Source organism: Cupriavidus laharis (assembly GCF_914271435.1).
GTDB lineage: Bacteria > Pseudomonadota > Gammaproteobacteria > Burkholderiales > Burkholderiaceae > Cupriavidus > Cupriavidus laharis.
This window is the reverse complement of the sequence record NZ_CAJZAI010000023.1, coordinates 1-55,555: the sequence shown is the minus strand read 5'-3', so window position 1 is coordinate 55,555 and position 55,555 is coordinate 1. Positions and strand designations below refer to the sequence as shown.

At 66.6% G+C, this 55,555-nt stretch carries 56 protein-coding genes; 16 read left to right on the top strand and 40 right to left on the bottom strand.

Going from position 1 to position 55,555, the window contains the following annotated elements; genetic code table 11:
• The 20 genes from LDO29_RS26160 to LDO29_RS26065 form a co-directional block, all read right to left on the bottom strand.
• The coding region (locus tag LDO29_RS26160) for a biotin carboxylase N-terminal domain-containing protein (RefSeq protein WP_224082650.1) at positions 1–159 on the bottom strand (159 nt) is incomplete at its 3' end.
• Positions 160–232: 73 nt separating this feature from the next.
• Positions 233–1,258, bottom strand: coding sequence for a biotin synthase BioB (gene bioB, locus LDO29_RS26155; protein WP_224082644.1), 1,026 nt, complete (start codon positions 1,256–1,258; stop codon positions 233–235).
• Positions 1,259–1,272: 14 nt separating this feature from the next.
• Positions 1,273–2,010: a dethiobiotin synthase gene (gene bioD / locus LDO29_RS26150; protein WP_224082643.1), complete on the bottom strand. Its 738-nt coding sequence runs from the start codon at positions 2,008–2,010 to the stop codon at positions 1,273–1,275.
• Complete coding sequence (gene bioF / locus LDO29_RS26145) at positions 2,007–3,233, bottom strand: 8-amino-7-oxononanoate synthase (protein WP_224082642.1); 1,227 nt, start codon at positions 3,231–3,233, stop codon at positions 2,007–2,009. Before bioF ends, bioD begins: the two co-directional genes overlap by 4 nt.
• Positions 3,223–4,632 (bottom strand): adenosylmethionine--8-amino-7-oxononanoate transaminase, encoded by a 1,410-nt coding sequence (gene bioA, locus LDO29_RS26140; RefSeq protein ID WP_224082641.1) that lies wholly within the window; start codon positions 4,630–4,632, stop codon positions 3,223–3,225. Before bioA ends, bioF begins: the two co-directional genes overlap by 11 nt.
• A gap of 330 nt (positions 4,633–4,962) precedes the next feature.
• A complete protein-coding gene (locus LDO29_RS26135) occupies positions 4,963–5,751 on the bottom strand; it encodes an enoyl-CoA hydratase/isomerase family protein (protein WP_224082640.1) in 789 nt (262 codons plus the stop codon).
• Between the two features lie 57 nt (positions 5,752–5,808).
• A complete protein-coding gene (locus LDO29_RS26130; protein WP_224082639.1) occupies positions 5,809–6,720 on the bottom strand; it encodes a dienelactone hydrolase family protein in 912 nt (303 codons plus the stop codon).
• A gap of 33 nt (positions 6,721–6,753) precedes the next feature.
• Entirely contained in the window at positions 6,754–8,361 is a 1,608-nt protein-coding gene (locus LDO29_RS26125; RefSeq protein ID WP_224082638.1) for a carboxyl transferase domain-containing protein, read from the bottom strand.
• Positions 8,362–8,435: 74 nt separating this feature from the next.
• The gene (locus LDO29_RS26120; RefSeq protein ID WP_224082637.1) at positions 8,436–9,122 is read right to left on the bottom strand and encodes a glutathione S-transferase family protein; all 687 of its coding nucleotides are present in this window, start codon (positions 9,120–9,122) and stop codon (positions 8,436–8,438) included.
• Positions 9,119–9,550, bottom strand: coding sequence for a YchJ family protein (locus tag LDO29_RS26115; RefSeq protein ID WP_224082636.1), 432 nt, complete (start codon positions 9,548–9,550; stop codon positions 9,119–9,121). The genes LDO29_RS26120 and LDO29_RS26115 overlap by 4 nt, the downstream gene beginning before the upstream one ends.
• Positions 9,547–10,254, bottom strand: coding sequence for an HAD family hydrolase (locus tag LDO29_RS26110; protein ID WP_224082635.1), 708 nt, complete (start codon positions 10,252–10,254; stop codon positions 9,547–9,549). Before LDO29_RS26110 ends, LDO29_RS26115 begins: the two co-directional genes overlap by 4 nt.
• Positions 10,251–10,910: a 2-hydroxychromene-2-carboxylate isomerase gene (locus tag LDO29_RS26105; protein WP_224082634.1), complete on the bottom strand. Its 660-nt coding sequence runs from the start codon at positions 10,908–10,910 to the stop codon at positions 10,251–10,253. The genes LDO29_RS26110 and LDO29_RS26105 overlap by 4 nt, the downstream gene beginning before the upstream one ends.
• 107 nt (positions 10,911–11,017) lie before the next feature.
• Positions 11,018–12,148, bottom strand: coding sequence for an acyl-CoA dehydrogenase family protein (locus LDO29_RS26100; RefSeq protein WP_224082633.1), 1,131 nt, complete (start codon positions 12,146–12,148; stop codon positions 11,018–11,020).
• Positions 12,149–12,181: 33 nt separating this feature from the next.
• A complete protein-coding gene (locus LDO29_RS26095) occupies positions 12,182–12,862 on the bottom strand; it encodes an SDR family oxidoreductase (RefSeq protein ID WP_224082632.1) in 681 nt (226 codons plus the stop codon).
• Positions 12,863–12,951: 89 nt separating this feature from the next.
• Positions 12,952–14,133 (bottom strand): acetyl-CoA C-acetyltransferase, encoded by a 1,182-nt coding sequence (locus LDO29_RS26090; RefSeq protein WP_224082631.1) that lies wholly within the window; start codon positions 14,131–14,133, stop codon positions 12,952–12,954.
• A gap of 59 nt (positions 14,134–14,192) precedes the next feature.
• Positions 14,193–14,864: a carbonate dehydratase gene (gene can / locus LDO29_RS26085; RefSeq protein ID WP_224082630.1), complete on the bottom strand. Its 672-nt coding sequence runs from the start codon at positions 14,862–14,864 to the stop codon at positions 14,193–14,195.
• Positions 14,861–16,687 carry a bifunctional isocitrate dehydrogenase kinase/phosphatase gene (gene aceK, locus LDO29_RS26080; RefSeq protein WP_224082629.1) on the bottom strand — a complete coding sequence of 609 codons (1,827 nt, stop codon included), beginning with the start codon at positions 16,685–16,687 and terminating at the stop codon, positions 14,861–14,863. Before aceK ends, can begins: the two co-directional genes overlap by 4 nt.
• Before the next feature lie 90 nt (positions 16,688–16,777).
• On the bottom strand, positions 16,778–17,959 hold the full coding sequence (locus LDO29_RS26075) for an isovaleryl-CoA dehydrogenase (RefSeq protein WP_224082628.1): 1,182 nt from the start codon (positions 17,957–17,959) through the stop codon (positions 16,778–16,780).
• A 42-nt stretch (positions 17,960–18,001) separates the two neighbouring features.
• Positions 18,002–18,481 (bottom strand): PaaI family thioesterase, encoded by a 480-nt coding sequence (locus tag LDO29_RS26070; protein WP_224082627.1) that lies wholly within the window; start codon positions 18,479–18,481, stop codon positions 18,002–18,004.
• Between the two features lie 92 nt (positions 18,482–18,573).
• Positions 18,574–19,029, bottom strand: a complete 456-nt coding sequence (locus LDO29_RS26065; protein ID WP_224082626.1) for a MerR family transcriptional regulator — start codon at positions 19,027–19,029, stop codon at positions 18,574–18,576.
• A 220-nt stretch (positions 19,030–19,249) separates the two neighbouring features.
• Here LDO29_RS26065 and LDO29_RS26060 point away from each other — a divergent pair, with 220 nt between their 5' ends.
• Positions 19,250–20,326, top strand: a complete 1,077-nt coding sequence (locus LDO29_RS26060; RefSeq protein ID WP_224082625.1) for an MBL fold metallo-hydrolase — start codon at positions 19,250–19,252, stop codon at positions 20,324–20,326.
• A 15-nt stretch (positions 20,327–20,341) separates the two neighbouring features.
• Here LDO29_RS26060 and LDO29_RS26055 read toward each other — a convergent pair whose 3' ends face one another.
• From LDO29_RS26055 to argS, 5 genes are all read right to left on the bottom strand, one after another.
• Complete coding sequence (locus LDO29_RS26055) at positions 20,342–21,169, bottom strand: helical backbone metal receptor (protein WP_224082624.1); 828 nt, start codon at positions 21,167–21,169, stop codon at positions 20,342–20,344.
• A 2-nt stretch (positions 21,170–21,171) separates the two neighbouring features.
• Positions 21,172–21,969, bottom strand: coding sequence for an SDR family oxidoreductase (locus tag LDO29_RS26050; RefSeq protein WP_224082623.1), 798 nt, complete (start codon positions 21,967–21,969; stop codon positions 21,172–21,174).
• 66 nt (positions 21,970–22,035) lie between these two features.
• Entirely contained in the window at positions 22,036–22,671 is a 636-nt protein-coding gene (locus tag LDO29_RS26045) for a thiol:disulfide interchange protein DsbA/DsbL (protein WP_224082622.1), read from the bottom strand.
• Between the two features lie 91 nt (positions 22,672–22,762).
• Entirely contained in the window at positions 22,763–23,500 is a 738-nt protein-coding gene (locus tag LDO29_RS26040) for an SPOR domain-containing protein (RefSeq protein WP_224082621.1), read from the bottom strand.
• Between the two features lie 123 nt (positions 23,501–23,623).
• Positions 23,624–25,411 (bottom strand): arginine--tRNA ligase, encoded by a 1,788-nt coding sequence (gene argS, locus LDO29_RS26035; protein ID WP_224082620.1) that lies wholly within the window; start codon positions 25,409–25,411, stop codon positions 23,624–23,626.
• Positions 25,412–25,685: 274 nt separating this feature from the next.
• On the opposite strand from argS, the gene LDO29_RS26030 reads away from it, so the two are divergent.
• On the top strand, positions 25,686–26,006 hold the full coding sequence (locus LDO29_RS26030) for a DUF1840 domain-containing protein (protein ID WP_224082649.1): 321 nt from the start codon (positions 25,686–25,688) through the stop codon (positions 26,004–26,006).
• Positions 26,007–26,147: 141 nt separating this feature from the next.
• On the opposite strand, the gene LDO29_RS26025 is transcribed toward LDO29_RS26030, so the two are convergent.
• Positions 26,148–26,564 carry a DUF883 family protein gene (locus LDO29_RS26025; protein WP_224082619.1) on the bottom strand — a complete coding sequence of 139 codons (417 nt, stop codon included), beginning with the start codon at positions 26,562–26,564 and terminating at the stop codon, positions 26,148–26,150.
• A gap of 51 nt (positions 26,565–26,615) precedes the next feature.
• A complete protein-coding gene (locus LDO29_RS26020) occupies positions 26,616–26,780 on the bottom strand; it encodes a DUF1328 domain-containing protein (protein ID WP_224082618.1) in 165 nt (54 codons plus the stop codon).
• Between the two features lie 278 nt (positions 26,781–27,058).
• Between LDO29_RS26020 and LDO29_RS26015 the strand changes: the two genes are divergently transcribed.
• The gene (locus LDO29_RS26015; protein WP_224082617.1) at positions 27,059–28,468 is read left to right on the top strand and encodes a sensor histidine kinase; all 1,410 of its coding nucleotides are present in this window, start codon (positions 27,059–27,061) and stop codon (positions 28,466–28,468) included.
• A 16-nt stretch (positions 28,469–28,484) separates the two neighbouring features.
• Here LDO29_RS26015 and LDO29_RS26010 read toward each other — a convergent pair whose 3' ends face one another.
• The 5 genes from LDO29_RS26010 to LDO29_RS25990 form a co-directional block, all read right to left on the bottom strand.
• Positions 28,485–28,895: a response regulator gene (locus tag LDO29_RS26010; RefSeq protein WP_224082616.1), complete on the bottom strand. Its 411-nt coding sequence runs from the start codon at positions 28,893–28,895 to the stop codon at positions 28,485–28,487.
• Between the two features lie 71 nt (positions 28,896–28,966).
• The gene (locus LDO29_RS26005) at positions 28,967–29,599 is read right to left on the bottom strand and encodes a response regulator (protein WP_224082648.1); all 633 of its coding nucleotides are present in this window, start codon (positions 29,597–29,599) and stop codon (positions 28,967–28,969) included.
• A 278-nt stretch (positions 29,600–29,877) separates the two neighbouring features.
• On the bottom strand, positions 29,878–30,252 hold the full coding sequence (locus tag LDO29_RS26000) for a hypothetical protein (protein ID WP_224082615.1): 375 nt from the start codon (positions 30,250–30,252) through the stop codon (positions 29,878–29,880).
• Between the two features lie 262 nt (positions 30,253–30,514).
• Positions 30,515–33,262 carry a methionine synthase gene (metH, locus tag LDO29_RS25995; protein WP_224082614.1) on the bottom strand — a complete coding sequence of 916 codons (2,748 nt, stop codon included), beginning with the start codon at positions 33,260–33,262 and terminating at the stop codon, positions 30,515–30,517.
• A 19-nt stretch (positions 33,263–33,281) separates the two neighbouring features.
• Complete coding sequence (locus LDO29_RS25990) at positions 33,282–34,337, bottom strand: homocysteine S-methyltransferase family protein (protein ID WP_224082613.1); 1,056 nt, start codon at positions 34,335–34,337, stop codon at positions 33,282–33,284.
• 165 nt (positions 34,338–34,502) lie between these two features.
• Between LDO29_RS25990 and LDO29_RS25985 the strand changes: the two genes are divergently transcribed.
• Positions 34,503–34,895 carry a rhodanese-like domain-containing protein gene (locus LDO29_RS25985; RefSeq protein WP_224082612.1) on the top strand — a complete coding sequence of 131 codons (393 nt, stop codon included), beginning with the start codon at positions 34,503–34,505 and terminating at the stop codon, positions 34,893–34,895.
• Positions 34,896–35,081: 186 nt separating this feature from the next.
• On the opposite strand, the gene LDO29_RS25980 is transcribed toward LDO29_RS25985, so the two are convergent.
• The 4 genes from LDO29_RS25980 to LDO29_RS25965 form a co-directional block, all read right to left on the bottom strand.
• Positions 35,082–35,339 (bottom strand): BTH_I0359 family protein, encoded by a 258-nt coding sequence (locus LDO29_RS25980; protein ID WP_011296306.1) that lies wholly within the window; start codon positions 35,337–35,339, stop codon positions 35,082–35,084.
• Positions 35,340–35,553: 214 nt separating this feature from the next.
• Positions 35,554–36,402, bottom strand: coding sequence for an alpha/beta fold hydrolase (locus tag LDO29_RS25975; protein WP_224082611.1), 849 nt, complete (start codon positions 36,400–36,402; stop codon positions 35,554–35,556).
• Positions 36,403–36,454: 52 nt separating this feature from the next.
• The gene (locus tag LDO29_RS25970; protein ID WP_396022717.1) at positions 36,455–37,420 is read right to left on the bottom strand and encodes a DUF3108 domain-containing protein; all 966 of its coding nucleotides are present in this window, start codon (positions 37,418–37,420) and stop codon (positions 36,455–36,457) included.
• An 85-nt stretch (positions 37,421–37,505) separates the two neighbouring features.
• Positions 37,506–38,339 (bottom strand): IclR family transcriptional regulator, encoded by an 834-nt coding sequence (locus tag LDO29_RS25965; protein WP_224082610.1) that lies wholly within the window; start codon positions 38,337–38,339, stop codon positions 37,506–37,508.
• A gap of 255 nt (positions 38,340–38,594) precedes the next feature.
• Here LDO29_RS25965 and LDO29_RS25960 point away from each other — a divergent pair, with 255 nt between their 5' ends.
• The 7 genes from LDO29_RS25960 (at position 38,595) to rfaE2 (ending at position 45,460) form a co-directional block, all read left to right on the top strand.
• Positions 38,595–39,611, top strand: coding sequence for a Bug family tripartite tricarboxylate transporter substrate binding protein (locus tag LDO29_RS25960; protein ID WP_224082609.1), 1,017 nt, complete (start codon positions 38,595–38,597; stop codon positions 39,609–39,611).
• Positions 39,612–39,681: 70 nt separating this feature from the next.
• On the top strand, positions 39,682–40,662 hold the full coding sequence (locus LDO29_RS25955; protein WP_224082608.1) for a fumarylacetoacetate hydrolase family protein: 981 nt from the start codon (positions 39,682–39,684) through the stop codon (positions 40,660–40,662).
• A gap of 117 nt (positions 40,663–40,779) precedes the next feature.
• Entirely contained in the window at positions 40,780–41,613 is an 834-nt protein-coding gene (locus LDO29_RS25950) for an enoyl-CoA hydratase/isomerase family protein (RefSeq protein ID WP_224082607.1), read from the top strand.
• Positions 41,614–41,687: 74 nt separating this feature from the next.
• Positions 41,688–42,446: a PhaM family polyhydroxyalkanoate granule multifunctional regulatory protein gene (locus LDO29_RS25945; RefSeq protein WP_224082606.1), complete on the top strand. Its 759-nt coding sequence runs from the start codon at positions 41,688–41,690 to the stop codon at positions 42,444–42,446.
• Positions 42,447–42,471: 25 nt separating this feature from the next.
• Positions 42,472–43,767 carry a patatin-like phospholipase family protein gene (locus LDO29_RS25940; protein ID WP_396022716.1) on the top strand — a complete coding sequence of 432 codons (1,296 nt, stop codon included), beginning with the start codon at positions 42,472–42,474 and terminating at the stop codon, positions 43,765–43,767.
• A 193-nt stretch (positions 43,768–43,960) separates the two neighbouring features.
• The gene (locus LDO29_RS25935; RefSeq protein ID WP_224082605.1) at positions 43,961–44,818 is read left to right on the top strand and encodes a ferritin family protein; all 858 of its coding nucleotides are present in this window, start codon (positions 43,961–43,963) and stop codon (positions 44,816–44,818) included.
• 147 nt (positions 44,819–44,965) lie between these two features.
• Positions 44,966–45,460: a D-glycero-beta-D-manno-heptose 1-phosphate adenylyltransferase gene (rfaE2, locus tag LDO29_RS25930; RefSeq protein ID WP_224082604.1), complete on the top strand. Its 495-nt coding sequence runs from the start codon at positions 44,966–44,968 to the stop codon at positions 45,458–45,460.
• A gap of 54 nt (positions 45,461–45,514) precedes the next feature.
• On the opposite strand, the gene LDO29_RS25925 is transcribed toward rfaE2, so the two are convergent.
• The 3 genes from LDO29_RS25925 to LDO29_RS25915 all read right to left on the bottom strand — a co-directional run bounded on the left by LDO29_RS25925 (position 45,515) and on the right by LDO29_RS25915 (position 48,029).
• Positions 45,515–46,270: an SPOR domain-containing protein gene (locus LDO29_RS25925; protein ID WP_224082603.1), complete on the bottom strand. Its 756-nt coding sequence runs from the start codon at positions 46,268–46,270 to the stop codon at positions 45,515–45,517.
• Between the two features lie 74 nt (positions 46,271–46,344).
• Positions 46,345–47,172, bottom strand: coding sequence for a type III pantothenate kinase (locus LDO29_RS25920; protein ID WP_224082602.1), 828 nt, complete (start codon positions 47,170–47,172; stop codon positions 46,345–46,347).
• Entirely contained in the window at positions 47,169–48,029 is an 861-nt protein-coding gene (locus LDO29_RS25915; RefSeq protein WP_224082601.1) for a biotin--[acetyl-CoA-carboxylase] ligase, read from the bottom strand. The genes LDO29_RS25920 and LDO29_RS25915 overlap by 4 nt, the downstream gene beginning before the upstream one ends.
• A gap of 200 nt (positions 48,030–48,229) precedes the next feature.
• Between LDO29_RS25915 and LDO29_RS25910 the strand changes: the two genes are divergently transcribed.
• Genes LDO29_RS25910 through LDO29_RS25890 form a run of 5 tightly spaced genes read left to right on the top strand, consistent with a single transcriptional unit; the run spans position 48,230 to position 53,100 of the window.
• Positions 48,230–49,360, top strand: coding sequence for an MlaE family ABC transporter permease (locus tag LDO29_RS25910; RefSeq protein WP_224082600.1), 1,131 nt, complete (start codon positions 48,230–48,232; stop codon positions 49,358–49,360).
• An 11-nt stretch (positions 49,361–49,371) separates the two neighbouring features.
• A complete protein-coding gene (locus LDO29_RS25905; RefSeq protein WP_224082599.1) occupies positions 49,372–50,217 on the top strand; it encodes an ABC transporter ATP-binding protein in 846 nt (281 codons plus the stop codon).
• The gene (locus LDO29_RS25900; RefSeq protein ID WP_224082598.1) at positions 50,214–51,155 is read left to right on the top strand and encodes an MlaD family protein; all 942 of its coding nucleotides are present in this window, start codon (positions 50,214–50,216) and stop codon (positions 51,153–51,155) included. The genes LDO29_RS25905 and LDO29_RS25900 overlap by 4 nt, the downstream gene beginning before the upstream one ends.
• 34 nt (positions 51,156–51,189) lie before the next feature.
• Positions 51,190–51,816, top strand: a complete 627-nt coding sequence (locus LDO29_RS25895; protein ID WP_396022715.1) for an ABC-type transport auxiliary lipoprotein family protein — start codon at positions 51,190–51,192, stop codon at positions 51,814–51,816.
• 12 nt (positions 51,817–51,828) lie between these two features.
• The gene (locus LDO29_RS25890; RefSeq protein WP_224082597.1) at positions 51,829–53,100 is read left to right on the top strand and encodes a VanZ family protein; all 1,272 of its coding nucleotides are present in this window, start codon (positions 51,829–51,831) and stop codon (positions 53,098–53,100) included.
• 15 nt (positions 53,101–53,115) lie between these two features.
• Here LDO29_RS25890 and LDO29_RS25885 read toward each other — a convergent pair whose 3' ends face one another.
• Positions 53,116–54,663: a ShlB/FhaC/HecB family hemolysin secretion/activation protein gene (locus LDO29_RS25885; protein ID WP_224082596.1), complete on the bottom strand. Its 1,548-nt coding sequence runs from the start codon at positions 54,661–54,663 to the stop codon at positions 53,116–53,118.
• Between the last annotated feature and the right edge of the window lie 892 nt (positions 54,664–55,555).

Below are 55,555 nucleotides of genomic sequence, written 5' to 3'. Positions count from 1 at the left end.
GCCGCCGATATGCACGGCTTCGTCGCAGAAGGCGACGTGGCGGGCATCGGCGTCGGCGTCCGAGTACACCGCGACGGTGCGGATGCCCAGCCGGCGGCAGGTGGCGGCGACGCGGCAGGCGATCTCGCCGCGGTTGGCGATCAGGATCTTGCTGAACATGAGCTCCCTCCGTTTAACCCCGTTATCGGGATCTTACGGCGGCGAGCTCTCCGCGTGGTGATTTCTTAACTATTCAGCCTGCGTAGCCTTCCGCGCGGATGTCCAGGCGGGCCAGCAACGCGCGGTCGCGGTCGGCCTGCGGGTTGCCCGTGGTCAGCAGCTTTTCGCCGTAGAAGATGGAATTGGCGCCAGCCATGAAGCACAGGGCCTGCAGCGCTTCGTCCATCGCCTCGCGGCCAGCGGACAGGCGCACCATCGCGCCCGGCATGGTGATGCGGGCCACGGCAATGGTACGGACAAACTCGAACGGGTCCAGCGCCTCGGTGCCGGCCAGCGGCGTGCCTTCGACCTGCACGAGGTTGTTGATGGGCACCGATTCCGGATACGGGTCCATGTTGGCGAGCTGCGCGATCAGCCCGGCGCGCGCCTCGCGCGATTCGCCCATGCCGACGATGCCGCCGCAGCAGACGTTGATGCCGGCGTCACGCACATGGCCGATGGTATCGAGCCGGTCCTGGTAGGTGCGCGTGGTAATGATCTTGCCGTAGAACTCCGGCGAGGTGTCGAGGTTGTGGTTGTAGTAGTCCAGGCCGGCGTCCTTGAGCGCCTGCGCCTGCTCGGCCTTGAGCATGCCGAGCGTGACGCAGGTCTCCAGGCCCATCGCCTTGACCTCGCGCACCATGTCCATGACCGGCTCCAGGTGGCGGTCCTTGGGGCTGCGCCAGGCGGCACCCATGCAGAAGCGCGTGGCCCCGTTGGCCTTGGCGGCGCGGGCAGCTTCGAGCACCTCGTCGAGCGCCATCAGCTTCTCGGCCTTGACGCCGGCGTCGTGGTGCGCGCTCTGCGGGCAGTAGCCGCAATCTTCTTCACAGCCACCGGTCTTGATCGACAGCAGCGTGGACAGCTGCACGGTGTTGGCGTCGAAATTCTCGCGGTGCACCTGTTGCGCGCGGAACAGCAGGTCATTGAACGGCAGCGCGAACAACGCGGCGACGTCGTCGACGCGCCAGCGGGCGTCTTCGGGCAGCGCATGGCTGCGTGCGGTCTGGCGCAGCGATTCGGCGGAAATGGTGGCGACGGTTTGAGTGGCTTGGGTCATGATCGGCTTCTGTTTTATGCAGCGAGGCCTTGGGCCTCGGACTGGTATTGGGTAGGGCGGACAAGTAGCGGCGCAAGGTCGAGTCGCGCGGCGGCATCGGCCGGCGCCACTTGCCAGGGCAGCTCGCCCAGGCACGGCGTGTCGAGCGCTTCGTGCAGCGTGGCGATGTTTTCGTCGGCCAGCAGCATGTCCGGATCGACGCGGTTGGCGATCCAGCCGGCCAGCGTCAGCCCACGCGCGCGGATGGCCTCGGCGGTCAGCACGGCGTGGTTCAGGCAGCCAAGGCGGATGCCCACGACCATGACGACGGGCATCGCCAGCATCACGGCAAGGTCCGCCGTACTCCAGCGCACGGCGCCGGTATCGAGCGGCACATGGAAACCGCCCACACCTTCCACGACGACGGCATCGGCCTGCTCGCGCAGTGCGTCGAAGGCACGGCGGATGGGCGCGCGCGTGATGCGCACGCCTTCCCGTGCCGCAGCCAGGTGCGGCGAGCACGGCGTGCGCAGCAGGAACGGGCTGGTCTGGGCCAGCGGCACCGCGACGGAACTGGCCGCGCGCAACGCCGCCACGTCATCGTTGTGCCAATGGTCGCCCCGCCATTCGCTGCCGCTGGCCACCGGCTTCATGCCGACGGCGGCATAGCCCGCCGCGCGCAGCGCATGCAGCAGCGTGGCGCTGGCGTGGGTCTTGCCCACCCCGGTGTCGGTGCCGGTGACGAAGCACTGGAACTTCGCAGGCTGGCTCATGCTGCCTCCCGCTTCGCTTCGGGTGGCACGGCGCTGGCCAGCACGCCGACCAGCCGTTGCACATCCGCCGCTGTATGCGAGGCCGACAGCGTGATGCGCAGCCGCGCGGTGCCTTCCGGCACGGTCGGTGGCCGGATCGCGCCGACGCGGATGCCATCCGCCTCCAGCCGGGCCGCCAGCGCCAGCGAGGTGGCGTTGTCGCCGACGATCAGCGGCTGCACGGCGGTGGCGCTGTCGCCCAGCTGCCATCCGGCCGCCGCGGCCAACGGGGCCAGGCCCGCACGCAGGTCGGCGATCAACCGGTTCAGGTTGGCGCGGCGTTGCCGGCCCTCCTCGCCTTCGATGATCGCGAGGCTCGCCATCAGCGCATGTGCCACCGCAGGCGGCGCGGCCGTGGTGTAGATGTAGGGGCGCGCGGTGTTGACGAGGTGTTCGATGATGGTGTCGTGCGCGGCCACGAAGGCGCCCGCCACGCCGGCGGCCTTGCCCAGCGTGCCGATGTAGATGAGGCGCTCCGAGTTCAGCCCCAGCGCCTGCAGCACGCCGTGGCCATCGTCGCCCAGCACGCCGAAGCCGTGCGCGTCGTCGACAATGATCCACGCGTCATGCCGTTCGGCCAGCACGAGCAACTCGGCCAGCGGCGCCACGTCGCCATCCATGCTGAACACGCTGTCGGTCACGATCAGCTTGAGCGGACTGTTGCTGGCGCCAAGCAGCGCGTCCAGTGCAGCGGCGTCGCAGTGCGGGTAGCGCTGCACGTCCGCGCGCGCGAGCCGGGCGCCGTCGATCAGCGAGGCATGGTTGAGCGTTTCGCAGAACAGCGTTGCGCCCGCGGTGCCCAGGGCCGTCAGCACGGCCATATTGGCCATGTAGCCAGTGCAGAAGTACAGCGTGCGCGCTTGCGGGATGTACGGGGCGAACCAGCGCGCGAGTTCCTCTTCCAGCCGCGCGTGCGCAAGCGAATGGCCGCTGACCAGGTGCGAGGCGCCGCTGCCCGCGCCATACAGCCGCGCGCCTTCAGCCAGCGCGGCGACGACGTCAGGATGGCTCGCCAGCCCCATGTAGTCGTTGCTGCAGAACGTCAGCAAGGACTGCGGCGCGGGCGTTTCCACCGGCCCCACGGACTGGTGCGGGGCGCAGGCCGTATGCGCGATGCGGCGCCGTCGCGTGAGCGCACGGGCCTGGCGTTCGTCGGCGGCGCGGCGCAGTTGTTCAAGCAGCATGGCGGACCTCATCGTTGGCATTGGTGGTACCGAGCACATCGTCCAGCGCGGCGAGCAGTTGCCCGGCCAGCCAGCGCGCCTGCGCGGCATCGAAAACATAAGGCGGCATCACGTACAGCGTGTTGCCGATCGGCCGCACCAGCAGCTCGCGCGCGCGCGCGGCCTGGTGGAAGCGCCCGGCGAAGCCTTCGCCGGCCACCTCGTCGCGCACATCGACGGCCCAGATCAGCCCGCGCTGGCGCATGCGATGCAGCCGCGCATCGCTGGCGAACGGTGCCATCGCGTCAGCCAGCCATTGCGCGCGTGCGCGGTTCTGCGCGATCACGTCGTCCTGCGCGAACAGGTCCAGCGTGGCCAGTGCGGCGCGGCAGGCGAGCGGGTTGCCGGTGTAGGAATGCGAATGCAGGAAGCTGCGTGCGATTTCATCGGCGACGAAGGCGCGCTGGATCTCCTGGCGCGACAGCACCAGCGACAGCGGCAGGTAGCCGCCGCTGATGCCTTTGGACAGGCACAGGAAATCCGGCCAGACATGCGCGGGCAGCGGCTGGTCTGCGCCCCGGCATTGCTCCCACGCGAAGAAGGTGCCGGTGCGCCCGCAGCCGACCGCGATCTCGTCGGCGATCAGGTGCACACGGTAGCGGTCGCACAAGGCGCGCGCGCCTTCCAGGTAGGACGGGTCGTACATGGCGATGCCGGCCGCGCACTGCACCAGTGGCTCGACGATCAGCGCGGCGATCTGGCCCGCACGCTCGCGCAGCAGCGTCTCCAGTGCACCCAGCGCACGCGTGGCGACGTCCGCGGCGGTTTCGCCCGGCGCGGCCTGGCGTGCATCGGGCGACATCACCACATGCGCGCGGCGGATCAGCGGATCATAGGCATCGCGGAACACGTCCAGGTCGGTCACGCCCAGCGCGCCCACGGTCTCCCCGTGGTAGCCGTTGGCCAGGCAGACGAACTCGCGCTTCGCCGGCAGGCCGGTGTTGCGCCAGTAGTGGAAGCTCATCTTGAGCGCGATCTCTACCGCCGAGGCACCGTCCGAGGCGTAGAACGCGTGGCCCAGCGTGCCGCCGGTCAGCGCGGACAGGCGCTCGGCCAGCTCGACGGCCGGCGCATGTGTGCAGCCGGCCAGCATGACGTGCTCCAGCGTCTGGAGCTGGTCTGCGAGCGCGGCGTTGATCTTCGGGTTGGCGTGGCCGAACAGGTTGACCCACCACGAGCTGGTGGCGTCGAAATAGCGCCGGCCGTCCGCGTCATGAAGCCAGGGGCCTTCGCCGCGCACGATGGCCAGCGGCGTACCGGTATCGTCAGGGCGCAGCCGCGTGCAGGGGTGCCAGACTGCGCGCTTGCTGCGCTGGCCGAGCGAATCGCCGGCCGTGGCATGCAGGGACTGTTGTTCCAAGGGAGTCCTCCTTTGTTGACCATCCGTGCCGGGCGCCGTCGGCTGTGCCGGACAGTGCGATGGGGACGGAATGGTTGGGGAGGCTCATGTTAGGAATGTCCCACGGGGGTTGGCAACGCCTGGGATTTTTTCGAGTTAACGGAGAGTTAGCCAGATTTGAGCGACGTTCGATGGATGATGACTCACCCTTGTCGCTAGCGTGCTGCGATCTTCACGCAAGTATCTACAGACATTTTTCGCGGCGACACGATTCCGCATGCCGCGGTGTGACTCCCCTCTCCCGCCGGGCAGGAGAGGGGAGCAAACAAGGGGTTGGAGATACGCCCAGCCTCAAGCCGGCCGCCACGACGGCGAGCGCTTCTCCAGGAAAGACCGCACCCCTTCCCTCCCCTCCGCCGAAGCACGGATCCTTGCAATCCGGTCTGCGGTGTCGGCCAGCAAGTCATTGTCGATCACGCGGCCCGCCACCTCCTGCACCAGCCGCTTGCTTTCCCGCACGGCATTGGGACTGTTCGCCACCAGCGCCGCGGCAATCTCGGCCACCTTGGCATCCAATGCCTCCGCAGGCACCACCGCATGCACAAAGCCTAGCCGCAGCGCTTCGGCCGCATCAAAACGCTCCGCCGTGATGAAGTAGCGGCGCGACGCCTGCTCGCCCATGGCGCGAATCACATACGGGCTGATGGTCGCAGGCAGCAAGCCAAGCCGCGCCTCCGACAGGCAGAAGTGCGCATGCTCCGCCGCCACCGCGATGTCACAGGCGGCGACCAGCCCCACGCCGCCGGCATACGTGTCGCCCTGGATGCGCGCGATGACCGGGCGTGGGCAGGACCAGATGGTGTGCAGCATCTGCGCGAGCGTCAGCGCATCGGCCCGGTTCTCGTCGTCCGAGTAGCTGGCCATCTTCTTCATCCAGTTCAGGTCCGCGCCCGCGCAGAACGCCGGCCCGTTGCCGGCAAGCACGATGGCGCGCACCTCGTCCATGTCGCCGAGCGCGCGGAATGCGCCGGTCAGTTCGGCAATGACGGTTTCGTTGAAGGCGTTGCGCACATCGGGCCGGTTCAGCGTGACAGTGGCGATGTGGCTGGCAATGTTGACAGTAAGCGTGGTGAAGTCCATGTTGCGCTCCGGATGAAATGAGATATGCAGGCCTGCGCCGCGCGTGCGGACGGCAGGTCAGGAGCCGTTCTCGAACGGCAGGCCAAGCGATCGGAAAAAGGCGCCGACTTCCGGCAGCCAGACAGGAATGCCCTCGCGCGCGCTGAACAGGCGGTGAGAATCGCCAGCGAACTCGCCAACGTCGATCATGCGCGCGTTGGCGGCGGGCCCTTTCGCATTGGCCTTGTAGGCGTTGAACATGCGGGCGGGCAACGGCGCGGGCCAGTAGCTGTCATTGTCGCCGTAGATCCACAGCGAAGGATAGCGTGCGTCCTTGCCATAGTTGCCGAACGTCTCGATCAGGCGGTCTTCCCAGTCCGCACAGCTCAGGTTCCGCAGGCCACCGGCAAAGTTGACCACGCCGAGCACGCCGGGATAGGAGATCGTGCTGAACGCCATGGTCGTCAGGCCGCCGTGCGACTGGCCGATGACGACGATGCGGTCCTTGTCGACATAGGGCTGGCTGACCATGTAGTCCAGCGCCGCCACCACGTCCTCTGCCTGCTGCAGGCCGTTGATTTCGATATTGCAGCTGCCGCCGATGTACGGCCCGCCTGAGCGTGCAAAACCCTGGCGCATCGGCAGCACCACGACGTAGCCGCGGCGCAGGAACTCGACGCTCTGCGCCGGGAAGCGTGCGCGCCCCTGGAACGCCGGCTTGCCGGGGGCCTTGCCATGGTTGATCACCACCAGCGGGAACGGGCCGTCACCGGCGGGCTTGAACACCGTCGCTTCCAGCTCGATGCGGAATGGCGAGGCAGCCTTGGGCAGCAGCACCACCTGCTCGGAAAACTGCACACGCGTCACCGGGGCGGCCGGCGCTCCGCTCGTCTCGGGCGGCTGTGCCCGAGCCACGCCTTGCGCATACAGCAGCAGGCCAAGCACGGACAGCGCGGCAAGACGTCGAAGCAAAAAGGCAGGACAACCCATGACAGTCGCGAGAGGCGCGTGTTGCCGGCTCCCTTACATGCGGAACACACCGAACTTCATGTCGTCGATCGGCGCATTCAGGCTCGCCGACAGGCCCAGCCCCAGCACCGTGCGCGTCTGCGCCGGGTCGATCACGCCGTCGTCCCACAGCCGCGCGCTCGCGTAGTACGGGTGGCCCTGGTGCTCGTACTGGTCGCGGATCGGCTGCTTGAAGGCCTCTTCCTCTTCCGCGCTCCACTTGCCGCCTTTCGACTCGATGCCGTCGCGGCGCACCGTGGCCAGCACGCTCGCCGCCTGCTCGCCGCCCATTACCGAGATGCGCGCGTTCGGCCACATCCACAGGAAACGCGGCGAATACGCGCGCCCGCACATGCCGTAGTTGCCGGCGCCGAACGAGCCGCCGATGATCACCGTGAACTTCGGCACCTGCGCCGTGGCGACCGCCGTCACCATCTTGGCGCCGTTGCGTGCGATGCCTTCGTTCTCGTACTTGCGTCCCACCATGAAGCCGGTGATGTTCTGCAGGAACACCAGCGGGATCTTGCGCTGGCAGCACAGCTCGATGAAGTGCGCGCCCTTGAGCGCCGACTCCGAGAACAGGATGCCGTTGTTGGCGATGATGCCCACCGGGTAGCCCCAGATGCGCGCGAAGCCGCACACCAGCGTGGTGCCGTAGCGCGCCTTGAACTCGTCGAACTCGGAGCCGTCGACGATGCGCGAAATCACCTCGCGCACATCGAACGGTTTGCGCGTATCGGTCGGGATCACGCCGTACAGCTCTTCGACCGGGTACAGCGGCTCGGCCGGCTCGTGCAGGCGGATCTGGTCGGGCTTGCGCCGGTTCAGGTGCTGCACGATGTTCCGGGCCAGCGACAGCGCGTGATGATCGTTCTGCGCGAAGTAGTCGGCCACGCCAGACAGGCGCGTGTGCACGTCGGCGCCGCCGAGGTCCTCGGCAGTGACTTCTTCACCCGTGGCGGCCTTCACCAGCGGCGGGCCGCCCAGGAAGATGGTGCCCTGGTTCTTGACGATGATCGACTCGTCGCTCATCGCCGGCACGTAGGCGCCACCGGCCGTGCAAGAGCCCATCACCACCGCGATCTGCGGAATGCCCTGCTTGGACAGGTTGGCCTGGTTGTAGAAGATGCGGCCGAAGTGGTCGCGGTCGGGGAAGACGTCGTCCTGGTTCGGCAGGTTCGCACCGCCCGAATCGACCAGATAGATGCACGGCAGGTTGTTCTGCTCGGCGATTTCCTGCGCGCGCACGTGCTTCTTGACCGTCATCGGGTAGTAGGTGCCGCCCTTGACGGTCGCGTCGTTACAGACGATCACGCATTCCTGCCCGGCCACGCGGCCGATGCCCGTGATGATGCCGGCGCCCGGCGCGGCGTTGTCGTACATGTCATACGCGGCCAGCTGCGACAGTTCCAGGAACGGCGTGCCCAGGTCCAGCAGCTGCTGCACGCGGTCACGCGGCAGCAGCTTGCCGCGCGACAGGTGCTTGTCGCGGGCGGCATCGCCGCCGCCTTCGGCCAGCTTCGCCACCTTGGCCTTGAGGTCGGCCACCAATGCCTGCATAGCTTCGGCGTTGGCCTTGAACGATTCGGAGCGCGCGTTGAGTTTGGTTTCCAGCGTAGGCATGTTGAGGTCTCTTCCCGGTCTCTTGCCGCTTGGTCTCTCGAAGTCTTCCCGTCAGGGGTGCCGCGCTGCCAACGTCAGCTGCTGCGCTTGGGCAGCGGATGCCCCGGCATCAGCTCATAAGGGTGCTTCCATCCCGGCAGTGCCCGCATGCGCTCCGTCCAGGCGTGGATGTGCGGATACTCCTTGCGCCAGTGCACGCCGATCTCGTCATCGAAGAAGACATAGCCCGCCAGCGAGAAGTCGGCGATGGTGGCATGGTCGCCCAGCACGAAGCCGCGGCCGGCCAATTGTGCGTTCAGTACGCTCCAGGCGCCCTCGCAGCGCGTGCGGAAAAACTGCAGCACTGTCGGGTCCGGTGCCGCGGTAAAGGCGCGCAGGAAACGGTAAGTGGCGGTGTACGAGGTGAACTTGTGGTTATCGAACAGCAGCCAGCGCAGGACTTCGGCGCGCTCGGCCTCGCTCGCGGCACCGTAGGCGTCCAGGCGCGATGCCAGCGTTTCCAGGATCACGCCGGACTGCGACAGGCGCTGCCCGCCGAACTCCAGCACCGGCACCTCGCCCATCACGTTGATGGCGCGATATTCCGGCGTACGGGTCTCGCCATTGAAGTAATCGACAAAGCGCGGTTGCCACAACTGCCGGCCACGCTGTGCGCCGACGGTCTCCAGCAGCAGCGCCGCCTTGTAGGCATTGCCGGACTGGGCAAAGCAGTACAACAGGTACTCCGGCGTGCCACCGGATGCCTGCGATTCGGTGCTCATGACGCCTCCCCGATCATGTCGCCATCCACGTATAGCCACACGGGCGCCTCGCCGGCAGCGCGTGGCTCACGCACGAACCGGCTGCGTTCGTGCAGCCGCCAGGCGCGCCCGCCCACCTTGTAGCGCGCCACGAATTCCACCTCGGCATGCGTATCGTCCTGCTGGGAATGGGCCTTGATGGTGAGACCCAGCCAGCGCGTGCCCGTATCCGGCAACAGGTCGGCGGGGCACGTGGACGGGTGCCAGGTCCGGCGGACCCAGTCCATATTGCCCATGACATAGGCCGTGTAGCGCGAGCGCATCAGCGCCTCGGCATTGGGCGGCACGGCATCGCCGCGGTGATAGCGGCCGCAGCACGCGGCATAGTCCGCGCCGACGCCGCAGGGGCATGGCGCGGGCGTGGCGCGAGGCGGACGCTTTGCGCTCATCCCAGCAACTCCGGCAGTTCCCGCATGTCGGCGAACAGGTGGTGGGCACCGGCTTCGCGCAGCATGGCGGCATCATTGCGCGCCGCATAGCCGAACACGGTCATGCCCGCGGCCACGCCGGCGGTGATGCCGGCCGGGCTGTCTTCAATCACCGCGCAGCGCGACGGCTCCACACCCATGGTGCGCGCTGCCAACAGGTACACGTCCGGTGCGGGCTTGCTGCGCTCCACTTCGGTGGCCGAGAAGATATGCTCGCGCTCGTCCTGCCGGAACAGTTCCACCAGGCCCGTGCGCGTGAGCTGCAGCTTGACCTTGATGCGGTCCGCGCCCGACGCCACGCACACCGGCATGCCGGTGGCGGCGATGGCAGCCACCGCTTCGCGCACGTACGGCACGCTCTGCACCTCGGCCTCCAGCACCTGGTTGCGCCGCACCAGCCATTGCGACAGCCAGTTCTCCGGCAGCGGCGCGCCGCGCATGCGCGCGATGGTGTCGAGTTCCTCGCGCACCGCGCGCCCCAGGAACATCTTCGTTGAATCCTCGAGCGAGATAGCGATGCCAAGCTCGTTGAGCATTTCGTTGAGCACGCGGTTGACGATGGGTTCGCTGTCGACGAGCACGCCGTCGCAGTCGAAGATCACACAGTCAAAACGCGAGGATGGGCCGGAGGATGGACCGATGCCGGCCCGGTCTGCTGCAGTCATGCGGGTTTCTTTTCCTTGTTGCTGTCCACGCTGGACACGGCGCGCAGTTCGGTCTGGCGGCCGCGCTTCAGGTGGTCTTCGATCTGGTCGAAGCGGTCGAAGCCCCAGAACGGCTCGCCGTCGATAATGACGAAAGGCGAGCCGAACACGCCCTTGGCCATGGCGACCTCGATCTCGGCCTTGAGCTGGTCCTTGATCTGGTAGCTGGCGGCGCCGGCATCCATCGCGTGCACGTCCACGCCGAGCGGCTCGGCCAGCTTCGAGATCTCCGCCGGCTCGGCGATGTTGATGTCGTCCACGAACAGGGCGTGGTAGACCGACCTGGCAAACGCCGTGGCGACATCGGCGCCGTGGTGGTTCTGCAGCCACAGCATGGCGCGCGCGGCGTGCGTGGTCGGCAGCGGGAAGTGTGTCGGGCGCTTGTACTCGATGCCGTGGAAGCGCGCGGTACGCTCGAAGTCGCGCCAGCAGTATTCGCCCTTGAGCGGGATCTGCGGCAGCGGCGAGGAGCCGGTGGTCTTGAACACCACCCCGAGCAGGATCGGGTGCCATGCCACGAAACGACCGTACTTCTGTGCCAGTTCGTCGATGCGCGTGCTGGCGAAGTAGCCATACGGCGACGAGAAATCAAAGTAGAAGTCGATCGCAGCGGTCATGGTCGGGGGCCCTCTGTCGTGGTGGATGGTCGGATGGCTTCGGGAAGCATCCAGGACGCCATGCCGTGCTTCCCAGGCCCCATGGTACGCGCCTCGGCGCGCCGAGGCTACGCCAGCGCGCGTGCGATCAGGATCTTCTGGATGTCGCTGGTGCCTTCGTAGATCTGGCAGACGCGCACGTCTCGGTAGATGCGCTCGACCGGGAAGTCGCTGACATAGCCATAGCCGCCGAACACCTGGATGGCGTCGGAGCAGACCTTCTCGGCCATCTCGCTGGCAAATAGCTTGGCCATGGCGGCTTCCTTCAGGCAGGGCCGGCCGGCGTCCTTGAGCGAGGCGGCATGCCACACCATCTGGCGCGCCACGTCGATGCGCGTGGCCATCTCGGCCAGGCGGAACTGCACGGCCTGGTGCTGGAACAGCGGCTGGCCAAAGCTTTCTCGCTCCTTGGCATAGGCCAGCGCCGCCTCGAACGCGGCGCGCGCCATGCCGATGCTCTGCGAGGCGATGCCGATGCGCCCGCCTTCGAGCCCCGACAGCGCCATCTTGTAGCCGGCACCTTCGTCGCCGAGCATGTTGGCGGCCGGGATGCGGCAATCCTCGAACACGATCTGCGCGGTATCCGACGAATGCTGGCCGAGCTTGTCCTCGAGACGCGCCACCACATAGCCTGGCGTGGCGGTCGGCACGAGGAACGCGCTGATGCCGCGCTTGCCGGCGGCCTTGTCGGTCACGGCCATGACAATCGCCACGTCGGCATTCTGCCCGCTGGTGATGAACTGCTTAACGCCGTTGAGCACATAGTGATCGCCATCGCGCACGGCGGTGGTGCGCAATGCCGAGGCGTCCGACCCTACGTGCGGCTCGGTCAGGCAGAACGCGCCGAGCATCTCGCCGCGCGCGAGCGGGACCAGCCACTGCTGCTTCTGCGCTTCATCGGCGAACGCCATCAGCATGCTGCACACAGGGCAGTTGTTGACGCTGACGACGGTCGACGTGCCGCCGTCGCCCGCGGCGATCTCCTCCAGGATCAGCGCCAGTGACAGGTAGTCCAGCCCCGCGCCGCCGTAGGCTTCCGGCACAGCCACGCCATAGGCACCCAGCGCGGCCAGTTCGCGATGCACGTCCTTGGGGAAGACCTTGTCACGATCCCACTGCGCGGCCTGCGGCGCGATCACCTCCTGCGCGAACTGGCGCACGGCGTCGCGGATCATTTCCTGTTCGGATGTCAGCAGCATGTCGTTTCTGTATGAGGTGAGTCCGGCCCGCGCTTACCAGGGGATGGGGGTGCCGTCGTAGTTGAAGAAGCTGCCGTTGTCGCGGCGTTTGACGCCAGCCAGCACCTGGCGCAGACCCTTCACACTCTGCTGCGGCGTGAGGTCCGCGGCCTTGCCGCCCATGTCGGTCTGCACCCAGCCGGGATGCAGCGCCACGCAAGTGGCATGGCGCGCGTCGAGCGACACCGCCTTGAGCGCCGCGTTGACGCCGGCCTTGCTGACGCGGTACAGCCAGCTGCCATTGCTGTCCATGGAGCCGATGCTGCCCATGCGCGAGGACAGCACTGCCAGCACGCCGCCGTGCCCGCCCTGGCCGGTCTCGACATAGGGCAGCACCAGCGGCAGCGCCATCATCGGGCCGAGCACGTTCACGTGCATCACGCTGTCGAAGTCCTCGCGCGTGACCGGCTGCGCGCCTTCGGTGCGCGGGCCCAGCACGCCGGCGTTGTAGATGGCCACGTCCAGCGATTCGCCGTCGAGCTTCCAGCCCAGGCCGGCCACGGCGCCCGGGTCGGTCAGGTCGGCCTGGTGGGCTTCGGCGCCGAGCGCCTTCAGCGCGGCAAAGCCTTCGGGCGTGCGCGCCGCCGCGATGACGCGCCAGCCGTCGGCGCGGTACTGGCGTACGAATTCAAGACCGATGCCGCGCGAGGCACCGAGGATGAGTGCGGTTGGCAAGGGTGGGCTCCTGAGGCGGTGGTTAATCGATGGTTTCTGGTTTCTCCCCTCTCCCGCGAGCGGGAGAGGGGAGAAACACTAGCGGTGCGTCAGACGATCTCGATCCCCACCGCCGTCGCCTCGCCCCCACCAATACACAGACTAGCCACGCCGCGCTTGCCGCCGGTCTTGCGCAGCGCGCCGATCAGCGTGGTCATGATGCGCGCGCCCGAAGCGCCGATCGGGTGGCCCAGCGCGCAGGCGCCGCCGTGGATGTTGACCTTCTCGCGCGGGATCTTCAGGTCGTGCATGGCGGCCATCGGCACGACGGCGAAGGCCTCGTTGATCTCGAACAGGTCGACACTGTCGGTGGTCCAGTCCAGCTTGCGGTAGAGCTTGGCCATGGCTTCCACCGGCGCGGTGGTGAACCAGCCAGGCGCCTGCGCATGCGTGGTGTGGCCCAGCATGCGGGCGATCGGCTGCAGGCCGAGCTTCTTCGCGGTGGATTCGCGCATCATCACGAGCGCCGAGGCGCCGTCGTTGATCGACGACGACGATGCCGCCGTGATGGTGCCGTCCTTGGCAAACGCGGGCTTCAGCGACGGAATCTTGTCGAGCTTGATGCGGCGCGGGCCTTCGTCGGTGTCGATGACGGTGTCGCCGCCCTTGCCCGACACGGTGACCGGGGCGATCTCCCAGCGGAAGTCGCCGGCCTCGGTGGCCTGCTGCGCGCGGCGCACGCTTTCCATGGCGAAGGCGTCCTGCTGTTCGCGCGTGAAGCCGTACTTGGCGACGCAGTCCTCGCCGAAGGTGCCCATGGCGCGGCCCTTGTCATACGCATCTTCCAGGCCGTCCAGCATCATGTGGTCGTAGATCATGCCGTGGCCGATGCGGTAGCCGCCACGGCCCTTCGGGATCAGGTACGGCGCATTGGTCATGCTCTCCATGCCGCCGGCGATGGCGATGTCGAACGAGCCGGCCACCAGGCCGTCGTGGACGTTCATCGCCGCGCGCATGCCCGAGCCGCACATCTTGTTGACCGTCGTGCAGCCTACGCCCAGCGGCAGGCCCGCGCCCAGCGCCGCCTGGCGCGCCGGTGCCTGCCCCTGGCCGGCCGGCAGCACGCAGCCGAACACCACTTCCTCGACCTGATCCGGCTTGATGCCGGCGCGTTCCACCGCGGCGCGGATGGCCACGGCGCCGAGTTGCGGCGCGGTCAGCGACGAGAATTCGCCCTGGAAGGCCGCCATGGGGGTGCGGGCGGCGGAAACGATGACGATCGGGTCTTGCATGTCTGTTCTCCTGGTATCGATATGCGTACGAAATTCGTACGGAACGTGTGGCGGCCGCGTCAGCGGATCGAGGCCTGCGGCGGGTCGCCGAACTGGCGGTAGGCTGCGGCCAGCTGCTGGTGCAGCTCCTCGTTGCTACTGGCGGCCATGCCCAGGTCACGCAGCAGGCCGTCGGAAACGCCATACACCCAGCCGTGCACGGTCACGGCCTGCCCGCGTGCCCACGCATCCTGCAGCACGGTAGTCTGGCATAGGTTGCTGACCTGCTCGATCACGTTGAGCTCGCACAGGCGCGTGTGGGCATCGTCCTCGCGCAGGATGGTGCCGAGGTAGGCCTCGTGCTTGTCGGCCACGTCGCGCACATGGCGCAGCCAGTTGTCGGCGAGGCCGATGCGCTCGCGCTTGAGCGCGACCGACACGCCGCCGCAGCCATAGTGGCCAACTACCGTGATGTGGCGCACCTTGAGCACTTCCACGGCGAACTGGATCACCGACAGCGCATTCAGGTCGCTGTGCGCGATCACGTTGGCGATATTGCGGTGAACGAACACCTCGCCCGGCGCCAGGCCCAGGATCTGGTTGGCGGGCACGCGGGAATCGGAGCAACCGATCCACAGGTACTCCGGCGCCTGCTGGTTGGCCAGGCGCGTGAAGAAGGTGGGGTCTTCCGCGTTGACGCGGTCGACCCAGTCGCGATTGTTGCGGAACAGCTGGGCGATAGCATCATTCATGCGACCCTCCTTGCAAAGCTGGCGACGGGCGTGCTGGGCCCTGTCCTGCCGTAGCGGTGGATGAAGCGTTCGGAAGTGGGATAGGCAAAGAAGTCATGAACTTGTCCGGCAAGCAGCCGGTCTTTGTGGTCCTGCCACATGGCAGGGTCGAACAAATCTTCGTGATGGCGCAGGAATGCCTCGCGCACGCGCGGGTTGCCAAGCAGGAAGGTACGGAACGTCTCCGGGAAGATGTCGTGCGGACGCACGGTGTACCAGGTTTCGCCCGACATTTCTTCTTCTTCGTTGCGCGGCTCGGGCACGCGGCGCACATTGCAGTCGGTGAAATACTCGATCTCGTCGTAGTCGTAGAACACCACGCGGCCATGGCGTGTCACGCCGAAGTTCTTGTACAGCATGTCGCCGGGGAAAATGTTCGCGGCGATCAGCTCCTTGATCGCATTGCCGTACTCGACGATGCCGTGCTCCACCTGCTCGTCGGTGCCTTCCTGCAGCCAGATGTTCAGCGGCGTCATGCGGCGCTCGATATACACGTGCCGCACCACGATTTCCTCGCCGCCGTCCTTGCCGCGCTGGTATTCGATCATCGACGGCGCATGATGCTCCAGTTCGCGCACCAGGTCGTCATCGAAGCGCGACAGCGGGAACGCCACGTCGGAGTACTCCAGCGTGTCGGCCATGCGGCCAACGCGGTCGTGCTGCTTGACGAGCTGGTACTTGGACTTGACCAGCTCGCGCGTGGTTTCCTTCGGCGCCGGGTAGAAGTCCTTGATCACCTTGAACACGTACGGGTACGAGGGCAGCGTGAACACCAGCATCACCAGGCCCTTGATGCCCGGCGCGATGATGAACTTGTCCGACGAATGCTGCAGGTGATGCAGGAAATCGCGGTAGAACAGATTCTTGCCCTGCTTCTGCAAACCCAGGGAGGTGTAGATCTCCGCGCGCGGCTTGCGCGGCATGATGTCGCGCAGGAACGTCACGTAGGCCGACGGAATTTCCATGTCGACCATGAAGTACGAGTGCGTGAAGGAAAACAGGATCATCACCTGCAACTTCTTCAGCAGCACCGCGTCCAGCACCAGCTTGCCCGACGGCCCGTGCACGATCGGGATCGCCAGCGGATAGGTGCGGTCACCGTTCAGGATGCGGCCGATGATGAACGCCGACTTGTTGCGGAAGAACAGCGACGACAGCACGTGGATCTGGAAATTCGGCGCGATGCGGAAATCGCCGAAATGCTCTTCTACCGTGCGCACCACATAGCCGATGTCGCGGCGCAGGTCTTCGAACGGCCGCTCGAGCTGGTAGTTGTGCACGATGCGCTCGAAGCAGTCCGCCATGCCGTGGCGGCTGCCCGGGTAGTAGGCGCGGAAGGTCGGCTTCGTCGGCGATTCCTCGTTCTCGATGTACTCGGTCGAGATGGCCGGGCGCACGAAGATGAAGCCATTGTTGAAGTACGAGCGGTGCAGCAGGCGCGTGCAGACCGAATTGAAGAAGGTCTCGGCCAGTTCGGGCTGGTGGTGGTTGGTCAGCAGCCCGATGTAGTGCAGCTTGATCTGCTGCCAGATCTCGTCTTCGATGTTCTCGGCATCGTACTCGTCTTCCAGGATGACGCTGGTCTCGCGCACGCGCTCGTTGTAGAACGCGATGCGATCGCGCTGGATCTGCTGCAGGCCGAGCCAGTCGCCCGCCTCGAACTTCATCTTGGCCTGGTGGCTCACCTCACGGAACAGCCGGTAGTGCTTGTCGAACCCGTCCAGCATGGTCCGCGCCACGTCGAAGGCAATCTGCGAAGAGAGCAGTTTGGGGAAGTGGGACATGGGACGGGGTGGACGGTCGGGCGGGGGGCTAGTGGGATTGTAAATGGGTTTCGGGGCTAAATTTGGGGCGTGGAATGTGCGCCCCAAGAATCACATCGTCTCCGCAAACAACTCCCGTCCGATCAGCATCCGCCGAATCTCCGAAGTCCCGGCCCCGATCTCATACAGCTTGGCATCGCGCCACAGCCGGCCAGCGGGGTATTCGTTGATGTACCCGTTGCCGCCCAGGATCTGCACGGTCTCGCCCGCCATCCACGTGGCCTTCTCGGCCGTGTACAAGATCACCGCCGCGCAGTCCTTGCGGACCTGGCGCACGTGATCAACGCCGAGCGAATCGAGGTTCTTGCCGACCGTGTACAGGTAGCTGCGCGCCGCCTGCAGCGTGGTGTACATGTCGGCCACCTTGCCCTGGATCAGCTGGAACTCGCCGATGCTCTGGCCGAACTGCTTGCGGTCGTGGATATACGGCGTGACCACGTCCATGCACGCCTGCATGATGCCGACCGGGCCGCCCGACAGCACGGCGCGTTCGTAGTCGAGGCCGCTCATCAGCACCTTGGCGCCGCCATTCTCGGCGCCGAGGATGTTCTCGACCGGCACCTCCACGTCCTCGAACACCAGTTCGCCGGTGTGCGAGCCACGCATCCCGAGCTTGTCCAGCTTCTGCGCAACCGAGAAGCCCTTCATGCCTTTCTCGACGATGAACGCCGTCATGCCGCGCGCGCCCAGGTCCGGCTCGGTCTTGGCGTACACGACCAGCACGTCGCAGTCCGGGCCGTTGGTGATCCACATCTTGGTACCGTTAAGCACGTAGCGGTCGCCCTTGAAATCCGCCCGCAGCTTCATGCTGACCACGTCAGAGCCTGCGTTGGGTTCGCTCATCGCGAGCGCACCGATCCACTCGCCAGATACAAGCTTGGGCAGATACTTGGCCTTCTGCGCGGCGCTGCCGTTGCGGTGGATCTGGTTCACGCACAGGTTCGAGTGCGCGCCATAGGACAGGCCGACCGAAGCGGAGGCGCGGCTGATTTCCTCCATCGCCACCATGTGCGCGAGGTAGCCCATGTTGGCGCCGCCGTATTCCTCGGCCACGGTGATGCCGAGTACGCCAAGGTCGCCCATCTTCTTCCAGGCATCCATGGGGAACTGGTCGGTGCGGTCAATCTCGCCCGCGCGCGGGGCGAGTTCCGCCTGGGCCCAGTCGCGCACGGCGCCGCGCAGCATCTCGATGTCTTCGCCCAGGTCGAATTTCAGGCCAGGGAGTTCGGTCATGATGGTCTCCTGTTGGAATCTTGTTGGCGGCGGTGCGGTACGTCAGACGTGTTCGAGCGTGCGCACCACGCAAAGGGTCATCAGCATGGTCGCCACCAGCTTGCGGCGGCCCTGCTGTTCGACGAAGACATCGCCCTGGGCCACGATCAGCGTGCGGCCGGGCTTGAGCACGCGCCCCACGGCGATCAGGCGTTCGCCCTGCGCCGGGGACAGCAGGTTGATCTTGTACTCGGCGGTCAGGCCCGCCTCGCCCTCGCCTACCATGGTCAGCGCCGCGTAGCCGCACGCGCTGTCGGCCAGCGCACCGACGACGCCGCCATGGAAGAAACCATGCTGCTGGGTCACGCCCTCGGACCACGGCATGGCGATCTCCACCTCGCCGCGCTCGACGCGGGCCAGGGCGGCGCCAAAGGTCGACATCAGTCCCTGGCGGGCAAAGCTGCCGGCAATGGTGTCGGCCCGGGCCGCCGACAGCAGTTCGGGCGGGGCTGGATTGGCTGCAGCATCAAGGTCCTGCGTCATGGCGGCTCCCTGGTGAGGTTGTCCGGGTATTCTATTGACGTTTACGTAAACGTCAATCCGAGGTGGCACGAGGAGGCGCTGCAAGTGCAGCGTCAGGCGGTTTCGTGTTTGGCCGGGGCATTGGCGCGCGCCCGCTGGGCGTCCAGCAGTGCCCTGCACTGCTTTTCATGCTGGTCGATCTCGGCCAGTTGGGCTTGCAGGTCTTCAAGCTGGCGCTCAAGTGCTGCACGGTGTCCCGCCAGGGCATCGAGAAAGCGTTCAAGCTGCGGTGCGGAATCGCGCGGAGACTCGTACAGGTCAAGGATCTCGCGGATTTCATTGAGAGTAAGCCCCAACCTTTTACCGCGCAGCGTGAGCTTCAGGCGGGTACGTTCGCGCCCGTTGTAGACGCGCGTACGCCCGCCGGGACCGGCACGCTCGGGCGACAGCAGGCCCTGGTCCTCATAGAATCGGATGGCGCGTGGCGTGACATCGAACTCGCGCGCGAGGTCGGTGATCGTATAGGTGGCCGGGCCTGAGGACGATTCGCAAACGTGTGTGGCTGCCATGGTGCGCCCAAAGAAAGTGAACGGTCGTTCGTTGCGAAGTCAACTTTTAGCTTAAGATGGAGACGAGTCGCACGAGTTGACGTTTACGTTAGCGTCAACACTCGCGGCTGGCAACCGGCGTCCTCATGCCTGATCGACATGGCCGGCATGACGGCAAAGAAGAGAAAGCCCCGCCTGCCCCAGCGTGACATGGCGCAGGGCTTCGATGACGAGACTCCTCATGAACGCACTCGAACACCAGCTCCAATACCCGTTCGCGGACACCCTGCCCGAGCCCGGCACCAAGCAGGAAGTGGCGCCCGGCGTCTACTGGCTGCGCATGCCCCTGCCCTTCGCGCTGGACCACATCAACCTGTGGCTGCTGCGCGACCGGCTCGACGGCAGGGACGGCTGGACCATCGTCGACTGTGGTATTACCAACGACACCATCAAGGCGCACTGGGAAACCATCTTCGCCAACGAGCTCGAAGGCCTGCCTGTGGTTCGCGTGCTGGTCACGCACAGCCACCCCGACCACATCGGCCTGGCGCACTGGCTGTGCAAGCGCTTCGATGTGCGGCTATGGATGAGCCTGGGCGACTATATGAGCGCGCGCGTGATGGGCAGCGGCACCGGCGCGGGCTCCAGCGCCGGTGGCGAGCTGGCCGCCGAGCACTTCGCGCGCCACGGCCTGACCGACCCGGACAGCCAGGAAAAGCTGCGCGCCCGCAAGACCTACTACCCGTCGCTGGTGCCGGACGTGCCCACGCAGTACCGCCGCCTGATGGACGGCGACACTGTCGCCATCGGCACCGACGCGGCCACGGCCGGCTGGCGCGTGATCACCGGCTTCGGCCATTCGCCCGAGCATGTGGCGCTGTACAACGCCGCCACCAACGTGCTGATCTCCGGCGACATGGTGCTGCCGCGCATCTCGACCAACGTCAGCGTGTTCGACATGGAGCCCGAGGCCAACTCGCTGCAGCTCTATCTCGATTCGCTCGGCAAGTACCAGGACCTTCCCGAAGACGTGCTGATCCTGCCATCGCACGGCCGGCCCTTCCGCAACCTGCACACGCGCATCGCACAGCTGCGCGAGCACCACGTGGAACGCCTGGCGGAAACACTGGAAGCGTGCCGCGAGAAGCCGTGCTGCGCGCATGACATCGTCAGCGTGATCTTCAAGCGCCAGTTCGATATCCACCAGATGACGTTTGCCATGGGCGAGTCGCTGGCGCACCTGCATGCGCTGTGGCACCGGGGGGAATTGGTGCGGGAAATCGGGGATGATGGAGTGATTCGGTTCCGCGCAGCCTGAAGCCAGAAAAATCGCTCAGCCGCGCGCAGCGAGCGCGGCGAGATAGCGCACACCCTCGATCGCGCGGCTGCCGTACCACGACAGCATCTCGCCATCGACGAGCCGTACCGGCTTGCCGATCTGACGCTCCAGCACGTCGGCATGATCTTCAGTGAAGCGGTAGGGCTCGGTGGACAGCAGTATCTCGTCGAGCCCATGCACCAGCGCGTCATTCCAGCGGAAGCTCGGATAGCGTTCGCCGGCCGCGTTGGGCCGGCTGCAATCGCCATCCGCGCAGGCCTGCGGCGCGTCCTCCGGCCAGGTCTGCCAGTTCACCAGCGCCAGCATGCGGCTGATATAGGTGTCGCGCGACACCGTCATCCATGGGTCCTGCCAGATCGCGTAGAGCACCTTGCGTGCCGGCCACGCGCGGGCGCGGATGGCCTCCAGTTCCGCCTGCAGCGCGGCGCACAGGCGTTCAGCCTGCGGCTGGCGTCCGAAAATGCCGCCCAGCAGCCGGTACAGCTCGAAATTGTCTTCCGGCGCGCACGGATGCGTGACGATCACGTTGGGCACGAAGCTGCGGATCTCGTCCACGGTCTCGCGCCGGTTCTCGTCGATATTGACCACCACATGCGTCGGCGCGAGCTCGCGCAGGCGGTCGAGCTTCACGTCCTTGGTACCACCCACCTTGGCCACCGCGCGCACCGCCGGTTCCGGATGGATGCAGAAACCGGTGCGTGCCACCATCTGCTCGCCCAGTTCCAGCGCGAACAGCAGTTCGGTCACTGACGGCACCAGCGAGGCGATGCGGACATCGCCGCTGGCCGCGGCGTGCTGCTGGCCGACGGCGTCGCGCCACATGGTCAGTCTCCCGCGCCGCCGCGCGGCTTGCGCGGAGCCTTTGCGGCCAGCGCGTCGTAGAGCCAGCGCGGCATCACGTGCATCAGCGCCGCCACCACGCCCATCTGCCACGGGATCACCTTGAAGCGGCTCCCCGCCGCGATCGCCTTCACGGCCTTGCGCGCGAAAACGTCAGCATCCGTCAGGAACGGCATGCGATACGGGTTGTGCGCGGTCATCGGCGTACGGATGTAACCAGGCGCAATGGTCACCACGCGAATGCCGTGTCGCTGCTGTTCGAGCCGCAGGCTTTCCAGCAGCTTGATCACCGCCGACTTGGATGCGCTGTAGGCGCCGCCACCCGGCAACCCGCGCACGCCCGCCACGCTGGCAATGCCCACCAGCGTGCCGCGCCAGCCGCCGGCGCCGGGGTCCCGGTCGCGCATGGGCGCCAGGAAGGGCTGGAAGGTGGTGAGCACGCCGAACCAGTTGGTGTCCATCACCATGCGGAAGACCTCCAGGTCCTCGCGCTCGCTGGCGACCGTGCCAACCGACACCCCGGCGTTGGCGATGACCACGTCTGGCACGCCGAAGCGGCCCAGGAAGTCCTGCGCGGCCCGTGCCATGGCATCGGCATCGCGCACGTCGGCGGCATAGATATGCGCGGCGCCAGGGTTGGGCAGGCTCTGGGCAAGGTCGCGCAGGGCGTCTTCCCGCCGCGCCACCAGGCCGAGGATGGCGCCTTGCTGCGCATACTCGCGCGCCAGCGCCTGGCCCAGGCCGCTGGAGGCGCCGGTGAGGAAGACTTTCAGGGGGCGCATCGGTCTACCGGAGGCTCAAATGAAAAAAGGCCGGTACGGCAGCGTACCGGCCTTCGGAAACATGGATCAGAGCTTCTTGTCGCGAACCTGGGTCACCAGGTAATCCATGGCCTGGATCGCGCTGGCCTTGGTGCCGGCAATGGACGGCGAGGTCACGTACTTGCCCTGGACCACCACGGTCGGCACGCCGTCGATCTTGTAGGCATCGGCGATCTTGTTCGCACGCTGCGCGTTCGTGGTCACCGAGAACGAGTTGTAGGCGTCCAGGAACGCCTTGCGGTCGATGCCGTTCCTGGCCATGAAGTCGGCGATCTCGTTCGGGTCCAGCATGCGCTTGCGGTCGACGTGGATGGCGTTGAAGACCTTGCCATGCATGGCGTCGAGCTTGCCGATGGCCTCAAGCGCATAGAAGATCTTGGTGTGCGGCAGCAGGTCGTCGCGGAAGGCCACGGGCACGCGCTTGAAGACCACGTCCTTGCCCTGCTTCTTGACCCACGCCTCGAGTTCGGGCTCGAAGTCGAAGCAGTGCGGGCAGCCGTACCAGAAGAACTCGGTGACCTCGATCTTGCCGGCCGGCACGGGCTGCGGCGCCTTCAGCACCTGGTATTCCTTGCCTTCGGCGGGCGCCGCCTGGGCGGGAGCAGTCATCAGCAGGCTGCCGACGGCGGCGAACGTGGCAATCAGTGCGGCGAGTTTCTTCATCTTGGAACGGCCTTCCGGTTGGGCGATGAGCGTATGACAGCGGCGGCGGCATCCGGTTCAGCGGGCCGCCGGCCTTGGAGGTTACAGCGCGTTACTGCTTGGTGAAGCGGATCACCGAGGCGTCGAAGCCGGCCGATTGCAGCCGGTCGCGCGCCTTGTTCATATCCTCGATGCGGGCATAGGGCCCGATGCGGACGCGGTACATCTTCACGCCGTTGACATCGCGGTCGGTGATCTTGGCCTCGAAGCCCTGCATGGCCAGGTTGGCCTTCTGGCGGTCGGCGTCGTCCGAGGAGCGGAATGCACCCACCTGCAGCAGGTAGCCCACCTTGTTGGCATCAGCCTTGGCGATCTCGGCAATCGGGTCGATCACCGGCTTCTCGGCCGGCTTGTTCATGGCCAGGGGCTTCTCCGCCGGCTTTTCAGCAGGCTTTTCGGCGGGCTTTTCCGCCGGGCGCGCCACCGCCACCGGCGGCTGCCGCTCGCCGTTGCGGCTCTCCGGCGCCTGCTGCTGCGCCTCGGGCGCCGGCTGGCCGACCGGCTTGGCCGGGGTCTTGCTCCACAGCGGCTTGTTGGGATCGGATGGGCCTTCCTGCTGGGACTGGGATTGCGTGGGGCTTGGCAGGCTGCTGACCACGTTGCCCGGCTCGCTCGGCCGCGGCGGGGCGTTCTTCTGCTGGAACGGCGCCGGCGACTTGGTGATGTACAGGGCGACCACGACGGCAATGGCCAGCCCGACGATCAGCCCGAGCACCAGGCCCAGGAACGTTCCACCGCGCTGCTGGCTGCGGCGGGCACTGCGCGCATCGCGCTTGCGTTGCTGTTGCATAAGTCCTCTTAGGTGTTGCCGGAAGATTATAGTGCCAGCGCCGCCCACGGCGGCACCGGCCGCATCGCGGAGCCCGTCCCTGCCCCGCTGGCCGCCGGCCCGGTCTTGCGTGCTCGCCGTGGCTTACATGCGGCGGGGCGCCGAGACGCCGATCACCGCCAGGCCGTTGCGCAGCACCTGGCGCGTTGCCGCCAGCAGCGCCAGGCGGGCGCGCTTGACGGATTCGTCGTCCACCAGCACGCGGTCGGCATTGTAGAAGGCGTGGAAGTCGCCAGCCAGGTCGCGCAGGTAGAACGCAACGGCGTGCGGCGCGAGTTCGCCGGCGGCGGCGGCCAGCATCTCGGGGAACTCGGCCAGGCGCTGGCCCAGCGCCAGCGCCTGCGGGCTGGCGTCGGGGCCGGTCACGGCGGCCAGGTCGGTGCCGGCCAGTTCGGCCAGGCGGCTTTCCCAGTCGGCGCCGCCCCATGACTCGAAGATCGAGCAGATGCGCGCATGGGCGTACTGCACGTAATACACCGGATTCTCGTCGTTCTGCTTGAGCGCCAGGTCCACGTCGAACACGAACTCGGTGTCGGCCTTGCGCGACAGCAGGAAGAAGCGCACGGCGTCGCGTCCGCGCGTGAAGTGCTCGGGCCAGTCGGCCACGCCGGCATCCAGGCAGCCGCGGATGGTCTCGTCGCCGCCATTGGACCATTCGATCAGGTCGCGCACGGTCACGTAGGAGCCGGCGCGCTTGGAGATCTTCACCTCCTCGCCGTTCTTCATCACGGTGACCATCTTGTGCAGCACGTAATCGGGGTAGCCCTTGGGAATGCCGATGTCCAGCCCCTGCAGGCCGGCGCGCACGCGCGCGATGGTGCCGTGGTGATCGCTGCCCTGCACGTTGATGACCTTGGTGAAGCCGCGCTCCCACTTGGTCGTGTGGTAGGCCACGTCCGGCACGAAGTAGGTGTAGGTACCGTCGGTCTTCTTCATGACCCGGTCCTTGTCGTCGCCGTCGTCGGTGGTGCGCAGCCACAGCGCGCCTTCGCTCTCGTAGGTCTTGCCCTTGGCGACCAGCGCCTGCACCGCGGCTTCGACGCGGCCGTCGGTGTAGAGCGACGATTCCAGGTAGTAGTGGTCGAACTTGACGCCGAAGGCCTGCAGGTCGATGTCCTGCTCGTTGCGCAGGTAGGTCACGGCGAACTTGCGGATCGAGTCCAGGTCTTCCGGGTTGCCCGACGCAGTCACCGGCTCGCCATCCGACGCGCTCACGGTCTTGCCGGCCAGGAAGTCGGCGGCGATGTCGGCGATGTAGTCGCCGTTGTAGGCGGCTTCCGGCCAGTTGGCGTCGCCGGGCTTGAAGCCGCGCGCACGGGCCTGGACCGACACGGCCAGGTTCTGGATCTGCACGCCGGCGTCGTTGTAATAGAACTCGCGGTGCACGTCGTAGCCCTGCCACGACAGCAGGTTGGCCAGCGCGTCGCCGAGCGCGGCCTGGCGGCCGTGGCCGACGTGCAGCGGACCGGTCGGATTGGCCGAGACGAACTCCACCAGCACGTGGCCGTGCACGCCGCGCTCCTGCGCGCCGTAGTGGTTGCCTTCATTCAGCACCGCACGCAGCACGTCGGCCTTGGCCGCCGGCGTCAGGCGCAGGTTGATGAAACCCGGGCCGGCGATCTCCATGGCTGCGACCAGGCCGGCCGCGCGCGGGTCCGCCTGGACCACCGCCACGATGCGCTGGGCCAGCTCGCGCGGATTGCTCTTGAGCGCGCGCGCCACCTGCATGGCGATGTTGCAGGCCAGGTCGCCGTGGGCGGCGGCCTTGGGCCGCTCGAAAGTCACGGCCGGCAGGGCCGCGTCGGCTGGGGCAAGCGCGCGCACCGCATCAGTGAACGCAGCGGCAAGATTGGAGGTCTGAACAGGCAGCATGGATGTCGAAGCCCTGAGGGGCGGTAGTCTGGCAGGCGGCGCGACGCGCCCGGGCGCCAGCCGGCAATGCCGGCAGAATGCCGCGGGCAGGACACCGCGAAGTGGCGCGCATGTGAACGCCGCGCCGCGTGACCGGCAATGGAATTCGGAAACGCGGAATTTTATCAGGTGCTATGCTGACATCATGCGCGCGACTCGCAAGAGCCACAATCCGCGCGGCCACTCCCGCCCCCGGGAGCCCGCGTTCCGCATGTCCGTGAAAGGAAACAACATCATGCTGATCACCTTCAAATCCCATGCCGCGCAGGACCTGATCATGATGAGGGATCTGGCCATGACGCTACTGGGCATCATCGGCAAGCATCTCGGAGAGCGGGGGGTGATCACCACGGAAGAGTTGCCGCGCGCGATCCAGAAGCTGGAAGCCGCCGTCAGCGATGCCAAGCGCAACCATCCTGCCGAAACCGCCGTCAATGACGGCAAGCATGAAGAGGACGACGAAGAGCCACTGCACCTGGGGCAGCGTGCCTATCCGTTCCTTGACATGCTGCGCGCCTCGCAGCGCGAAGGGGTGGATGTGCTCTGGGGCGTCTGAAACGGCGTCCGGATGCAAAAAACGCCCGGCACCGCCTCAGCGGGGCCGGGCTTCCGGATCGTGGATGTTATCCGGACAAGGGGGGAACGTTGCTGCGGCCGTCGCGCCTGCCCGCGCACAGCCACAGGCTCCACAGGCTTGCTACTCCCGGTGACGGGTGGCCAGCATCAGCCCGATCAGCGCACCGATCGCCGCGGCCAGCCCGACCGCCTTGAGCGGGGACTCGGCGACCCGCTGCTGCGCATGCACCACCGCACCGTCCATGCGCTCCCGCACCTGGGACACACTATCCCCGGCCTGCGCGCGCAGGCGGTCCGTCAATTCGCCGGCCCGCTCACGCAACCGGCGCCCGGCGTTCAGGCTCTGCTCCGATCCTTCGCTCGCCAGCACCTCGATGGTCTGCTGCAACTGGCTGATCAGCGCCTTCACCTCGTCGGAAACAGGGCCTGCCGCTTCGCGTGTGTCGCGCGCGGCGTGCCGGATCCGGCGAATGGTGCTGTCGGCACTGTCGGCAAGGTGGGCGATTTCCTTCCGGACTTTCGGGTTCTGCGTCAGCATGGGGCCTCCTCTTCGGGATCACTGTTGGCACAAGGCATTCGCGTGTCCGCGTCAGCGCCTGCGAATCAAGCCCATCACGGCGGTGACCAGGGCCACGATCAGGAAGATGAAGAACAGGATCTTGGCGATCTCCACGGCGCCGGCAGCAATACCGCCAAAGCCGAAGACCGCGGCAATCAGCGCGATAACGAAAAAGACGAGTGCATATTGCAGCATGACTGGACTCCCGAATGTAGCGATTCCTGCCCACATGGCGGGCCGGATCAACGGTTAGGGCTTGCGTGGCCACGAACAAGCTCATAGCCTCATCGTAGGAAGCCACCCCCGGCGCAGACACCGACAGCGGGCCGATTCCGCTGTCAGCCGAGTCCTACAATGCCGCCCCGTTGGCGGCACGCGCAGCGTCCATCGCCACGGTTACAGGTTGACCCCGCCCGGAGGATGTGATCCCATGGCCGCACCCTGCGGCAAGCGCTCCATCGAGGAATTGCCTCATGTTCAAGCAGTTCAATCAGTCATTCCTGCCCCATACCCTGCTGCTCGCTGGCGGCATCCTGCTGACACTGGCGGTGCTGGTCGCGTCCGAAACCGGCAACATCCGGCTCCGCGAAAGCTACACCGATGTCATCCGCTCCCAGCGCGTGCAAACCCAGCTGGCCGCGCTCAACGGCGAACTGGTCAATGCCGAGGCCGGCCAGCGCGGCTTCCTGCTGACTGGCAAGGACAGCTACCTGGAGCCCTACTACCAGGCGCTGCCGCGCATCAACGAACTGATGGCTCAGATCCGCGCCGACTATGCCGGCGACGCCGAAGCGCTGAAGCTGTTCGGCGAAACGTCCAAGCAGATCAGCAGCAAGCTCAACGAGATGGCGCTGACCATGCTGTATGGCAAGCGCGACCTGGCCGTGGCACTGGACCTTGTGCGTACCGACTACGGCAAGCAGACCATGGACAACGCGCGCCGCGGCCTGGACCAGCTGCAGGCGCGGGAAGCCGGGGCCGTGGCTCGCCGGCTGGAAGGCGCGGAGCGTAACTTGCAACTGTCGCGCTATGGCATCGGCCTGCTCACCGCCATCAATATCGTGCTGCTGGTCACCGTGGGGCTGGGCCACGCCAAGCGCCTGACCTCGTCCGAGGTAGCACGCTCGCAGGCTGAGGAAGAAGGTATCCGGCTGGAGCGCAAGGTGCGCGCGCGCACGCGCCAGCTGTCGGCGCTGGCCGGTCACCTGCAGCGCGTGACCGAGGACGAGAAGACCCGCCTTGCACGCGAACTGCACGACGAGCTCGGCGCCATTCTGACGGCCATCAAGCTGGACCTGCACTGGGTGCGCCGGCGCGTGCAGGACAACCATCCCGAAGCCGCGGAGAAGCTGTCGCGCGTGATGCTGCATGTGGACCAGGGCATTCAGATCAAGCGCCGCCTGATCGAAGACCTGCGGCCCACCGTGCTGCTCAACCTGGGGCTGCGCGCCGCGCTGTGCCAGCTGGTGGAGGATGTCGCGGGGCGCAACCACTGGGAGGCCGAGGTCAGCGTGCCGGACGACCTGCCGCCGCTGCGCGACGATGCCGCGATCGCGCTCTACCGCATCGCGCAGGAGTCGCTGACCAATGCCAGCAAGTACTCGCAGGCCAGCCATATCCGGCTGTCGCTCGGCTGCACTGACGAGCAGCTGACCCTGGCGATCCACGACGACGGCAAGGGCCTGCCGCTGGATTTCGATGCCGGCAGTACCGCCGGGCACCACGGCCTGCTCGGCATGGAGCAGCGCGTGACGGCGCTGGGCGGCAGCATGCAGATCGTGTCGTCGCCGAACACGGGGGTGAGCATCCGCGTCGAAGTGCCGCTCACCGCATCGGTACTGGCGCCGGCAGAGGAGCCGGCCAGCGAGACCTCTCAGGAATAATCAGGAAGCCGCGAAATCAGGAACCGGCCGCCGCGTGTTCCTCGATCACACGGAACACCTGTTCGAGTTCCAGCGACTTGTCGAAGAAATAGTCGGCACCGGCCTCGGCGCACTGGTGCCGGTATATGGCAACCTGCGCGTGGTTGGTGTAGACGATGCGCAGGCCGGGCAAGCCCTTGCTCTTCATGGCCCTCAGCACATTGATGCCATTGCCCTGGCGCAGCTGCAGGTCGACGATGACCACGTCATATGGCTGGTCGCCGGTGACCATGCGCAGCGCCATGGCCTCGGTATCGGCCCAGTCGACACTCCGCACATGTGGAAAGTCGCTCAGGTATTCAAGGAGCATGCCTCGCAGGACTGCCGAATCCTCGATCAGCAGAACGCGTAGTGCCCGGTATGAGGGGTTCAAAGGCTGCTCCGACATTCTTCAACGACGTTCAGTGGATGATTGCACCCGGCGCCTTGCGACAGCCATCGCGGCGGGATTGCATACCGTCATTCGACCAGGCCGTTCTTGATGGCGTAATAGGTCAGGTCCGCGTTAGTCTTCATGCCCATTTTCTCCAGGATGCGCGAACGGTAGGTGCTGACGGTCTTCACGCTCAGGAAGAGCTCGTCCGCGATCACCGATACCGACTGGCCGCGCGACAGCTTGCAGAAAATCTGGAACTCGCGCTCGGACAGCATCTGGTGCACCGGCTGCTCGGTCGGCTTGTCGAGCCCGCCGATCAGCAGGTCCGCCACGGCCGTGCTGACATAGCGTCGGCCCTGGGCCACGGTGCGGATGGCCTTGACCAGGTCATCCGGATCGCTCTCCTTGGTGAGGTAGCCCGAAGCGCCCGCGCGGATCAGATTGATCGCGTACTGGTCTTCGGGATAGGTCGAGAGGATCAGCACCGGCAAGTCCGGCTTGCGCTGGCGGATCAGCTTGAGCACGTCGATGCCATTGCGTTCCGGCATAGAGATGTCCAGCACCAGCACGTCGAACTCGCCGTCGCGCAGTTGCGCCATGACTTCGTCGCCGCTGCCGGCCTCGCCGGTGACCTGGATATCAGGCTCATCAGCAAGGAACTGACGCAACCCCGCGCGAACAATCTCGTGATCATCGGCGATCAGGACGCGGATCATCATGGGCTCCACTGGTAGGGCTTTCGCCCAATAAATTCGGTTGCAGGCGGAACCGCTTGCTGTCTATGCATTGTAGTGCCGCGGGGCGTCGCAGACTGTCGGTGTCAGGCTGACAAGACGCGTAAGCGCAGAAGGAGCAATGGCGGCCCGGGTGGCAACCGGACGTACAAAAGCAGAGCGGGACGGCTGGAGGTCCGTCCCGCTCTGCTGCGTTGCGTCAAGCCGTATCGGCCCACGGTCGGGCCCGATACGGAGGAGCCGGCCAAGCCGGCCCGCGCTTACTGTGCCTTGGCGCCTGCTTCGGCACCTGCGCTTGCGCCCAGGGTGGCGTCAGCCTTTTCCTTCTTGTGCGACTTGGCACCGTGCTTGGCCTTCGCCTTGCCGGCATCGGCCTTGGCCGGATCGGCCGGGGTTGCAGGCGTGGCTGGAGTAGCCGGAGTGGCCGGGGTGGCCGCTGTGCCCTTGTCCAGCGAAGTCGACGCACCCACGCCCGCTTGCGCGCCTGCGGCAGCCGGAGCCGGCGCGGTCACGGCGGCACCGACATCGGCCTTCATGCCAGGGTTGCCCGTGGTGGTACCAGTGCCTTGCGCCATGGCCAGCGAGGAAGCAGCAGCGATCGACAGGGCGGACAGGGAGATCAGCAGTTTCTTCATGGAAAGGCTCCTTTCAGGGTGATCCGCGAGGAAACATTCACCGCGGCATTCACGCTGTTGTTCACGTGAACTTGGAGCCAGTCTAGGGGGACGCCCGCCCCCGGTCTGTGAGCGATTGCAATGCAGTGTAAGGAGTTGTGAAGCGGCGCGAACGCCGCTTCAGGCACGTCCGTGCTGCGATGCAAGGCGGATTTCCTGCCGCATCAACGACCTGCGCCACGAGCGTGCCGCGCGATCGCGGCACCCCCGGCGATGCATGCGGTTACAGGTTAGGGGCCAGCGCCCGCGCGACGGCGTCGCGGTCTTCGTGGCGGCGGGCCGCCATGTCGTCGAGCTGGTCCTGGCCGATCTTGCCGATCGTGAAGTAGGTCGAGTCCGGATGCGACAGGTAGAAGCCGCTGACCGAAGCGGCCGGCGTCATGGCGAGGGCTTCGGTGATGCCCATGCCGATCTCGGCGCAGTCGAGGTACTTGAACATCGGCCCCTTGACGGTGTGCTCCGGGCAGGCCGGGTAGCCCGGCGCCGGACGGATGCCGCGGTACTTCTCGCCGATCAGCTCGTCGTTGGACAGCTGCTCGGCCGCGTCGTAGCCCCACAGGTCCTTGCGCACGCGCTCGTGCAGGCATTCGGCAAAGGCTTCGGCCAGACGGTCCGCCAGCGACTTGAGCATGATCGCGCTGTAGTCGTCGTGGTCGGCCTCGAACTGCGCTTCCTTCTTGTCCACGCCGATGCCGGCCGTGACGGCGAACAGGCCAATGTAATCCGCTACGCCAGAAGACTTCGGCGCGATGAAGTCCGACAGGCAGCGGTTCGGACGGCGCACGCCGTCGACCACCGGGCGCTCGCTCTGCTGGCGCACGTTGTGCCAGGTCAGCGCGACCTTGCTGCGCGTCTCGTCGGTATAGATCTCGATATCGTCGTCGTTGACCGTATTGGCCGGCAGCAGCGCCATCACGCCGTTGGCGGTCAGCCAGCGGCCCTGGATCAGGCGCGACAGCATGCCCTTGCCGTCCGAGAACACGCGGCGCGCGGACTCGCCGACGATCTCGTCGTTGAGGATGTCCGGGAATTTGCCGGCCAGGTCCCAGGTCTGGAAGAACGGGCCCCAGTCGATGTAGTTGGCCAACTCCGCGAGATCGTAGTTGCGGAACACGCGCCGGCCGATGAACTTCGGCTTCGGCGGCACGTAGTGGCTCCAGTCGATCGGCGTCTTGTTGGCGCGCGCCTCGGCCAGCGTCACCATCGGCGTGGCCTTCTTGCCGGCGTGCTGCGTGCGGATGCGGTCGTAGTCGGTCTTCAGGTCTTCCAGGTATTTCGCCGCGCCTTCGTCCGACAGCAGGCTCGATGCCACGCTGACCGAGCGCGATGCGTCCGGCACATACACCACCGGGCCTTCGTAGTTCGGCGCGATCTTCACGGCCGTATGCACGCGCGAAGTCGTGGCGCCGCCGATCAGCAGCGGGATCTTCTTCACGCGGAAGTAATCGTCACGCTGCATTTCCGACGCCACATAGGCCATTTCCTCCAGCGACGGCGTGATCAGCCCCGACAGGCCGACGATATCCGCGCCCTCGACCTTGGCCTTGGCCAGGATCTCGTTGCACGGGACCATCACGCCCATGTTGACCACTTCGAAGTTGTTGCACTGGAGCACCACCGACACGATGTTCTTGCCGATGTCGTGCACGTCGCCCTTGACCGTGGCGATGACGATCTTGCCGCGCGAGCGCACGTCGCCGCCGGCCTCGGCCAGCAGGCGCTTCTCTTCCTCGATGAAGGGCAGCAGGTGCGCCACCGCCTGCTTCATCACGCGCGCGCTCTTGACCACCTGCGGCAGGAACATCTTGCCGGCGCCGAACAGGTCGCCGACGATGTTCATGCCGTCCATCAGCGGGCCTTCGATCACCTCGATCGGGCGGCCGCCCCGCGCGGCGATTTCCTGGCGTGCCTCTTCGGTATCGTCGACGATGAAATTGGTGATGCCGTGCACCAGCGCATGCGCCAGGCGCTGGGCCACCGGCAGCGGCTGCTCCGGCGTGCCGCGCCAGGCGAGGTTCTCTTCCTTCTTGGCGCCGCCGCCCTTGAAGCGGTCGGCGATTTCCAGCAGGCGATCGGTAGCGTCTTCGCGGCGGTTGAGCACCACGTCTTCCACGCGCTCGCGCAGTTCGGGATCGAGCTGGTCATACACGCCGAGCTGGCCGGCGTTGACGATGCCCATGTCCATGCCCGCCTCGATCGCGTGGTACAGGAACACGGTATGGATCGCCTCGCGCACCAGGTCGTTGCCGCGGAACGAGAACGACACGTTCGACACGCCGCCACTCACCTTCGCATACGGCAGGTTCTGCTTGATCCAGCGCGTGGCTTCGATGAAGTCCACCGCGTAGTTGTTGTGTTCCTCGATGCCCGTCGCCACGGCAAAGATGTTCGGGTCGAAGATGATGTCTTCGGGCGGGAAGCCGACCTCGTTCACCAGGAAGTCATAGCTGCGCTTGCAGATCTCGGTCTTGCGCGCGAACGTGTCGGCCTGGCCCTGCTCGTCGAACGCCATCACCACGGTGGCCGCGCCGTAGCGGCGGATCAGCTCGGCGTGGTGGCGGAACTGTTCCTCGCCCTCCTTTAGCGAAATCGAGTTCACCACGGGCTTGCCCTGCACGCACTGCAGGCCGGCTTCGATCACTTCCCACTTGGAGGAATCGATCATGATCGGCACGCGCGCGATGTCTGGCTCGGACGCGATCAGGTTCAGGAAGCGGACCATGGCCGCTTTCGAATCCAGCATCGCCTCGTCCATGTTGATGTCGATGATCTGCGCGCCGTTCTCGACCTGCTGGCGGGCCACGGCCAGCGCCTCGTCGAACTGGCCGTTCAGGATCATGCGGGCGAAGGCCTTCGAGCCGGTCACGTTGGTACGTTCGCCGACATTGACGAAAAGCGTGTCGTCGTCGATCGCGAACGGCTCCAGGCCGGAGAGGCGCATCGGGCGCGGGGGCATTTGGTTCGTGCTCATGTCTTGTTGTCTCGCTGGCTCAAGCGGCTTCGCTGTACTGGCCCGGCCACGTGCGCGGGGTCTTGTTGGCCACGCGCTGGGCGATTGCGGCAATGTGTTCGGGCGTCGTGCCGCAGCAGCCGCCCACCAGGTTCACCAGGCCGGATGCGGCGAATTCCTCCACCAGCGACGAGGTGACTTCCGGCGTTTCGTCGAAGCCGGTCTCGCTCATCGGGTTCGGCAGGCCGGCGTTGGGGTAGCACGAGATGGCCACGTCGCACACCTTCGCCAGTTCGGCGATGTACGGACGCATCAGCGTCGCGCCCAGCGCGCAGTTCAGGCCGAAGGTGACGGGCTTCACGTGGCGCAGGCTGTTCCAGAATGCTTCCACGGTCTGGCCCGAGAGAATGCGGCCCGACGCATCGGTCACGGTGCCGGAGATCATCACGGGCAGGCGCTCGCCGGTGTCCTCGAACAGCTGGTCGATCGCGAACAGCGCGGCCTTGGCGTTGAGCGTATCGAAGATGGTTTCCACCAGGAAAACATCGGCGCCGCCATCGAGCAAGCCCTTGCCCTGCTCGTAGTAGGACGCGCGCAGTTCCTCGAACGTGACATTGCGCGCGCCCGGGTCGTTCACATCGGGCGAGATGCTGGCGGTCTTCGGCGTCGGGCCAAACGCGCCGGCGACGAAGCGCGGCTTGTCGGGCGTGCTGTATTTGTCGCAGGCCGCGCGCGCAAGCTTTGCCGCCTCGACGTTCATCTCATACGCGAGGTCGGCCATCTTGTAGTCCTCCTGCGCCACGCGCGTGGCGCCGAAGGTATTGGTCTCGATGATGTCCGCGCCGGCAGCAAGATACTGCTCGTGGATCTCGCTGATGACCTGCGGGCGCGTGAGCACCAGCAGCTCGTTGTTGCCCTTCACGTCCACCTTGTGTTCCGCGAACCGCTCGCCCCGGTAGTCGGCTTCGCCGAGCTTGTAGCGCTGGATCATGGTGCCCATGGCGCCGTCCAGGATCAGAATGCGCTCGCGCAGCAGCCGGGGCAGGATGGCAGCCCGGGTATAGGGACGTACGGAGGGTTGGTCAGGGGCACTCATGGCGGGGACTGTGAAAAGGCGGAACGAATCGTCAAGAAGGCGATTTTATCAGGTGCATCAAGGCCTTGCGGCCGCCCGAGGTTGCGTGTGCGCGGGGTGCGGACCTACACTGAGAGGCGTAACGATCACCACCGCCGGCATTCGCGCCGGCCCCGCCGCCCTGCCATGGAACACCTCAGCCCCGCCGATGCCCAGAAGCTGCTGCTGGAATCACCCGATACGCTGTTCATCGACTGCCGCAGCGAAATGGAGTACTTGTTCGTCGGCCACCCCAAAGGTGCGCACAACGTGCCGTGGAACGACGGGCCGGACTGGGAAGTCAATCCGCATTTCGTGCAGGTCGTGAAGAAGCTGGCGGGGCATGTTTCAGGCCGGCCCGTGCTGCTGATCTGCCGCAGCGGCAATCGCTCCACGGCGGCGGCACGCGCGCTCGAAGGCGCCGGTTTCTCGAATGTGTATCACGTATTGCATGGATTTGAAGGCGACCTCGATGCGGAGCGGCATCGGAATACGGTGAATGGGTGGAGGTTCGAGGGGATGGAGTGGGAGCAGTATTGAAGGGGTGCCGACCGCGCACGGCACATTCGCCAAGGGCTGGGAGGCCGCCGGCTACGCCGGCGAAAGAGCAGCGCCCGCCAAGCACCACAACGCCAACACTCCAGAGAGCGCCCTAAAAACAACAACGCCCGCAGTTCATAACCGCGGGCGTTGCCAGATGCCACATGCCAGGTAACAAAACAAACCTCAGTGCATCACCAACGGATGCGTCATCACCGTATCGAACTTACCAAGGAAATCATCCACCTCTTCCACCGACGGCTCGCTTTCAATCAACCGTTGCACATCCGCACGGAAGTTCTCGGCCAGCTTGCCGCCGAGGAAAATCTCACGCTTCATGTTCTTGTCGACGATTTCGTAGCCACCGAACTCGAGAGGCGCTTGCTCGACATCCGCACCGAATTCGACGATGCAGTAGTTGTCGCTGTTGTAGATCATTTGCATGGCACACCTCCTGGCGTCATGGTTGGGCGGCCGGCCTTTTCATTGTTGCCGTTGAGCGGGGCGCCGCGTCGTTACCTCCAAGCTAGGGGCGGCCACGGCAATTTCAAGTTTTGCGTGCGGGCCGCCGTACGGATACAACGTTTGCTGCCTTTATAAGTTGGGCAACGGCAACACCAACAAGTTTCTTGAGAATCGGGCACCACTGTGTTGTGCCTTACGGAACGTCGCATTGGGCCCCGCATGCCGCATGGCCGAGAAAGGTGTCCAGCGTGGCGTGGAACCGGTCTGGCTCCTCGACAGGCACCAGATGTGCCCCCGGCAAGACTTCGAGCCGCGAACCGGGAATGGCTGCGGCAATCGATTGCGCCATGGCCACCGTCGCGCCCTGGTCGTGTTCGCCTGCGACAACGAGCGTCGGGCAGTGGATACGGGGCAGCGCGCCGGTCATGTCGAACGCCATGATGGCCTGCCCCACGCCGACATAGCCGCGCACCGGCGTGGCCAACAGCATGGCGCGGATGCGCGCGACTTCGTCAGGATGCGCGTTGCGGAAGGGCTCGGTCAGCCAGCGCTCCAGCGTGGCATCTGCCACGCCGGACATGCCATGCGCTTCGACCTGCCCGATCCGGTTGTGCCACATCGGGTGCGAATCAAGCGGCGTATGGCTGATGGTGGCCACCAGCGTCAGCGACAGCAGGCGCTCGGCATGACGCACGCCCAGCGTCTGGCCAATCATGCCGCCCACCGAAATACCGCAGAAATGTGCCTGCGGGATCTGCAGCGCGTCCATGATGGCCGTCACATCGTCGGCCAGCCGCGTCATGGTGTAGGGCCCTATCGGGGCACCGCTATGGCCATGGCCGCGCATATCCGGGCGTACGACGCGATAACGCGCGGACAGGTGGCGTGCGGTGGCGTCCCAGAGCATGTGGTTGGCGCCGAGCGCATGCACAAGGATCACCCATGGTCCGTCGGTGCCGTCCACACGGACGTGCAGGTCGGCGCCATCGGCGTAGATGCGATGCGTCTCGCTTGGTGCGGTGGCTGCGGTGCTGGCGGTCATGACGGAGCTCCTTGAAGGGTTGGCGGATGAACGCGGACAGCACCGCGCGCCGCTACTGGCCCTCGGTACTGCGGTAGACGAGGTCGATCTGCGTGCCGTCCGGCTCGGTCTGGCGCAACCGCACCGGCATCCAACCGAGCGACTGCGCGAGCCAGATTTCGACGCGCCGCCGGTCGCCCGCATGCCGTTGCAGCCGCACGAAGTGCTTGGCGCGTACCATGCCGCGGCCGGTATCGATCTCTTCCTCTCCAACATACTGCACCTGCATCGGTTGCATGTCCCGCGTATCGGCAACCTGGAATGTTTCGGTGACGCCCGGCGCCGCATAGCGTTGCGGATTGCCGCGTACCCGCCCGACCAGTTGCAGGAAGACGCTGAACCGGTCCTGTGCGCCAGGCGGCAGGGCCGCCTGCGTGCCCGGCGAAAACGCCACCGTGCCGGCGGCCTGGTCGAAACGCGCGGCCTCAGACTTGCCGCGCCGGTTTTCCTCGTAGCGCTCCGGCAGCAGGCCGTTCTCGGTCATGGCGCCGCTGCTCTGGAATGCGAAGCGGAACCACAGCACGCGCGTTTCGATCGACAGGCGATAGCGCTTGCCGTCCTGCTCCCAGCGGATCAGCCCGTCCGGGTTCTGCACACCATTGACGAAACTGGCGTAGTGCATGGTGGCCGACGGCGGCGCCATGTACTTCTCGCCTTCCTGCGCAGGTGGGCCGGATGGCGCCGGTGGAGACGGTGTTGGCGCGGCAGCCGGCGCAGTGCCGCTGCCACCGGGACCAGTGGCTGTCTCGGTGGTGCCGCCTTCGGACGTCGCCACGGGCGGTGCGGGCGGCGTTTCAGGCGCCTTCGGTGCGGGTTGCGGCGGGGCCGGACGCGGCCTGGGCGCCGGATGGGGCACGGCGGGAGGCGGGCGGGCGGGCTTCGGCGGCGGCAGCAGCACCGCTTCCAGCGTCGGCGTATCGCTCACATCGAGCGGAATCAGCGGGCCGGGCATGCGCAGGAAGCCGATCACGGCCAGCACATGCACGAGCAGCACCAGCACAATGACGATGACCCAGCGCCGCCGCCGCCAAGCGCGCGGGTCGGCGCCGGTTCTGGCGCGGGAATCAGGAGTGGCCGTTCCGTCCGGCCGGTTGGGCGGCGCCAAGGTAGCCGAGTTCCGATGAAAGCTGTTGGGCGATCTCACGCACGCGGCGATCGACCGTACCGCCCCATTCTGCATCGAATATGCTTTGCGCGCCCAGCACGATCAAACCCATGGCCAGATGGCCGTTGGCGTCGAATACCGGCATCGAGAATGCGTTGATGCCGGGCAGCACGCCGCCGCGCGTACGCGCCGCGCCCTGTGCCCGCACGTCGGCGCAGAGCGCTTCGTAGTCCGCGAGGCTGGCCGGAATGTCCGGCACGTCGTCCTGCCCGCGCGCGGCCAGTTCGCGGTCGATCAGCGGCTGGGTCTGCTTGCGCGACAGGTACGCGCCGTACAGGCGGCCGGTGGCGGAGTTCAGCATGGGCATCACGTCGCCGAGCCGCAGGCTGACGGTGACCGGATGGCTCGATTCCTCCCAGTGCACGATGGTGGGCCCGTGGTTGCCCCACACCGCGATCCCCGCGGTCAGGTCGATCTCGTCCCGCAGCTGCGACAGGATCGGGCGCGCCTTCTTGACCGGATCCAGCCGGTTCAGGCCGGCCAGGCCGAGCTGCAGTGCGAACGGCCCCAGGTCATAGCGCCCGCTTACCGGATCCTGCGCCACCACACCGAGGCGCAGGAAGCTGACCAGGTAGCGGTGCGCCTTGGCCGGGTTCATCTCGGCAGCGGCGGCGAGGTCGCGCAGCATCATGGCGCGCGGCGAGGCGGCCAGCGCCTGCAGCAGCTTGAAACCTACCTCGATGGACTGGATACCGGAGCGCAGCTTGGCGTCGTCTTCGTCAAGTTCGGTCATGCGCGGCGAGCATTGGCGGCGTGAATGGAGCGTGAATGGAGAGAATCGGGAAGTACAGGGGAATTGTCGGGTATTCGGCGCCGCCCGCACAGGGGCTCCGGCAAAAACCTTAAGTAAATTTACTATAGCGAAATCGATTTACCAATTTTTAAACCGTGAGTAGACTTTGCCGACAGACCCGAAGCGCCGACCGGTCGGAACGAACCGCGGCGCCGCACGCAAAGCCGGGCTGAGAACACCAGACGGAGACAACCGATGACGCCCTTCCGCCCCTCGCGCGCCGCGCTGCGCGCCGCCTCCCGCACCCTTGCCGCTTTTGCCGCAACCGCCGCACTGGCCATCAGCGCCACCGCGCCCGCCCGCGCGGCCGACGCATGGCCGTCACAGCCGATCCGCTGGGTGGTGCCCTACCCGGCCGGCGGCGGCACCGACGTGGTGGCGCGCACGCTGGGCCAGGCGATCTCCCCCGCACTGGGCAAGCAGGTGGTGATCGACAACCGTCCGGGCGCGGCGACCATCGTCGGCGCCGACGCCGTCGCCCACGCCAAGCCGGACGGCTATACCGTACTGACCGCCGACACCGCCACGCTGGCCGCCAATCCGTCGCTGTACAAGAAGCTGCCCTACAGCGCCGACAAGGACTTCGTGCACGTGGGCATGGTGGCGCGCTTCCCGCTGGTGCTGGTAGCCGCGCCGAACTTCCCGGCCAAGACGCTCAAGGAAGTCATCGAATACGCGCAGAAGAACCCGGGCAAGATCAACTTTGCCTCGCCGGGCGCCGGCAGCCCGCACCACCTGGCCATGGAGCTGTTCATGGACCAGGCCCACATCAAGATGACCCACGTGCCCTACAAGGGCGCCGCGCCGGCCGTGCAGGACCTGCTGGCCGGCCAGGTGGACCTGATGTTCGTGGATCTTGCGTCGGGCCAGCAGAACGTTACAGCCGGCAAGCTGCGTGCCCTCGGCGTGGCCACGCCCAAGCGCCTGGCCATGCTGCCCAATGTGCCGACCGTGGCCGAGGGTGGCGTAGCCGGCTTCGAGGCCTACGCCTGGCAAGGCGTGGTCGCACCGGCCGGCACGCCGAAGCCGATCGTGAACCGGCTCAATGCCGAACTCGTCAAGGCCCTGAAGAGCCCCGAGGTGCAGAAACGCATGGAAGGCGTCGGCGTGGAGCCGGTGTCGAGCACGCCGGAAGAGTTCGCGCAATACGCGCACGCCGAAGCCGAGCGCTGGGGCAAGCTGATCAAGGCGAAAGGCATCACGGTAGACTAACGGCCGCCGCGTGCGGTGCCCCGGGCAACCCAGCATCGCGCGCACCGACCCGATTACGCCTCTACCGACCATGAAACTCGCCACCCTCAAGGATGGCTCGCGCGACGGCCAGCTGGTTGTCGTCTCGCGCGACCTGAAGACCGCCCACTTCGCCGCCGACATCGCCGGCAGGCTGCAGACCGTGCTGGACGACTGGGCCTTCTACGCGCCGCAGTTGCAGGATCTGTACGACGCCCTCAACGCGGGCCGCGCGCGCCACCCGTTCCCGTTCGACCCGAAGCACTGCATGGCGCCGCTGCCGCGTGCCTACCAGTGGGCCGACGGCTCGGCCTATGTCAACCACGTGGAGCTGGTGCGCAAGGCGCGCGGCGCCGAAATGCCGCCCGAGTTCTGGACCGACCCGCTGATGTACCAGGGCGGCTCCGACGACTTCCTCGGTCCGCACGACGACATCGTGTGCGCGAGCGAAGCCTTCGGCATCGACTTCGAGGCCGAGGTGGCCATCATCACCGGCGACGTGAAGATGGGCGCCACGCCCGAGCAGGCCGCCGAAGGCATCCGCCTGCTGGTGCTGGCCAACGACGTGTCGCTGCGCAACCTGATCCCGGCCGAGCTCGGCAAGGGCTTCGGCTTCTTCCAGAGCAAGCCCGCCACGGCGTTCTCGCCGGTGGCGGTCACGCCCGATGAACTCGGCGACGCCTGGCGCGAGCGCAAGGTGCACCTGCCCATGACCGTGCACTGGAACAGCAAGAAGGTCGGCCAGCCCGATTGCGGCACCGACATGGTGTTCGACTTCGGCCAGCTCATTGCGCATATCTGCAAGACGCGCAACGTGCGCGCGGGCAGCATCGTCGGCTCGGGCACCATCTCCAACGTCGACCGCAAGAAGGGCTACTGCTGCATCGCCGAAAAGCGCATGCTGGAGACCATCGAGGACGGCAAGCCGTCGACCGAGTTCATGAAGTTCGGCGACGCGGTGAAGATCGAGATGTTCGACGCGCAGGGCCACTCGGTGTTCGGCGCCATCGACCAGCTCGTGGCGCAGCCCTGAGCGCAAGGCCGCAGGCCAGACAGGGCCGTGCCGGATGTGCATATAATTTACCGACCGGCCGGTTGGTAAATGAATCCATGTACCCGGCACGGCCCTTTTTCCATTCCGCAGCCTGCCATGACGACACCGACCCCAGCCCCCGCGCCCCTGTCCTCCCGCTACGAACGCTATCGCGCACTCACGCTGCGCCAGCATGGCCCGATCCTGGAAATCATCATGGGCGCGGCGCAGTCCGCCAACCAGAAGCTGGCCACCGCGGACGCCAGCATGCACCGCGAGCTCGCCGAGATCTGGCGCGACGTGTCGGCCGACCCGGACGTGCGCGTGGCGCTGATCCGCGGCGAGGGCAAGGGCTTCTCCGCCGGCGGCGACCTGTCGCTCGTGGAGGACATGGCCAATGATTTCGAGACGCGCACGCGCGTGTGGCACGAAGCGCGCGACCTCGTCTACAACGTCATCAACTGCGACAAGCCGGTAGTTTCCGCCATGCACGGCCCGGCCGTCGGCGCGGGCCTGGTGGCGGGGCTGCTGGCCGATATCTCGATCGTGGCGAAGACCGCGCGCATCGTCGACGGGCACACGCGCCTGGGCGTGGCAGCCGGCGACCATGCCGCAATCGTGTGGCCCCTGCTGTGCGGAATGGCCAAGGCCAAGTACTATCTGATGCTGTGCGAGTCGGTCAGCGGCGAGGAAGCCGAGCGGATCGGCCTGGTCTCGCTGGCGGTGGAAGAAGACGAACTGGTCGGGCGCGCGTTCGAGGTGGCCAACCGGCTGGCGGCTGGTTCGCAGACGGCAATCCGCTGGACCAAGTACGCCCTCAACAACTGGCTGCGCATGGCCGGTCCCGCTTTCGATTCCTCGCTGGCGCTCGAATTCATGGGCTTTGCCGGCCCCGACGTGCACGAAGGCATGGCGAGCCTGCGCCAGAAGCGGCCGCCTGAGTTCAAGTAGTTCAACCAGATCGGACGGAGACAGACCGCGGCGCCCCCTGACTGCCCGGCTGGCTCCACCACGGAGCGCACGACATGTTCGGACAGATTCCCGATTTCACCAACGGCTTCGAGCTCATGCGCAAGCTGTGGGGCAGCAGCGCGGGCTTGCCCGGCAGCCTGATGCCCGGGCTGCAGGCGGCCATGACGCCGCCCATGGACCTGGAAGAGCTCGACAAGCGCATTCACGACCTGAAGGCCGTGGAAGGCTGGCTGCAGCTCAACACCAACCTGCTGCACACCACCATCCAGGGCCTGGAGGTGCAGCGCGCCACGCTGGTCGCGCTGCAGACCTTCGGCAATGCGCTGTCGCCAGAAGCCATGCAGTCTGCGATGGAAAACGTCGCGCGCGCCGCCACTGCGCCGAGCGCCTCGCCACCGCCGCAACGCCCCGCCTCCGACGATAAGCCGGCAGGCGAAGCGGCCACTCCGCAAGACGCGCCGGAACCCGGCGCGCAGGCCGAAGCCGCCGGCAAGGCAGCGGACACTGCGCCGCCGCCCAACGCATCGCTGTGGTGGGACATGCTGCAGCAGCAGTTCAACCAGATCGCGAGCGGCGCAGCCGCAGCCAGCATTGCCCCGTTCGGCATGGGCGGCTTTGGTACCGCCGCGGCCGAGAAGCCGGCTGCCAAGCCCGCCGAAACGGACAAGCCCAAGGCCGAACCGGCGCGCAAGAACGGCACCGCAACGAAGGGCGCCACAAAGACCGCTGCCAAGAGCACCGCGGCGCGCAAGACACCAGCAGGCACCAAGGCAACCAAACCCGAGACCGCGCCGGACAACGGCAAGGAATAAGCCCCGACGCCGCCCAGCCCACCGCATGCACAGAGACAGCCTTCCCGGCCACGAAGCCGCGCCATCTCATCGGCATCATGGCGGCGTGCAACGCAACGCCACCGCGCTGATCATGATGGGCGGCGGCGCGCGCGCGGCCTACCAGGCCGGCGTGCTCAGCGGCCTGGCGCGCATCGCGGCACAGCATGGGCATAGCCATGCGCCGATTCCGTTCGGCATTATCGCCGGCACGTCGGCGGGAGCCATCAACGGCGCAGGCCTGGCGATCCACGCAGCGGACTTCCAGGCCGCCGCGGACAGCCTGTCTGCGCTCTGGCATGGCATCCACACCGACGACGTCTACCGCACCGACGTGTTGCGCGCGGGCGTGTCCGGCGCACGCTGGTTGTCGGCGCTGGCGTTTGGATGGGCCACCCATCGGCACGCGCCGCGCGCGCTGCTCGACAACGCGCCGCTTGGCAGCATGCTGGGCGAACTCTTCGACGGCCAGCGCGTGCAGGCGAGCCTCGATGCCGGCGTGCTGCAGGCGTTCGCGGTCACCGCGCTGTCCTACAGCACCGGCCGGCACGTGATCTTCTACCAGTCGCACCGGCGCATCCATCCGTGGCACCGCAGCCAGCGCATTGCCATGCCCGCGCAGATCACGGTGGACCACCTGCTGGCGTCGGCCTCCATCCCGTTCCTGTTCCCGGCCATGGCGCTGGAACTCGATGGCCATCACGAGTGGTTCGGCGACGGCACCATGCGCCAGATGTCGCCCCTGTCGCCGGCCATCCACCTGGGTGCTTCGCGCATCCTCGCGATCGGCTCCGCGTCGCGGCAGCGCCCTGGCTGGTTCGACACCGTGCCGGCCGGCGGCTATCCGTCGCTGGCGCAGGTGGGCGGACAGGCGCTGGCGAGCATCTTCCTGGACGGGCTCTCGGCCGACCTGGAGCGCCTGCTCCACATCAACCGGCTGCTCTCGCGCATGCCGGAACTGGCTGGCGATGCCGAAGGCTGGCGGCCCGTGCAGGTCATGACGATCTCGCCGAGCGAGCCCATCGAGGCCATTGCAGCCGATCACCTGCAGCAGCTGCCGCGTACCGTGCGCGCGCTGCTGGCGCCGCTGGGCGGCACCGAGGCGCGCGGCGCCGCGTTCGCCAGCTATCTGCTGTTCGAGCCCGAGTTCACGCAGTCCCTGATCGCACTCGGCGAACGCGACGCCGCGGCCCAGGCCGATGAACTGGCGGCCTTCCTGTACGGCATCATCCCGGGCGCGCCGGCGGCCCGCGATTCCGGCCCGCCGCGCGCCGCGCTGGTCACCCAGGCGCCCGTGTTGTAAAGGCGCGTCGGACACAGGCAAGCGCCGCCGCTGGCACATTGCTACGTGTCCGTACCGCTAATCGCCCAAAAATGGCGCCGAATCCGCTCGAACCGCTGCGATAGTCGTTGCATTTGCGGCGATCCGCCCTAAAAAAGGGAATAGAGAATAATTCGCGTCTGGTAGAATCCGCCCGTAATTTCAAAGGCTTACCATGCTCTACCCCGAACTGTTCAAATCGTTGGAAGCGGTCCGCTGGCACATGGACAAGGACATCCCCTGGGAGTCCTTCGACGCCAGCCTGCTGACGGACGACCAGGCCAAGACCATCCGCATGAACGCCATCACGGAATGGTCGGCCCTGCCGGCGACGGAGATGTTCCTGCGCGACAACCGCCACGACTCCGACTTTTCGGCCTTCATGAGCATCTGGTTCTTCGAGGAGCAGAAGCATTCGCTGGTGCTGATGGAGTACCTGCGCCGCTTCCGCCCCGACCTTGTGCCGACCGAGGAAGAGCTGCACGCCGTGCGCTTCGAGTTCGACCCGGCCCCGCCGCTGGAAACGCTGATGCTGCACTTCTGCGGCGAAATCCGCCTGAACCACTGGTACCGCCGCGCCGCCGAATGGCACTCGGAACCGGTCATCAAGCATATCTACCGCACGTTGTCGCAGGACGAAGCCCGCCACGGCGGCGCCTACCTGCGCTACATGAAGAAGTACCTGGCGCAGTTCGGCGACAACGCGCGCGCCGCGTTCGCCAAGATCGGCGTGCTGATGGCGTCGGCGCGCCGCACCGAGAAGCCGCTGCACCCGACCAACCTGCACGTCAACAAGGCGCTGTTCCCGAACGACACCGTGCAGTCGCGCCTGCCGGATCCCGACTGGCTGGAAAAGTGGCTGGACGAGCAGATCCGCTTTGACGAAGGCTGGGAAAAGAAGGTCATCGAACGGATCTTGCACAATATGTCGCTGCTGTTCGAGCGCACCTTCGAAACGGTGCAGGACCTTAACCGCTATCGCAAGGAACTGAATACGCGCCTGCAAGGCACCGGCGGCGAGCAACCGGCCTGAGCCCCGGAAACTTTCCTCGCTGACCGAAAAAAGCCCGATCGGATCCGATCGGGCTTTTTTCATTGGTGCTCCATCAGATGATTTGATCCGGCCGCAGCTTCGCCAAGCCGGGGTACCATTCCGGGGATGCAAAACCTGGCCCCAGACATGTCCGTACCCGCCTTCGAATCCAAACTGACCCCACCCGACGATGCCGCCGCGCTGGCCGCGCGCATTGCCACGTTGCCGCGCCCGCTGGTGTTCACCAACGGCGTCTTCGACATCCTGCACCGCGGCCACGCCACCTACCTGGCCCAGGCGCGCGAACTCGGCGCCAGCCTGGTCGTGGGCGTCAACAGCGACGCCTCGGTCAGGATGCTGGGCAAGGGCGACGACCGCCCGCTGAACCATGAATCCGACCGCATGGCGCTGCTGGCCGCGCTGGCCTCGGTGGACCTGGTGGCGATGTTCCGCGAGCAGACCCCGGTCGAGCTGATCCGCCAGGTGCGTCCGGACATCTACGTGAAGGGCGGCGACTACGACATCGAAACGCTCGAGGAAACGCGCCTGGTGCGCAGCTGGGGCGGGCAGGCCATCGCCATCCCCTTCCTGCACGACCGCTCCACCACCAAGCTGCTGACCAAGGTCAGGCAGCATCGTTGAGGGTCGCGCCGGGGCACGCCCCCGGCATCCCCTTCCTCTTCCCGAACCGGTCCCTCAGGCAGCGCCGCAGGTCAGCAGGGTCTCAGCGCCGTAGCGCTGGCGCATGGCGTCCAGCCGTGCGCGCGCCGCTTCGTCGGCACCCCGCACGCGCAGCCACTGGCGCGTGAGCGGGCGTGGCGCGTCAGCCAGCACGGCGGTGCGCACGCCTTGTCCGCGCAGGGTTTCCAGGTAGTGCTCGGCATGCTCTCGTTCGCGGAACAGGCCCAGCGACACGGTGAACGACTCCGCTTCCTGCGGGCCGCCTGTCACCACCGAATAGTCGGTCACGTTGCGGCGGCGCAGTTCGGCGAGCTTGCGCTCGAGGTTCTCGCGCGTGGGCTGGGCCGGCAGGTGGATCCACCAACGCACCTCCTCGCGGCGCTCGAACTGCTCTACCTGCCAGGAACCGCCGGAGAGGTCCTCCGCCGCGCGGCGCGCAGTCTGTGCGCTGAACCCTCCGATTTCCACGCACTGGCCGTCGCGGCCCGCGCTCGCGGCCACCGCGAGGACCTTGCCGGCCGGCCCCGCACTGCGCGGCGCCGCCTCGGGGGCCGCGCCTGACGCGGGTTCTGCGGGCTGAAGCTCCATGCGCTCGGTGCGGACCTGCTGCCGCAGCCGCGCCGGTTCGCGCGGCGTGCCGAACCAGCCCGACAGCGGGTCCGGGCCGAACGCGCCCAGCACCGCCGCGAGCAGGACGATGTTTGCCAGCAGGAGCAGCAGCAGCGAAATCGACAGCCATCGCGGCTGGTCGGGCGGGCCTAGGCGGAACATGGGACGGCGCGGTGTGAAAAGGTCGACGCGTTGACGATGGCGGGGACGCAGGGATGACGGCGGCAGTGTGTTGCTCAGGCCGTTGCCATCGCGTGCAACCCAAGCAGCACGAGATTATCGTGCATCTCGAACGGCACGGCGAGCGCGCCCGCCAGCGCGTGACCCGCGCCGCCGGACAGCAGGCAACGCGTGGGGCCGCGCCCGCTCAGCGTGCGCCAGGTACGCTCCACCGCACCGGCCTGCGCGGCCAGGCAGCCCGCGGCAATGGCGTCGTGCGTGTTGTCGGCCCAGGGCAGGCGCGTGGCGGCTGCCGTGCCGGTGTCTTCCACATCCAGCGCCGGCAGTTGCGCCGTGTTGCGCGCCAGCGTGCCCAGCATCAGCGCCAGGCCCGGCAGGATCAGCCCGCCTTCGAAGCGTGCCTGGCCGCCGGCCTGCGCCGTGACGATATCGAGCGTGGTGGCCGTGCCCGCCGTGACGATCAGCAAGGTTTCGCCCGGCAGCCAGCGGTGCGCGCCGATACTGCCGACCCAGCGATCCACGCCGAGCTGCGCAGGTTCACGGTAGCCGTTGACGAGGTCGCCGTGGACGGCGGTGGTGCGCACCCATTGCACCGGCGGGCTAGCACCAAAAGCCACCACGAGCGCGGCATCTACCAGATTGGCAATCGCCGGCCCCGCCACGTTGGTGATCCACACCGACGGCATCGGGCCGCTGCCGCGCAAGGCCTCCGCTGCCTTGGCCAGCGCGTATATGGCGCCATCCTCCGCATGCGTGACCGCGCCACTGTGTTGCCATGGCGTCGGCAGCCGCCCCGCCTCCGCGGCGGTCGGACGGCCAGCCTCGCACCAGGCCCATTTCAGGCGCGTATTGCCGACATCGATCAGCAGCACGGGCGCAGTCATGCCGCGCCTCCGGCTGGCCGCAGCGACAACTCGCCGCTTGTAATGCGCTCCAGACCCGCGGGTGTTTCCAGCAGCAGGTGCCCCTCGCCGTCGACGCCGCGCGCCATGCCCTCGGCCAGCACTTGGCCGTCGTGCAGCAGCCGCACGGGCTGGTCGCGATAGGCGTCGCGTGCCGACCACTCTGCCGCCATGGGCGCGAAGCCCTGCGCCAGGAACACATCGCGCATCGCACCCAGCCGCGTAAGCACGGCGGCCAGCAGACTGGTCGCGTCGCGCGACGCGTCGAAGCCCGGCATGGCCTCCGCCACGCCGGCCAGTTCGCGTCCGAGCGCGGCCTCCATCTGCGGATCGCGCACCAGGTTCAGGCCGATGCCGATCACGGCCCATACGCGCTGCGGGCCGGCCGGCACGGCCTCGATCAGGATGCCGGCGAGCTTGCGCCCGTCGATCTGCAGGTCGTTGGGCCATTTCAGGCTCACGCGCTCGCCCAGGCCCGCATCGACATCGCCCAGCGCCTGCGCGAGCGCCAGCCCGACGGCCAGGCTCAGGCCGCTCAGCCGGGACGGCGCCAATGCCAGCGGCAGCGCCACCGAGAAAGTCAGCCCCGCCTGCCCCTGCCACGGACGGCCCTGCCGGCCGCGGCCGGCGGTCTGGCGGTAGGCCAGGCGCAGGATGCCGGCGTCCGACCACGGCGCCTGCCGGCAGGCCAGCGTCAGGTCGGCGTTGGTGGAGCCGGTCTCTTCGACCAGTTCGAGCGCCCACCCTTGCAGCGCCAGCGGCAGCGCGGCGCGCAGGGCGGCGGCGTCGATGCACCAGGGTTGCGCGTTGGCGGGCAGTGGATCAGCGGCGGCGGTCATGGGGGAACGTGGAAAGGGCGTGGAAAGGACGTGGAAAGGACGTAGAAAACCGGTAAGCGGAGCCGGCCAGGCCGACCACGGGAGCCGCCGCGCCGTGCACGCCGGTTCCAAGGCCGCATTGTAGCCGCGGGCCACCCTTTCCTCGCGCCACCCCAGCCTGTGGCTTAGAATCGGGACTAAGCCATCACATTGCCCAGCCCTTGGAAAGCCAGACGACGCCTGCCTTCAACATCACGCGCCAGGACGGAACCGTCAGCGTACAGCTGTGTGGCGACTGGACCGCGCTCGGCCTGGCAGGTTGCCACCAGGCCCGCGCGATGCGCTCGCGCCTGCACGAGCTCTCCCAGACGCCAGATGATGCGCACTGGTCGCTGGCCGGCGTGGACAAGCTCGATCATGTCGGCGGGCAACTCCTGTGGCAAGCCTGGAACGGCAAGCTGCCGGCGCGGCTCGAAGCGAGCCCGGGCCAGCGCCGCGTGTTCGAGCGCATTGCCTGCCTGCATGCGGAGGGCTGGAAGAAGCATATCGTCGAGCGCTTCAACCCGATCACGGTGCTCGGCGCCTCGGTACTGTCGTTTGGCGCGCAGGCCGCCAACGGCGTGGGCATGCTCGGGCAACTCACGTTCGACCTGATCCGCTTCGTGCGCATGCCGCAGCGCGGCCCGTGGCGCGAGATCTCGGCCAATATCTACAACATCGGCTACAAGGCGCTCGGCATCACGGCACTGGTCGGCTTCCTGATCGGCATCGTGCTGTCGTACCTGTCGGCCAACCAGCTGCGCACGTTCGGCGCGAGCACCTTCATCGTCAACATCCTCGGCATGGCCGTGATCCGCGAACTTGGCCCGGTACTGGCCGCGATCCTGGTCGCCGGGCGCTCGGGCTCAGCAATTACCGCGCAGATCGGCGTGATGCGCGTGACCGAAGAGCTCGACGCCATGCGCGTCATGGGCATTTCCCACGGCTTCCGCCTGATCATGCCGCGCGTGGTCGCGCTGGCCGTGTGCATGCCGCTGCTGGTGGCGTGGACGGACGTGCTGGCACTGGCCGGCGGCATCATCGCCGCGCGCGTGCAGCTCGGCATCAGCCCGACCTACTTCCTGCGTGCGCTGCCCGACGCCGTGCCCGTGGCCAACCTGTGGCTGGGCCTGGGCAAGGGCGTGGCCTTCGGCATGCTGATCGGGCTGGCAGCCTGCCACTTCGGGCTGCGTATCAAGCCCAATACCCAAAGCCTGGGCGAAGGCACCACGGCGTCGGTGGTGGTGTCGATCACCATCGTGATCATTGCCGATGCCATCTTCGCCGTGATGTTCAAGGACGTGGGCCTGTGAATATGCCCCCCATGCCCGCCGCGCCCACCACACTCACCGCGCCCCCGGCACCCGCCCGCGGCGATCCCGTCATCGAGGTGCACGACCTGGTCAAGCGCTATGGCAAGGCCGTGGTGCACGACGGGGTGAACCTGGACGTGTACCGCGGCGAAGTGCTGTCCATCGTGGGCGGCTCTGGCAGCGGCAAGACGGTGCTGCTGCGGCAGATCGTCGGGCTGGAGCGGCCCACTTCGGGGTCGATCCGTGTCTTTGGCGAAGACCCGAACCACTTGAAACCCGCACAGCTGCAGGCGCTGCGCAATCGCTGGGGCTTGCAGTTCCAGGGCGGGGCACTGTTCTCGGCATTGTCGGTCATCGACAACATTGCGCTGCCGCTGCGTGAACTCCGGGCCCTGCCCGACAATCTCATCTGCCAGGCAGCCCTGCTCAAGCTGCAGATGGTAGGCCTGTCGGCGCGCGATGCCGACAAGATGCCCGCCGACCTTTCCGGCGGCATGGTCAAGCGCGTGGCGCTGGCACGTGCGCTGGCGCTGGAACCCGAGCTGGTGTTCCTGGACGAGCCCACCGCCGGCCTGGACCCGATGGCCTCCGACGGTTACGTGGCGCTGATTCGCGAGTTGCGCCGCGAACTGGGACTGACCGTGGTCATGATCACGCACGACCTGGACACGCTGGTGGCGCTGTCCGACCGCGTGGCTGTGCTGGCCGACCACAAGGTGCTGGCCGCGGCGCCGATTGACGAGGTCGTCAAGGTGGACCACCCGTTCATCCACGAGTACTTCCTCGGCGAACGCGCGCAGCGTGCGATGCAGGCCCTGCACCCGGCCCCCGGTGCCGCGCAATCTGGAGAAGCATGATGGAAAACAAGTCACACGCATTCCTTGCCGGCGTGTTCACGATCGGCCTGGCCGTGCTGGTGCTGTTCGCGATTTTCTGGTTCAGCAGCGACCACGCCGTACGCGTGCCGTACGACCTGATCACGCGCTCCACGGTGAATGGCCTGGGCCCGCAGGCGGATGTGAAGTACCGCGGCCTGGAGGTGGGCAAGGTAGTGTCGATCCGCTTCGACCCGCAGGTGCCCGGCCAGATCATCGTGCGCGTCAATGTGAACCAGGACACGCCGATCACGCGCACCACATACGCCACGCTGGGCTTCCAGGGCGTGACCGGCATCGCCTACGTGCAGCTCGACGACACCGCCGCGCAGGAAGGCAACGGCGCCTCGCCGCCGCTGCACACCTCGCCCAAGGCCGTGGCGCGTATCGCCATGCGGCCGGGCTTCTTCGAGGAACTGGAAAAGCGCGGCGATTCGCTGCTCACGCAGGTCGAGACGATAATGACCTCGCTCAACGACATGTTCCAGACCAGCAACCGCGCCGAGCTGATGGCGGCCATCCGCTCGATCCACAAGACCGCCGAGGACTACTCGCGCCTGTCGGCATCGCTCGCGCCCGCGGCGGCGCGCCTGCCGCGGGTGGCCGAGAATCTCAACGCGACGCTGGAATCGACACGCCGGCTCACGCAGGAACTGTCCAATCCGAACGGCACGGTGCTGCGTACGGTCGATACAGTCGGGCGCGACCTGCAAGGCGCGGCCGAATCGATCCAGTCTGCCGCCGGCACGCTCAGCCAGGAAACGCTGCCGCAGATCAACGGCCTGGCGCGCGACGCGCGGCAAACCGCGCGCACGTTCGACCGCGCCGCCGGACAATTCAGCGACAGCCCGAACAGCCTGCTGTTCGGTTCGCCGACGCCGGTGCCGGGCCCGGGCGAGCCCGGCTTCCGCGCCCCGTGACCGACATGCCAGCCCTGACCCACCGAGGCCAACCGTGACATCGACACCAGCCCTGCCCACCGCCCGCCGCGCCGCCAGGACCCTGCTCGCCGTGCTGGCCATCGTGTCCGCGCTTGCCGGCTGCGCGCTTACCCGCACTTCCGCGCCCATCACCACCTATGACCTGGGGCCCCCGCTGTCCACCCAGTCCGCGGCCGGCACGCTGCCCAGGCTGCGCATCGCACAGACCGACGGCCCGACGTGGATGGAAGGCAATTCGCTTTTCTACCGCCTGCAGTACGCGCAGGCCCAGCGGCTGCAGTCGTATGCCACGCAGCGCTGGGTGATGCCACCCACGCAGCTGTTCGACGGCCGCCTGCGCGAGGCCGTGGCGGCGCGTGGCGCGCTCACGTGGTTCGGCGACACCTCGGTGCCCGCGCTCAAGATCGACATGCTCGAGTTCGAGCAGGTGTTCGACAGCGCCACCGACAGCCGTGGCGTGGTGCGCGTGCGCGCCACGGTGTACCACCATGGCATGATCGGCCAGCAGACCTTCACCGCGCGCGAGCCGGCGCCAAGCGCCGACGGTGCGGGCGGCGTCAAGGCGCTGGCGGATGGCACCGACAAGGTCATCGCCGACATGCTCGCGTGGCTCGCCACGCTGCCCTTGCAGGGCAGGTAGGGCAGCAGCACCATGGTGCCGGCCACCATACCGCCCCCTCCGCCGCCCGCCATGCCGCCGCAGGCACCGCTGCCTGAGGCGAACGGGCCAAAGCACTCGCCACTCGCGCGGGTCGGCCTGGTGTGCTTCACGCTGCTGGTGGTCTACGCGAGCCTGTATCCGTTCAGCGGCTGGGTCGACAACGGCATCTCGCCGTTTGCGTTCCTGAGCGCGCCCAAGCCGCGCTACATCACCGAGTTCGACCTGCTGACCAACGTGCTCGGCTACTGTCCGTTGGGCGCGCTGGTGGTGCTCGCCCTGCATCCGCGCGTGTCGGGCGCGCGCGCCACGCTGATCGCGCTGGCGGCGGGGGCCCTGCTCTCCGGCTGCATGGAAGCCCTGCAGACCTGGCTGCCGAGCCGCATCTCCTCGAACATCGATCTCATCACCAATGCATTGGGCGCGCTGCTCGGCGGCGCCGTGGTGGCGCCATTCACGTCCGCGCTGATCGACCGTGGCACGCTCACGCAGCTGCGCACCGCATGGTTCGAACCGCATGCGAGCTTCGCCATCATCCTGCTGCTGCTGTGGCCGTTCGCGCAGATCTTTCCACAGGAGCACCTGTTCGGCATGGGCGGCATCGTGCGCGAATGGCTGACCGACCCGGACTCGTGGCCCATGCAGGTGCTGCAGATGCTGGTGCCCAATCTGCCGGCATGGCAGGAAAGCATCGGCCTGCGCCCCGACGACATGCAGAGCCAGCAGATGCTGGAGACACTGGTGACGGCCAGCAGTTGGCTGGGCACAGGGCTGTTCGCGTCGATCTCGATGCGCCGGCACGCGCCGATGCTGCGCATCCTGGCCGGCCTGCTTGCGACGGCACTGCTGCTCAAGGCCACCGTGGCCGAACTGCAGTTCCCCGATGGCAACGCCTTCAACTGGCTGTCGGAAGGCGGCCGCTTCGCGCTGCTGACCAGTTCGCTGGCCCTGGCCCTGCTGCTGTACGTGCCGCGCTGGCTGCGCACGGTCCTGGCCATGGCCGCACTGATCACGCTGGTCGTGCTCACCAATGTGCTGCCGTCCAACCCGTATGCGTGGATCTCCGAACAGGGCTGGCGCATGGGGCGCTTCGTGCATTTCAACAGCCTGGCGCAATGGCTCGGGTGGCTGTGGCCGTTCCTGGCGTTCTGCTATGTGATGTGGCGGTTTGAGCAGGTGAGCCTGAAGCGGCATGAGCGGCGCAAGGCGGCGGCGGCGCGGAGGGAAGCGGTCAAGCGGGAGAAGGCGGTGGTGTCGGGAGACTGATGGAGGCGCGCTGGCTCAGAACTCCAGTCCCGTCTGCGCGGCGATGTTGGCGCCGTGTGTTCGGAAATTTTCCGGCTTCCTGACCGGCGTACCTAGCGTGACCTCGTACGACAGCGAGGCAAGACTGCCCAGCCGCCATCGTCCACGTGCACCGATCACCGCGCCCATCGGCGACTGCCCGGCCAGGAACGCCGCCGACGGGCCGCTGACGTGACCCATGTCGAAGCCCACGAACGCCTCCTGCCCCGTGTTGCCAATCGGCCAGGCCAGGTCGTTGCGCATCGTCACGCCATTCTCCGCGGCGAGGGTCAGTTGCTCATCAAAGCCGCGGACCGAGTAGCGGTTGCCGATCACGAAGTAGTCGGAAGGCAGGATGCGCGTCGGTGCGTATTGCATCCGCACTGTGCCCTGGTAGCGCAGGCGCTGGCCACTGACCTGGAACGGAATCATCAAGCCCAGGTTGCCCAGCAGGATCTCTGACTTGCCGTCCCAGGCAGGATCGCCCAGTACGAAACCTGGAGATTTCGAATGGCTCGGCAGTGACTGGCGCCATGCTGCGCCGATATCGAAGACGCTCGCCCCGAAGTACTGGCGATGCGATGCGCCCAGCTCGTAGCCGACAAAGTCGCGATGCTGAACCGGCAAGTCAAGGTCATTGATGCTGCTGCTGGCCGACTTGCGGAATACCTTGCCGTAGAGGCTCGTCTTGCCCGAGGCATTGCGCAACGGCACATAGCCGAGTCCCGCTTCAATTTGCGTGTTCCGTCCGCCATAGACGATGTCGCCATCGAAGCCCGCAACGGTCTGCTTGTAGTGCGACTGGTTCGCGTTGAAGAAGGCATTCCAGTAGCCGAACGGGATGCTGTAGTTGATCGCCGACGAGCGCGTGCCGGCCGAGCCGTTGCCGTAGTTGGCGTTGGTGTTGCCGGAGACGGAGAGGCTGTCGTACAGGAACAGCGGCGAATCCACGGTCAGGGTGCCGCCCATCTGGTACTTGCCCGTGTTGTCGAGGCCGGCGTTGTCCGCCGTGATGAGGCCGTGCCAGCGCTTGCCGGTGCCCGGCTTGATGATCAGGTCGGCCTCGCCGGGGTCGTCGCCCGGTATGAGGTCAACGGTCGCATCGGCCTGGCCCTGCAGGCGGCGGATGTTCTCCATGCCCTGGTCCAGGTCGCGCTGGTTGACCAGACCATCTGGTCCGGTGGGCAGCGCCATGCGCCACCCTCCGGGCGCGCCGTCAGACTTCACCTGATTGATGTGGCCGGCAACGATCTGCAGGCGCAGCGTGCCGGTGGAAAGGTTTTGCTCGGGAATGAATACGCGCGTGGTGACGAAGCCTTCGGTCACGAGGCGTGCGGAGAAGTAGTCGCGGATGGCTTGCAGGCCTTGCTTGCCCGCGCATTGGGTGATGAGGATGTCTGATTCGCGGGTCAGCCAGGTGAAGGCGTCGGCGCCGTCCCAGACTACGGATTGGATTGGGAAGCAAGGTGTCTCGGTCGGGAGGATCAATGGGCCGGACTTGGCGGGCTCGGCAGCGGTGGGCGAAAGCACGTCCGGCCGGGCCATGGCGCGCTCCTTGGCGGCTTCCTGCTGCTGCTCCTGGCGGCGCTCGATGGCGTCGTTGGGGGTGACTGGGGGGAAGAATGGGAGGGACTGGGCTGCGGCCAGGGAGGGCAGGGCCAGGAAAAAAGAGACAAAAGGGGGGACACCGCGCGCCTTTCGGTGCGCGTTTGGCGAATTGAATAACATAAGGAGAGAGGTCTTCTTTGGCTGTATTGAGCGGTATAGAAAAATCAGCTCAACGGACGTCGCATCAGTACATCCAACGTGAACATATAACTAATCAAGAGTCCATACGTAGGAAATCCACAAGAATGCTGCAGTCACACTCAAGCAGTAACCAATTTTGGCTCCCTGAACATTTTCTTGCACTGCCCCGAATTGGGACCCGGAAATACTGCCATATAAAACCGCCCCAAATAACACAGACTAGAATTCCCAACCCATGTAAGCCTTGAGAAGGAGATACGCAATCGCAGTAAGCCCCAGGCTTATTGCCGCCCAATATATGGACTTTTGTACCTCAGAAAGCTTCTCATACTCACCGGGCCTGAAAGATGGCCCCGCCATGCATCACCTTTATCCACGTAAACAAGACCAATCGTCGCCCCACAAACTTCCTGCAGAGTTACTGCTTGCATTTGCAGAACGGGCAGCGATAACTCTCACGAAGCCCCGTTCATTTACCCCCTCCTGAATCGTCTCCCTCGTATGTCTTCTTAGCCTTCCGCCAGGACGATTCACCGAAAGGCTTCAACCCCAACATTTTTGCCTTGCTGGAATACCCCATTGCATTACACACAAGTCGTGACGATGGGGTTGTAAACCGGGCTAAGAAGGCGTTTACTCGCGATTTCGAATCGACGGGTGAGGCAAGCAAGTGGTGGCAGCGAGTTGG

Excerpts from the sequence above, each read along its gene's own strand:
- LDO29_RS26060 (WP_224082625.1), top strand. The coding sequence starts at position 19,250 with ATGAACGCACTCGAACACCAGCTCCAATACCCGTTCGCGGACACCCTG.
- LDO29_RS25950 (WP_224082607.1), top strand. The coding sequence starts at position 40,780 with ATGACGACACCGACCCCAGCCCCCGCGCCCCTGTCCTCCCGCTACGAA.
- LDO29_RS26010 (WP_224082616.1), bottom strand. The coding sequence starts at position 28,895 with ATGTCGGAGCAGCCTTTGAACCCCTCATACCGGGCACTACGCGTTCTG.
- LDO29_RS26040 (WP_224082621.1), bottom strand. The coding sequence starts at position 23,500 with ATGCAACAGCAACGCAAGCGCGATGCGCGCAGTGCCCGCCGCAGCCAG.
- LDO29_RS25900 (WP_224082598.1), top strand. The coding sequence starts at position 50,214 with ATGATGGAAAACAAGTCACACGCATTCCTTGCCGGCGTGTTCACGATC.
- LDO29_RS26025 (WP_224082619.1), bottom strand. The coding sequence starts at position 26,564 with ATGCTGACGCAGAACCCGAAAGTCCGGAAGGAAATCGCCCACCTTGCC.
- LDO29_RS25920 (WP_224082602.1), bottom strand. The coding sequence starts at position 47,172 with ATGACTGCGCCCGTGCTGCTGATCGATGTCGGCAATACGCGCCTGAAA.
- LDO29_RS25960 (WP_224082609.1), top strand. The coding sequence starts at position 38,595 with ATGACGCCCTTCCGCCCCTCGCGCGCCGCGCTGCGCGCCGCCTCCCGC.
- LDO29_RS26045 (WP_224082622.1), bottom strand. The coding sequence starts at position 22,671 with ATGAAGAAACTCGCCGCACTGATTGCCACGTTCGCCGCCGTCGGCAGC.
- LDO29_RS25985 (WP_224082612.1), top strand. The coding sequence starts at position 34,503 with ATGGAACACCTCAGCCCCGCCGATGCCCAGAAGCTGCTGCTGGAATCA.
- metH (WP_224082614.1), bottom strand. The coding sequence starts at position 33,262 with ATGAGCACGAACCAAATGCCCCCGCGCCCGATGCGCCTCTCCGGCCTG.
- LDO29_RS26130 (WP_224082639.1), bottom strand. The coding sequence starts at position 6,720 with ATGGGTTGTCCTGCCTTTTTGCTTCGACGTCTTGCCGCGCTGTCCGTG.
- LDO29_RS26075 (WP_224082628.1), bottom strand. The coding sequence starts at position 17,959 with ATGACCGAACTCCCTGGCCTGAAATTCGACCTGGGCGAAGACATCGAG.
- bioD (WP_224082643.1), bottom strand. The coding sequence starts at position 2,010 with ATGAGCCAGCCTGCGAAGTTCCAGTGCTTCGTCACCGGCACCGACACC.
- LDO29_RS25980 (WP_011296306.1), bottom strand. The coding sequence starts at position 35,339 with ATGCAAATGATCTACAACAGCGACAACTACTGCATCGTCGAATTCGGT.
- LDO29_RS25965 (WP_224082610.1), bottom strand. The coding sequence starts at position 38,339 with ATGACCGAACTTGACGAAGACGACGCCAAGCTGCGCTCCGGTATCCAG.
- LDO29_RS25890 (WP_224082597.1), top strand. The coding sequence starts at position 51,829 with ATGGTGCCGGCCACCATACCGCCCCCTCCGCCGCCCGCCATGCCGCCG.
- LDO29_RS26020 (WP_224082618.1), bottom strand. The coding sequence starts at position 26,780 with ATGCTGCAATATGCACTCGTCTTTTTCGTTATCGCGCTGATTGCCGCG.
- bioB (WP_224082644.1), bottom strand. The coding sequence starts at position 1,258 with ATGACCCAAGCCACTCAAACCGTCGCCACCATTTCCGCCGAATCGCTG.
- rfaE2 (WP_224082604.1), top strand. The coding sequence starts at position 44,966 with ATGTCCGTACCCGCCTTCGAATCCAAACTGACCCCACCCGACGATGCC.
- LDO29_RS26115 (WP_224082636.1), bottom strand. The coding sequence starts at position 9,550 with ATGAGCGCAAAGCGTCCGCCTCGCGCCACGCCCGCGCCATGCCCCTGC.
- LDO29_RS26110 (WP_224082635.1), bottom strand. The coding sequence starts at position 10,254 with ATGACTGCAGCAGACCGGGCCGGCATCGGTCCATCCTCCGGCCCATCC.
- LDO29_RS25925 (WP_224082603.1), bottom strand. The coding sequence starts at position 46,270 with ATGTTCCGCCTAGGCCCGCCCGACCAGCCGCGATGGCTGTCGATTTCG.
- LDO29_RS25915 (WP_224082601.1), bottom strand. The coding sequence starts at position 48,029 with ATGACCGCCGCCGCTGATCCACTGCCCGCCAACGCGCAACCCTGGTGC.
- LDO29_RS25935 (WP_224082605.1), top strand. The coding sequence starts at position 43,961 with ATGCTCTACCCCGAACTGTTCAAATCGTTGGAAGCGGTCCGCTGGCAC.
- argS (WP_224082620.1), bottom strand. The coding sequence starts at position 25,411 with ATGCTGCCTGTTCAGACCTCCAATCTTGCCGCTGCGTTCACTGATGCG.
- LDO29_RS26000 (WP_224082615.1), bottom strand. The coding sequence starts at position 30,252 with ATGAAGAAACTGCTGATCTCCCTGTCCGCCCTGTCGATCGCTGCTGCT.
- LDO29_RS26105 (WP_224082634.1), bottom strand. The coding sequence starts at position 10,910 with ATGACCGCTGCGATCGACTTCTACTTTGATTTCTCGTCGCCGTATGGC.
- can (WP_224082630.1), bottom strand. The coding sequence starts at position 14,864 with ATGAATGATGCTATCGCCCAGCTGTTCCGCAACAATCGCGACTGGGTC.
- LDO29_RS25945 (WP_224082606.1), top strand. The coding sequence starts at position 41,688 with ATGTTCGGACAGATTCCCGATTTCACCAACGGCTTCGAGCTCATGCGC.
- LDO29_RS26050 (WP_224082623.1), bottom strand. The coding sequence starts at position 21,969 with ATGCGCCCCCTGAAAGTCTTCCTCACCGGCGCCTCCAGCGGCCTGGGC.
- LDO29_RS25975 (WP_224082611.1), bottom strand. The coding sequence starts at position 36,402 with ATGACCGCCAGCACCGCAGCCACCGCACCAAGCGAGACGCATCGCATC.
- aceK (WP_224082629.1), bottom strand. The coding sequence starts at position 16,687 with ATGTCCCACTTCCCCAAACTGCTCTCTTCGCAGATTGCCTTCGACGTG.
- LDO29_RS26005 (WP_224082648.1), bottom strand. The coding sequence starts at position 29,599 with ATGATCCGCGTCCTGATCGCCGATGATCACGAGATTGTTCGCGCGGGG.
- LDO29_RS26030 (WP_224082649.1), top strand. The coding sequence starts at position 25,686 with ATGCTGATCACCTTCAAATCCCATGCCGCGCAGGACCTGATCATGATG.
- LDO29_RS25885 (WP_224082596.1), bottom strand. The coding sequence starts at position 54,663 with ATGGCCCGGCCGGACGTGCTTTCGCCCACCGCTGCCGAGCCCGCCAAG.
- LDO29_RS25905 (WP_224082599.1), top strand. The coding sequence starts at position 49,372 with ATGCCCGCCGCGCCCACCACACTCACCGCGCCCCCGGCACCCGCCCGC.
- LDO29_RS26100 (WP_224082633.1), bottom strand. The coding sequence starts at position 12,148 with ATGCTGCTGACATCCGAACAGGAAATGATCCGCGACGCCGTGCGCCAG.
- LDO29_RS25940 (WP_396022716.1), top strand. The coding sequence starts at position 42,472 with ATGCACAGAGACAGCCTTCCCGGCCACGAAGCCGCGCCATCTCATCGG.
- LDO29_RS26055 (WP_224082624.1), bottom strand. The coding sequence starts at position 21,169 with ATGTGGCGCGACGCCGTCGGCCAGCAGCACGCCGCGGCCAGCGGCGAT.
- LDO29_RS25955 (WP_224082608.1), top strand. The coding sequence starts at position 39,682 with ATGAAACTCGCCACCCTCAAGGATGGCTCGCGCGACGGCCAGCTGGTT.
- bioF (WP_224082642.1), bottom strand. The coding sequence starts at position 3,233 with ATGCTGCTTGAACAACTGCGCCGCGCCGCCGACGAACGCCAGGCCCGT.
- LDO29_RS26135 (WP_224082640.1), bottom strand. The coding sequence starts at position 5,751 with ATGGACTTCACCACGCTTACTGTCAACATTGCCAGCCACATCGCCACT.
- LDO29_RS26090 (WP_224082631.1), bottom strand. The coding sequence starts at position 14,133 with ATGCAAGACCCGATCGTCATCGTTTCCGCCGCCCGCACCCCCATGGCG.
- LDO29_RS26120 (WP_224082637.1), bottom strand. The coding sequence starts at position 9,122 with ATGAGCACCGAATCGCAGGCATCCGGTGGCACGCCGGAGTACCTGTTG.
- LDO29_RS26125 (WP_224082638.1), bottom strand. The coding sequence starts at position 8,361 with ATGCCTACGCTGGAAACCAAACTCAACGCGCGCTCCGAATCGTTCAAG.
- LDO29_RS25990 (WP_224082613.1), bottom strand. The coding sequence starts at position 34,337 with ATGAGTGCCCCTGACCAACCCTCCGTACGTCCCTATACCCGGGCTGCC.
- LDO29_RS26015 (WP_224082617.1), top strand. The coding sequence starts at position 27,059 with ATGTTCAAGCAGTTCAATCAGTCATTCCTGCCCCATACCCTGCTGCTC.
- LDO29_RS26065 (WP_224082626.1), bottom strand. The coding sequence starts at position 19,029 with ATGGCAGCCACACACGTTTGCGAATCGTCCTCAGGCCCGGCCACCTAT.
- LDO29_RS26070 (WP_224082627.1), bottom strand. The coding sequence starts at position 18,481 with ATGACGCAGGACCTTGATGCTGCAGCCAATCCAGCCCCGCCCGAACTG.